Raw genomic sequence first — 57,671 nt, forward strand, 5'->3', positions numbered from 1 at the left:
AGACGACGAGGTTGATAGGCCTGAGGTGGAAGTGCAGCAATGCATGGAGCTGACAGGTACTAATCGGTCGAGGGCTTATCCAAAAACAACTAAAACAGCAAATGCGTTTCGTATCCAGTTTTCAGGCGATCAAACGCTTGAACCGTTTGGTGGCGATGGCGGAGGGGTTCCACGCGTACCCATCCCGAACACGACCGTTAAGCCCTCCAGCGCCGATGGTACTTGGACCGAAGGGTCCTGGGAGAGTAGGACGCCGCCAAGCAAAGAAGGAAGAGCACTGCCGTTCATCCGGCGGTGCTTTTTTGTGTTCGGTGAGACCTGTATTTTTGCAGGAATTTATCTTAATCGGAGGAACAAAGGGGAAAATAACTGAATTTATTATTCCGGTTGTTTCGCAAAAACGGTTCGCAAGGGCAAGAGCAACGAGAAGGGGATCTCATTGGGATAGAACCTACTGAAGAGAGCCGCCTATGACCGTTGGCCCTCTTCAGGGATAAACTAGGTTAAGGTGCTAACTTTGGCGCTCGGCGGTGATGCGTGCCTTGCTCGTAGCTATAGGTGAGTTTAAGCAAAGTTCTTTCGTCAAAGGCACGGCCCAGAAACTCGATGCCCACCGGGAGACCATCCGTCGTAAATCCGGCCGGAACCGTGATGGCCGGGAAACCGGAGAACGGGCTCAGACGATTGTTGCTGCCGGACGACTGACTTTCGCCGATCAACGCAGCCGGCTGAGTGCTTGTTGGATAGACGATGGCATCCAGGTTGTTATCTGCCATGACTTTCAGGATGGCTTCCCGGGTTAGGCTGGTGCGCTTTAGCACAATATCCTTGTATTCCTCCGTTTCCAACGTTTCGCGGGCCTCGCGGGATTTCATCGATTGCTCCTGGGCTTTGTCATATTCTCCGGAGGCAATGATTTCGGCCAAGCTATGGTAGGGAGCGTCGTCACCAAGCTCTTTCAAATAATCGTTTAGTTGGAACTTGAACTCGTAGCCGCTCAAGCTTGGATATTTATTGATCTCGGCCAGATTCGGAATTTGGATCGGGATCGCCGTGGCGCCAAGCGCCTCGAGCTCATCTACGGCTTTGTAAACAACCTCGGAAACGGCCTTTTCTTTATCGTTGCCGTCCGGGAACAGTTCGGTTGCCACGCCGATCCGGGCTCCTTTTAGACCGTTCGCATCGAGGAAATCGGTATAGCTCCCCGGGATTCGGCCAACACTGTAAGCCGTAGCGACATCGTCCGGATCATACCCGGCGGTAGCGTCAAGCAGGATCGCGGCGTCCTCTACCGTGCGGGCGATCGGACCGCCGACGTCCTGGGTCAGCGCCAGCGGGATGATGCCGTCCCGGCTGGATAGGCCGATCGTCGGCCGGATGCCGACCAGGCTGTTGAAGCTGGACGGAATGCGGATTGATCCGCCGGTATCGGTACCGAGTCCGGCGACAGCGAAATTGGCGGCGATGGCCGCTCCGGTGCCGCCGCTGGAGCCTCCGGGATAATGATCCGGGGCGTACGGGTTTTTCGTTTGACCGCCCAGCGAACTGGAGGTCGTTATGCCGAAGGCGAACTCGTGCAGATTGGTTTTGCCTAATATGATTGCACCGGCTTCTTTTAACTTAGCGATTTGATCGGCGTCCTGATCGGGCACGGAATCCTTCAAGCATAGGCAACCGGCGGTCGTGGGCATGTCGGCGGTATCAAAATTATCTTTGACCAAAATCGGAATGCCGTGCAGCGGTCCGCGCGGCCCTTGAGTCGCCCGTTCCTCGTCCAGTGCTTCAGCAATGCTCAGCGCATCGGGATTAATCGTCAGGACGGCTTGAAGGGAGATGCCCTGATCGTCATATTTTGCGATGCGGTCCAGATACATTTGCACGAGCTGTTTGGAAGTCAGCTTCCCTTGTTCCATGGCCAGCTGAATATCGGAGATCGAGGCCTCCGTAAGCACGAACGGTTTGAGGTAGCTGACGACGCGCTTATGTAGCAGTTCAAGGTCGCTTTGCGTGAGCGATTCGCCAGGCATAAACCGGGTATTGGAGGTACCTTTCATTAGTCCGGCTTGAACGACGGCGCCTACGGCTTCTGCATAGGGGGCCTGATCCGCAATATCGGCGTAGGGCTCGGCAGCGCTCTCCAATCCAAGCCACTGTTGAAGTAAGACGGCAGCGCTGCTCCGAGGCACGCTGGTGCCTGAGACCTCCGGCATCGAAAAAGAGCCTCCCGCTTCGATCGCGGCTTGCTTCATCGATTGCCGGAATTGTTCCCCGGTGACCGGCGTTTGGTTGTTCTGCGGTAAGGAAGCACTTGATGCAGAGGATGATGATGCCGCCCGGGCTTCCGGCACGCCGATGCCCCATAATCCGGCGGACATGACGGAAACTAGCAGCAGAGAACAGACTTTTTGCCAACGACGATATGGTTTCATAAGCATTTCCCCTCTCCCGATATGAAAATCAATGAAGTCTTTGAGATATCATAGTTTCATGTCAGATATGATTACAAAGGGGGTATATGCTTAAAAAAACGCATACATCTCTAGTTTGCAAAGATTTTTTCGCTAGCACTCACGATTTCATTTATTGAACAAATTTAATGTTTAAAAACTTGTGTTAATTAACATAACGCCGGAATTACACCGTTTCTTGTTTTTTTCTGAAATTCAATGTATTATTTTCAGATTCTATCAAAAAGAATGTAACCTTTTTGTTACCGACGACCCTAAAACTCCCGGTATAATTAGTATGGTATGTTAGCATCTAGGGCATTTAGCCTATCCGGAATCTATATCGGTAACGACAACAAGGTATTTTTTCAGCATATAGTCAGGGTAAGGAGGAATGGATCATGCGGCGAAGAGGAGTAGGATATTCCTTATGCTTCATGTGGGGAGTCTTGATGATGATCTTCGTCATCGCAGGCTGTGCATCTTCCGAGCCTTCGTGGACGGATTATGTGGGAGCATCGGTAGAAAAAAGTTTTCCCGTCCCCAAAGAGGCTAGTCAAACAGAAACGGCCTTGAATAACTCCAAATTGGATTATGTGCATTATTCGCTTAATGGGCTCCAGGATGACGAAGACGTGCCTGAGGCCTATCAAAAAGTGATCGAGGAGTGGGGCTGGAAGGAGAAGAAAGAGGAAAGCACCGGCACCACCCGGGTGTATGAGAAGGGGAAGCTGATCGTTCAGCTGACGCTTCATGATGACTCTTTTACGGTATTGGTTCCGAAGAAAGAGGAGAAGACCGTTATCCAAGGATTGGAAAGCAGTCCGTAGGCCAAGGGACATAAGCTCAGGCTGCAACAAGGCGGAAGATCGTCGAAACAACGTGGACAAGAGCTGATGTTAGTCGGGCAAGAAAGAAACAAACCTGTTCCCTGCAGTTGCAGGAGACAGGTTTTTTGGTATGCGCCGGGTTATGTAAGAAGACGGCCCAAAGCGGCGGAGTGCCGTGCAGGCTCAATCATTGCATATAGTAGGAAATGTCGAGGCCGGTAATTTTGATCATTCCGTCTTGGCGCTGGCCTCGGAGGCTGCCCAATACGATAAACCGCGGGGCAATGAACCAGAGGTGCCAAAAAAATAAGGAAAGCACGAAGGATGCCGGAGACCAAGGTATGAGCACGGCTATCACACAGCAACCGATCCAGGCAGAATGCAGATGTACTCGCCGGTATATCGTATAAGCAACGTACTGATCCGGCATGTATCCGACCCATGGGAGCTGCCGGGTGAAACGCCAGCGTTTGCGGGAAGAGTGACTGACGATGATGAGCACCGACCGGGAAATGACGTATTGAATCCATAAGGCAACGGGCATGGCCAGCAGGAAGAAAAACACGCTGGTCCAAGATATGAAAATCATCTCGGCAACAAGCCAGATGAAGGGAAGTATCATTAAACTGCGTATCAGGGCTTTGGGCAAAACGACTCTTTTGAGCAGCTTGTAGTGATAAAAAGTCGCGTTGGCGTTGGCTTCGGTTTCGGCGGACTTCAACAAACAACCCTCCTTCATGAATAAATAACGGTCCGCATGAAACGGACATGCTCTTCTTACTATATCGGATAATTGAAAGAATAATTAAGATTCCGCGTACAAACACAGCCGGAAGACCTACGGCATAAGATAAAGTAGGTAGCGGACTATGAAAAGGTTTAAAATAATAGAATCTGTGTCATACTGATAGTACGAGTTCAAAAAGTCGGTTTTTCAGCATCGAGAAGGTTGGATGAAGCTAGGGACGGAGTAGCGGAGCGCAGATGGATCTACGCGAGCAAAAGATGACTTTTTGAACAACCTTTGATAGTAAACAGACAAGGTGGGATCGGGAATGGACGAATTGGCCGTAAGGAATTGCATTATCTGCGGGGAGCCGAAAACCGAGGGCATTCATATCGTATCGGAATTTATCTGCGATGCTTGCGAGGCCGAAATGGTGCACACGGACGTGCAGGAGGAGAAATACCATTTCTTTATTCATCAAATGAAGCAGATCTGGGTGCAGAAAAATGCATAAAGCCGCTTGTTGAAAGGACCTGTTCTTCTTGGGAGCGGGTCCTTTTCTGTTGCCCTTCCGGGCAGGAAAGCGGTAAAATGAAGCGATGGTTATAATATAGCGATACAGCTATAGTGAGTATAAGCCATCAAGTCAATACGACGAAGTTGGAAGGATTCAGATAGATATGTCAGAGGAATATACCAACGGGGCTCCGTTATACGAGGCGTTGCTGCGGTACCGGGAAAAAAGGAACGCCTCCTTCCATGTCCCGGGGCACAAAAACGGACAGGCCTTGCGCGGTGAGGTGCGGGTTGACGGCGTTTTGCCGCACGTGATGGAAATCGACGCCACGGAAATCACCGGGACGGATGATCTCCATCATCCGGAGGGCGTGATCCGCGAGGCGCAGCGATTAGCCGCCGCCCAGTTTGGGGCGGAGGAGACGTTTTTTCTGGTTGGCGGCAGCACGGCCGGCAACCTGGCGCTGATCCTGAGCGTGTGCACCGCTCCGGGGGACGTGTTGCTCGTGCAGCGGAACGTGCATAAATCCGTCATCCACGGATTGATGCTGGCAGGCGCGCACGCGGTGTTTTTGGCGCCGCAGCAGGATGCCAGCAGCGGGCTGGCGACCATCCCGAGCGAAGCCGCGGTGCGTGAAGCCCTGCGCCGGCATCCCGGCGCCAAGGGGCTGCTGCTCACGCACCCGAGCTACTACGGGATGGGCGCGCCGCTGCGGCCGCTGGCCGAGCTGTGCCATGTGCACGGCGTGCCGCTGCTCGTCGACGAGGCGCATGGCGCCCACTTCGGCCAGCACCCGGCGCTGCCGGAGAGCGCTCTGGCCGCGGGGGCCGACGGCGTCGTGCAGTCGACGCACAAGATGCTGACCGCGCTCACGATGGGCGCGATGCTGCATGTGCAGGGCGGGCTGCTCGACCTCGCGCTGCTGCGACAGCGGCTGGCGATGCTGCAGAGCTCCAGCCCGTCTTACCCCATCATGGCTTCGCTCGACGTGAGCCGAAGCCTGCTGGGCGCGCAGGGCCCCGCCTTCTTCGAGGGCGGGCTCTCCGCAGCCGCGTACCTCCGGCGCGGCCTGGCACAGCTCTCGCGCTTCGACGTCGTGGAACCGCCGGGCGCCAGCGGAGGGGCTGCTGCATATACTATACAAGATCCATTGAAACTTGTTATATTCGACGCGACCGCAGCCCTCACCGGGTATGAACTGCAGGAGCGGCTCGAGGCCGAGGGCTGCGTCCCGGAAATGAGCGATGACCGCTATGTCGTGCTCGCGCTTGGGCCAGGAACGACGCAGCGGGATGCCGAGCGGCTGCTGCAGGCGCTGCAGCGCATCTGCGGCGGATGCGCCGGGGAAGAAACGGTTATTGTGGACGCTGACGCCGACAAGGGCGTTAAGGCGGTCGCAGAGGCTTCCAATACGGCCGATGCCGTTGAAGACGCAGCGGATGCCAACAGCAGGCTAACATCGCCGTCCGGTCTTTCCACGTGGAACAATGCGGTCCACGGACATGAACCTGCGGCGGCCGGCATACCTCGCGAGGGGACGTCCGGAGGGGATGCGGGGACTCCCGTAGCTCCCGTCCCGCTTTCGCCTGGGGAACCTGATCTCCTGCTGGCGGTGTCCGAGCCCGTGCCGTTTCGTCTTGTTCCGCTGTCCCCGGCAGAGATCGAAACGGTCCCCATCGAGGATAGCGCCGGCAGGCAGGCCGCGGAAATGATCATCCCATACCCGCCGGGCATCCCGATCGTCTATCCCGGCGAGACGGTGACGGAGGCAGCAAAGCAGCGGTTGATGCTGCTACGGCTCTCGGGAGCGAAATGCCAGGGGGCGGCCGACCCTTCTTTGGCCGGCATCCAGGTGAAAAAACGGCTGACATAACATGATTCTCAATCGAAGAAAGCAGGGAACGAAGCAGATGAACGGTCAAGCAAAAGGTTTATTCATTACGCTGGAGGGTGGTGATGGCTCAGGCAAAACAACCGTCATGCAGGAATTGGAGCAGGCGCTTGAGAAGCACGGAGTTCCTTTCATCTCCACCCGCGAGCCGGGCGGCATCGAAATCGCCGAGAAGATTCGCGATATTATCCTCAATCCGCAGCATACCGCAATGGACGCCCGTACGGAGGCGCTGCTGTACGCCGCCTCAAGGCGGCAGCATCTGGCCGAGAAGGTGGAGCCGTCCCTGGAACGGGGCATCACCGTCCTTTGCGATCGGTTCCTCGACAGCAGCCTGGCCTATCAAGGGCATGCGCGCGGCCTTGGCATCGACGAAGTACTGAATATCAACCGCTTTGCAACCAAAGGCCGGTTTCCGGATCTGACCTTCTACCTCGATATCGAGCCGGAGGCCGGGCTAGCCCGAATCGCCGCCGGCGATGGGCGGGAAGTGAACCGATTGGATATGGAGAGCCTCCAATTCCATCGGAAGGTCCGGGAGGGCTATCTGATGATTGCGGAAATGTATCCACAGCGCATCCGAATTATCGACGCTTCCCGCAGCAAGGAAGAGGTCGCCGCGGAGATCCACAGTCAACTTTCCGCGACATTAAAGAACGAGTTCAAAAAGTCAGATATTTAGCACAGAGACGAATGCTTCCGACGTATATTTTTTCAAGACGCTTTAGGTCCGATGAAGCTAGGGACGTCAGTAGCTTAGTGGAACCTATGCTATGTGAGTCGCTGAAATGGTTTCAGGGGAAATAGGCTTGCCTCGTGATCAATAGATGACTTTTTGAACAACGTCTTTAAAGGAATTCATGGCCTAGCCGTCAAATAGGATAGTATGGTACATTTTTTATAAAACGAGGAGGGACTGCAAATGAAACTAATTGTTGCGATTATCCAAGATAAAGACAGCAACCGGTTATCCAGCGCATTGGTCAAGGAGAATTATCGGGCCACCAAGCTGGCAAGTACCGGAGGGTTTCTTCGGGCGGGGAACACGACGTTTATGATCGGTGTGGATGACCATCAGGTAGACACCGTGCTGAACGTGATCCGCAACAGCTGTAAAGTGCGGGAGCAATTGGTTACCCCGGTAACTCCGATGAGCGGGACGACCGATTCGTATTTGCCGCTGCCCGTGGAAGTACAGGTGGGCGGGGCGACTGTGTTCGTGCTCCCAGTAGACCGCTTCGAACATTTCTGATAGAGGAAATCAAAAAAGTCAGCTTTCCATCACGAAGTAAGTTTCATGAAGCTGTTTCGACATCGAATCTTGAACTCAACCGGGCCTTCCGCTGCTCACGTAGGTTAGCCTACGCTGCGCTGCTCAGTCCCTAGTTTCGTCCAACCTTCCCGGTGCTGAAAACCTAACTTTTTTGATCATCATTGGGATAGAGGAAATCAAAAAAGTCAGCTTTCCATCACGAAGTAAGTTTCATGAAGCTGTTTCGACATCGAATCTTGAACTCAACCGGGCCTTCCGCTACTCACGTAGGTTAGCCTACGCTGCGCTGCTCAGTCCCTAGTTTCGTCCAACCTTCTCGGTGCTGAAAACCTAACTTTTTTGATCATCATTGGGATAGAGGAAATCAAAAAAGTCAGCTTTCCATCACGAAGAATTTCATTGAGGGAGATTCGACATCGAATTTTGTATTCAGCATATCAACCTATAGGCGGTGACCGCTTTGAAAATCGATCCTGGATTCCGGCCGCTCAAAAGCGGTTTGGGAGTGAGTGACGCCCCTGCCAAACCGGTGCAATCCAAAAGCTTCTCCGACGTCATGCAGCAGCATGGCCAGCAAGCGACCCAAGAGGAACTGAACCGAAGATTCAGGGAAATTCAAATGCAAGGGGACCGGCTGGCCCGGTCCATGACCGTCCGGGAGTTAAAGGCTTACCGGTTGATGGTCAAACGATTTCTGGAGGATACAGTGCGGCGGGGTGTGACCATCAAGGAATCCAAAGGATGGGATCGCCGCGGCCGCGGAAAACGCTACAAGCTGCTTGACGAGGTGGATGCCGCGCTGTTGGCCATGGCGGACGAACTGCTGGAGACGGAGCAAGGCAAGATCGAGCTGCTGCAAAAAATCGGCGAGATCCGCGGCATGCTGATCAATCTGAGTTTCTAATAGGGCAACTTCTAGTATTGCGGTTTTTGAAGGGAAGAGACCGAAGCATGTCATTTCAAGAGATCATCGGGCAGGATACGGCTAAGCAACTGCTGCAGAGCGGGCTTAGACGCCAGGAAATATCCCATGCCTATATATTTAGCGGACCGCCTGGAAGCGGGCAAATGGAAATGGCCATGGCCTTCGTCCAGGCGTTGTTCTGCATGCGGGGCGGGGAAGATGCATGCGGGGAATGCCTGGAATGCCGCAAGGTGCTGCATGGCAACCACCCGGATCTGTTTATGATCAAGCCCGATGGGGCAACGATCAAAATCGAACAAATCCGCGAATTGCAGCGGATATTCTCTTATCGCTCGGAGAGCGGGAATCCGAAAGCCTATATCATCGACGAGGCGGAGAAAATGACGGTACAAGCGGCTAACAGTCTGTTGAAGTTTCTCGAAGAACCCCCGTCTCCGGCCGTGGCCATCCTGTTATCCGACAATGGACGGGCTTTGCTGCCGACGATTCAATCGCGGGCGCAGTGGGTGCCGTTCACCCCGCTGGATCCGGAACGCATGCTCCAAATTTTGGCGGATGAGGGATTTCCGGCAACTTTGGCTCGAAGTGCCGTTCATCTCGCGGCAGGACTGGGGCCGTGCCGCGATCTGATCCAGCAGAATTGGTTTGCGGAAATTAGAAACGTAGTGTTACAATTAGGGAAGGAAATCGCAGGCCGTGGCGGTTCTCCTTTAATTACCGCGCAGCAAAATTTGTTCAAATCCGGCTTGGCCGATCATTTGGACATGATGTTCAATCTTTTCCATTTGTGGTTTAAAGATATGATCCACGCGCTCTATCATAAACATGATCAAATCGTTTTCATAGATGAGCTCCAGTTTGTCGTTGGACACGCTGCCTCACGCAGCGCCGAGCAATGGATTGACGCCATGGCGCTGGCAGCGGAGAGCAAGAAGAAGCTGCGGCAACATATGAACGCCCAGCTTTGCGTCGAGCAATTCCTGATTGCCGTGGAAGGACAACGGTAGGTGTCAGGGGCTTAAGCTAGACAGAATTAAGAAACTTTCTCCCGTGAAAGAGCAGGGATTTATAAAGGAAAGCGGTTTACCAGTTAGAGCTATACGAGGGGGTTAGTTTTTGTACACTGTAGTGGGCGTCCGTTTTAAAAAAGCGGGCAAAATTTATTATTTCGATCCGCTGGAGCTTCCTGTCGAGAAGGACCAGAGCGTGATTGTTGAAACCGCGCGCGGGATCGAATATGGTAAAGTGGTGGTCGGCAAGAAGAAGGTTGGAGAATCCGATGTCGTCCTTCCGCTCAAGAAGGTCATACGGATTGCCGATGACGCCGACGCCTGTGTTGTGGATGAGAATAAGTTTGCGGCAAAAAATGCTTTTGCCACATGTTTAAATAAAATCAAGGATCATGATTTGAAAATGAAGCTGGTCGACGTGGAATTTACGTTCGACCGCAACAAAATCATTTTTTATTTCACGGCGGAAGGCCGCGTTGATTTCCGCGAATTGGTCAAGGATTTGGCCAGCATTTTCCGGACCCGGATCGAGCTGAGACAAATCGGCGTGCGGGACGAAGCCAAAATGCTGGGCGGTATCGGTCCTTGCGGGCGGGTGCTCTGCTGTTCGTCCTGGCTGGGGGATTTTGAGCCGGTTTCGATCAAAATGGCCAAAGATCAAAGCCTGTCGCTGAACCCGACGAAGATATCCGGTTTATGCGGACGGTTAATGTGCTGCTTGAAGTTTGAGCACGATAACTACGAAAGCATCAAAGAAGAGCTTCCATCCGTAGGCAAAGTGGTGGTCACTTCGCTCGGCGACGGCAAAGTTGTCGGGATCAACGCCGGATCGCGCACCGTACATGTACAGCTGTTCGAAATAGGGAAAGTGAAGGAGCTTCCGTTGGACGATGTCGTCCTGAAATAGGAACCGCTCTTTCAGATAAACTTTAGAGATGACTCTGGGGTGGGAACTTGGAGAACAAGGACATTTTCACGCATATGCAGGCGCTGGAAACGCAAATGGGAAAAGTACACGGCGATTTGGGCACCCTCAAGCTAGAGGTAAAGAAGCTGGTGGAAGAAAACCAGCGGCTTCTGCTCGAAAATGAACAGCTGCGCAAAATATTAAAGCGGGAAAGCATGGAAGGGCGATTGCCGCTTCCGACGGCGGAGAGAACCGCCGATCCGCTGCTGGCCGGCAAGGAAGCGATCGATGTCGTGGGCGAGGGCTACGATAATCTGGCGCGTCTTTATCACGAAGGCTTTCATATATGCAACGTATATTATGGGCATCTTCGCACGGAAGGCGACTGCCTCTTCTGCTTGTCATTTTTGAATAAATAATGAACCGTGGGGAACAACCCTACGGTTTTTTTTGAAGTTGGGGAAGGTTATGCATTTTGGACCTGTATACCGGGAGTTCGCAGGGGATACTTTGGAGTGGGACAAGGGGAGCGTTCCTGGCGTTTTTTTCCTTTTCGGAGATCCTTTGGTGTACTTTTTGCAACAATCGCTGCGGATTAGTCCCAACACGCCGAGATTGTTGTACAATGTGTAATATTTCCAAAACGAACAAGCTTATAAAGGAAGGAATCCGTTTTGAACAACGTACCGATTTATGACCAAGAACGGGTGGATGACCTGCTCACCCACGATTTGCACATTATTCAGAGCGACGAAGTATTCAGCTTTTCGATGGATGCCGTTTTGCTGGCGCGGTTTGCCCCGGTACCCAAATATGGAAAAATCCTCGATCTATGCACCGGAAACGGCGTCATTCCCCTGCTGCTGTCAACGCGTACGGAAGCGGCCATCGAAGGGATCGAAATTCAACCGCGCCTTGCGGACATGGCTCGCCGCAGCGTCGAGATGAACAAGCTGGCGGATCGCATCTGCATTCGCGAGGGGGATTTGCGTGAATTAGTGAAGGAGACCGGGCACGGCGTATACGATGCGATTACGGTCAATCCGCCGTATATGCCGCTGACGACGGGCGAGACGAAGCTGAATGAACACCAGGCCATCGCCCGCCATGAGATTCACTGCAGCCTGGAGGAGGTGGCCGCGTCCGCGATGCGGTTGGTCCGCCCCGGCGGCAAGGTGTCGATGGTGCACAAGCCCCAGCGCTTGGGCGAGATTATGACGATTCTTAGGCAGTTTCGATTGGAGCCGAAGGTCATCCGCTTCGTGCATCCCCGAGCGGGCGCCGAGGCCAACATGGTATTGATCGAAGCGCTGCGGGACGGCAAGCCGGACGTTCGGGTGCTTCCTCCGTTGATCGTATACGGTGAAAATGGGGAATACTGCGAGGAAATCATGAATATCTATTACGGGCCAAAAGAGGGTAGAGCATGAACGTAAACGTACAGAAAAGCTTTGAGACGACGTCCGACGATTTCTCCCGAACCGGCAGCGGCAAGCTGTTCCTGGTCGGCACGCCGATCGGCAATCTGGAGGACATGACCTTTCGGGCCGTCCGTACTTTGCAGGAGGCCGATATCATCGCTGCGGAGGACACGAGGCAGACGCGGAAGCTGTTAACGCATTTTGATATCTCGCCAGGCAAATTGCTCAGTTATCATGAGCATAATAAGGCCGCCAGCGGTCCTGAGTTGATACGCTTTATAATAGAAGGAAAAAATTTGGCGCTGGTCAGCGATGCCGGTTTGCCGGCGATTTCCGACCCTGGGAGCGACCTCGTCAAACTGGCGCTGGAAGCGGGTATTTCGGTCGTTCCGGTGCCGGGGGCGAACGCGGCCTTATCCGCGTTGATCGTCTCGGGTTTGCCGACGGAACGCTTTATGTTTCTGGGCTTTTTGCCTCGGGATCACAAAGAGCGGGAGACGAAGCTGAAATCGCTGGTGGACGAAGAAGGCACGCTGTTGATGTACGAGTCCCCGCATCGGCTCGTCAAAACGCTCGAATCCCTGTTCGAGGTTTGGGGGGACCGGCGGATCGTGCTGGCTCGGGAATTAACCAAACGTTACGAGGAGTTCGCTCGGGGCACGCTGCAGGATTGTTTGTCCTGGCTCCAGGAGCATCCGCCGTTGGGAGAATATTGTCTGGTTGTCGAAGGGGCGCATCCCGATCAGGTGAAGGAAAGACGCGATGCCTGGTGGCAAACGTTATCGGTGGAAGAGCATGTGCTGCATTACGAGAACGAAAGCGGAATGACGCGAAAGGAGGCGATGAAGAAAACGGCTGCCGATCGGGGCGTGTCCAAACGGGATATTTACAATCAGCTGTTATAGCTACAAAATTTATCCGGGCAAAAAAAAGGGGCCTTCGCTAGGCCGGGTTCAAGCCAAGGAAGGCACCAAGGAGATATGAAAAAGGTTAGAATTAACAGTTTCAGTAAATCTATTATATACTATAATTCCTAATTTGTCACAGGGGTAGGAAGCTCCGTAATACATTCATGGCAAACAATTTTGCCTTTGAAGTAAGTGACGTTCTCGGCGTTGCCGCAGAAAATGCAGGCAGGCTCATATTTCTTCAGCATAATGCGCTCGCCGTCCACATAAATCTCGAGTGCGTCTTTCTCGCCAATGCCCAGGGTACGGCGCAATTCGATAGGGATAACGACACGACCCAGTTCGTCGACCTTTCTTACAATACCTGTTGATTTCATCATAACTGATGATTGCCCCTCTCGCTATAGTTTTTTAAGTGTCATTATTCGACATTGTTCTATCTTTTATGATTTTTATAATACCAACCATTGCCAGAATAGTCAACCTATTTATGGCAGAGTTCATTATTATTTCTAAAATATTGCTGTACATAACTCCTGAAAGCACTTATATACCTAGAGAGTTCGCAATACACTATAATTCGACATTTTGGAAATCACTAATTTGACACTTTACAACATAATTCGACATTAACCGTCGGCGTCAGTCATAATCTCTCTTTATTTTTCAAAAACCGATTTTGACGAAAAAGGAGTGGGTTCACGATGTATCGGCAGCTTCGCGAAGAAAAAGTATTTAAAGATCCCGTACATAATTATATTCACGTACAGGACGAAGTGATCTGGTCTCTCATTAATACGCCGGAATTCCAGCGTCTACGCCGCATCCGTCAGCTCGGGACATCGTATTTGACGTTCCATGGGGCGGAGCACAGCCGGTTCTCCCATTCGCTGGGCGTCTATGAAATTACGCGGCGGATCATCTCCCAATTCGAGCGCAGCGGATACGCCGATTGGCCCAGCGGGGAGAAGATGGTTGCCCTTTGCGCTGCACTGCTGCACGATTTGGGACATGGGCCGTTTTCGCATTCCATTGAACAGGCGTTTCAAATGCATCACGAGGATTGGACCTGCAAAATCCTGCTGGGCGACACCGAGGCCGGTGCGGTGCTGCAAAGCATCTCGCCCGATTTCCCGGAGAAGGTGGCAGCGGTGATCCGCAAGGATTACGATAATCCGATCGTCGTTAATCTGGTGTCGAGCCCGCTGGACGCGGACCGGATGGATTATCTGCTGCGGGACGCTTATTTTACCGGCGTCAATTACGGCACCATCGACATGGATCGGATCCTGCGGATGCTGCGTCCCTTCCAAGGACGGGTCGTTGTTAAGGAATCGGGCATGCACGCGGTCGAAGACTATTTAATGTCACGTTACCAGATGTATTGGCAGGTCTATTTCCATCCGGTAACCCGGAGCTCCGAAATTATCCTGCGGCAGATTCTGCGACGGGCTAAGGAGCTGTACCGGAATGGGCATGCGTTTGCGTTTCTTCCCCACCCGCTCCCCGGGCTTTTCCAAGGCGATATCGGCGTTAGCGATTATTTGCAGCTCGACGAGGCGTTAATGCAGACCGCCTTTATGCAATGGAAGAACGAGCGCGATGCGCTGCTCAGCGACCTGTGCACCCGTTTCTTGGATCGCAAATTGTATAAATATGTAGAACTCGAGACGAAGGATTTGGAAATGCTCGGCGAGATCCGCCATGCGCTGGAGCGGGTCAACCTGAATCCAGATTACGACATGGAAATTGATTTTCCCACGGATCTGCCGTATGATGTGTTCCGTCCGGATGAGGGGGTTCGCGAGAAGCAAATCTTGCTGCTGGACCGGCAAGAACGCCTGCGGGAAATCTCCGAGGTGTCCGATATCGTGAGGTCGATCAGCGGACTGCAACGGGGGAAATACCATTTGTACTATCCGGATGATAAATTAAGCGCCGTCATGGGACGGCTGCCCCAGCCCGTAGCTCAAATTTTCGCGCAAAGAAGTTAGGAGGATACCCACAACATGTTATTCGATACGCATACGCATTTGGACGCTCCCCAATTCGACGAGGATCGCGAGGAAGTGATCGAACGCGCCGTGGCGCAAGGGGTAACGCGGATGATCAATATCGGTTTTAACCGCGAAACGATCCCGTCGACGATGAAGCTGGCGGAGTCGTACGATTTCATTTATGCCGCCGTCGGCTGGCATCCGCAGGACGCGGTTACGATGCAGGAAGGCGATTTGGACTGGATCGCCGAATTGTGCAAGCACGAGAAGGTAGTCGCGATCGGTGAAATCGGGCTCGATTATTATTGGGACACGTCGCCCAAAGAGGTTCAGCACGAGGTGTTCCGCAAACAAATCGGACTGGCCCGCAGCTTGGGGCTGCCCATTTCCATTCATAACCGCGATGCTCATGAAGACGTCGTGCGGATTCTCCGCGAGGAGAAAGCGCATGAGGTGGGCGGCGTGATGCATTCCTTCTCCGGCAGTTGGGAAATTGCCAAAATGTGTCTGGATTTGGGATTTCATTTGTCATTTGGCGGACCCATTACGTTTAAAAATGCAAAACAGCCGAAAGAAGTGCTGGCGAAGACGCCGATGGACCGGCTGCTGATCGAAACGGATTCCCCTTATTTAACGCCGCATCCATTTCGTGGAAAGCGAAACGAGTCGGCTCACGTTCGACTGGTTGCCGAGATGGCCGCTGAGTTAAAAGGGGTCACTTTGGAGGAAATCGCGGAAATTACGACCCGAAATGCTCTGGAACGATTTGGAATAAGGAGCATTTGAGAGAAAACATGATGAGAAAATGAGGATTTAGGAAAGATTGATGCGTTTTGATCAATAAAAACGAGTTTATTACATTTTTTTAACCATTTATTAAAAAAAACGTGGTTGATTCGACCTTTACAACATGCATCGAAACAGGATAGAATTTTTTCAGTAATCGATTTGGCTCATTTTGGACAGACGGATGAACCATTCGATGCTTGGTTCCATGAACCAGTCTCGCTGAATCTCCTTACGGAGAACGGGGGAACCGATGCAAGTATGGATTTGGCAGTAGCTGTTCGTGCTTGTATTTGATTTCTTCACAGGGTCTATGGGGTGAATTCGAGGTCATTGCGCCATGAGCGAATGAACCGAGAAAGGGCGACTCTCTTTCGTCCGAATCCGACAGCTAACCTCGTAAGCGTATCAAGAGAGGTAACTCGTGCAGCCTATTACACCAAGACAATCAGGAAGCCACGAAGGAGTTCCTCTAACTCTTTCTTTGGGCTTCTTTTGTTTTGAATAAAAGTAATAGGGTCGTCATACTGTTGATAAAACAGGAGGTGACATCTGCAGGGAAGACTGGTCAGGATGCGAAATGCGCGGCTTGGTTAAGCGCGTTTCGTAAATAAGAACTGTAGTCACGTCATTTGTTATCTTGCATCGACCTAGACGGCGGGACTATGAAGGAGGACGGAAGAAATGGGCATTTTCCGCAAAGAGGAGACCCATGAATCACGCTCATCCAGCATGTCTTACGCAATGCGATGGAAGCATGAGAATTTTCGTCAGATTACGCTCGTCGGCGTTCTGGCCATCGCGGGAATCATCATCATCCTAATCTGGCTCTTCGGTCAGGAAAATAAACAAGTGTCCCTGGTTGTCGACGGAAATGTCCAATCGGTGGAGACGCAAGAATCCAGCGTCGCGAATCTGCTGGATGCGCAGTCGATCGAGCTGCATCCGAAGGATTCCGTATCGAGTCCGCTGGACGGACAGCTCAAAGACGGAGACCGCATTGTCATTGTACGCGCGGTGCCGGTAAAGGTGAGCGTAGATGGGGTTGTCAAGACCCACTTCACGACGAAAGACAACGTCGAAGGCGCCATTTCCGAGCTTGGCGTCACGGTGGACCAGGACGACAAAGTCACGCCGGCGCTTAACAGCAAGGTGGCCTCGGGACTGGACATCAAGATCGTGCGGGTCAGCAAGCAAAAGGTGCAATCGCAGGAAGCCGTGCCTTTCACCGTCGTCAAGACCTCGGACGACAGTTTGCTGAAAGGCAAAACAAAGGTTGTTCAACAAGGCAGTGAAGGTTTGGTCACCCACAACATTGAGAAAACATACGAGGACGGAAAGTTCGTGGCGAAGCGGTGGCTTGGCAAGGAGGTCTCCAAGAAGGCCCAGCCGAAAGTCGTTGCCGTCGGCACGAAGCAGCCGACAGCCGTTCTGTCCGCCAGCATCAGCCGTAGCTCGAATACGGTCAACATCAGCGGGCTGACAACCAAAGGCGGCGTCTCTTTCAAATATAAAAAAGTACTTAAAGACGTCACATTAACCGCCTATTCTTCGGAAGAAGACGGCATCGGCACCCGTACGGCCTCCGGCACCCGAGTGACGGAGGGCAGAACGATCGCCGTCGACAAAGACGTCGTTCCGCTCGGCTGGTGGGTTTATATCGAGGGGATCGGCTTCCGCAAGGCGGAGGATACCGGCGGGGCGATCGAAGGAAACAAGATGGACGTGTATTACGATACCCTGAAGGCAGCCAAGAATTTTGGCCGCAAGAAAGGCCGTACCGTCTATGTCATCGGCCCGACGAAGCCGGAACTGAACTAGCTTTCCCTGTTTTACAATGCAGGGGGAATAAGATACTATTAGGATGATGTAAAGACAAGACTTGGATTAGAAGAGGATGATATCCTCTTCTTTTTGTTTTGAATCCAAGGCGAGAGCGGAAGGGAAGAACAGATCCATGATCAAAGAGGTCATTGTGGTGGAGGGCCGGGATGACACCGTCGCCATCAAACGGGCCGTCGAAGCGGATACGATCGAGACGGGCGGTTCGGCCATCAATGAGTCCACGCTGAAGAAGATCGCTTTGGCCCAGGAGCGCCGAGGCGTCATTATATTTACCGACCCCGACCATGCCGGGGAGCGGATTCGCAAAATCGTCGCGGCGCGGGTACCGGGCTGCAAGCACGCGTTCCTGCGCGAGGCCGACGCCACGAAACGGGGCGACATCGGCGTGGAGAACGCTTCTCCGGACGCGATTCGCGAAGCCCTGTCGCGCGTGCGCAGCGAAGTGCCGGGAGTAGAGGGGCAGATCGATTGGGAAGACTTGATCACAGCGGGGCTAATCGTGCACCCTGAAGCTGCCGCGCGCCGGAAAGCGTTAGGCGAACGGCTGGGGATCGGGTATTGCAACGGCAAGCAACTGTACAAGCGGTTGACGGTGTTCCGCATCAGCCGCGAGGAATTCGCCACCGCGCTTGCCGAGTTAGAGGACAAAGGAGTTAACGGGCCATGAGCATGAGGGAAGATATATCGACGCCGCGCCGGACGAAGGAGATCATCCAGCGGCACGGTTTTTCGTTTAAAAAAAGTTTGGGGCAGAATTTTCTGATCGACCAGAACATTCTCGGCAAGATCGTCGCGGCGGCCGGTTTGGACGAGACCAAAGGGGCGCTGGAGATCGGACCGGGCATCGGCGCGTTGACGGAGAAGCTCGCCAAGGAGGCGGGCAAAGTGGCCGCCGTTGAAATCGACCAACGCCTGCTGCCGATCCTGCAGGAGGTGCTGGAGCCTTACCCGCACGTTCACGTTGTTCACGGGGACGTGCTGAAGCTCGATCTGCAGGCGTTGTTTGCCGCCGAATTCAGCGGCGTCAGCGGCGTTAGCGTCGTCGCTAACCTGCCGTACTACGTGACGACGCCGATCTTGATGAAGCTGCTGGAGGAGAAGCTGCCGCTCGAGCATATCGTCGTCATGATTCAGAAGGAAGTCGCCGAGCGCATGGCCGCTTCGCCCGGCGGCAAAGAGTACGGCAGCCTCAGCATCGCCGTGCAGTATTACAGCGTGCCGGAGCTGATCTGTACGGTGCCGCATAGCGTCTTTATCCCCCAGCCTAACGTGGAATCGGCGGTGATCCGGCTGTCGGTGCGGGAGACGCCGGCGGTGGCCGTGGCGGACGAGGCGTTTTTCTTCGAGGTGGTACAGGCCTCTTTTGCCCAAAGACGGAAGACGATATCCAATAATCTCAAAAGCCGCTTCTTCCCGAAGGAAGGGCGCGAGCGCCTGGAACAGCTGCTGGAGCAGGCCGGTATTTTGCCGTCCAGGCGGGCCGAAACGTTGAGCCTTGAGGAGTTCGCCAAGCTTAGCGATACGCTGCTGGAGGCGGGGATGAAGGAGCCGCACCTGTAACCAATACCTCCCTTCGCCCATACGATGGGGTAGAGGTGATTGACTTGACGAATTTGGGAGACTTGGTCGTCCGCAAATCTTACGGTGGAGACGTCACGTTCCGGATCGAACGGATTGAGCGGAGCGAAGCTATCATCAAAGGAACGGAATACCGGCTGCTGGCGGATGCGCCCTTAACCGATCTGGTCAGGGTAGACCCGGCTTCCCCAGGGGAAAAAACGCAACGTGTCCGCATTAAAGCCACGGAATCGATAAAAAGGCTAACGCAGGACCGCAAAGAACTGGCGGAACGCAACCAGATGTCGATCGGCCGGGAACTGTACGTACAGGGGGAATCGGCCTATTTTGAAGTTCCGGGCAAGGTCCTGCATCTGGACGGCGACGAAAGATATTTGCAAAAAAGCTTAAGTTTATACGAGAAGCTGCGCGTCCCGGCCCAAGGCTATTTCGTGACGGAGGCGCAGATGGCCCGGGCGCTATATCGTTTGCTGCCGACGGTGAAGCCGGATATCGTGGTGCTGACCGGCCATGACGGAGTACTCAAGCAACGGCCCTCGGGAGACCTGTACAATTTGACCAGCTACAAGAATTCGAAGCACTTCGTCGAGGCTATTCAGACGGCCCGGCAATACGAAAGGAATTTCGATACGCTGACGATCGTGGCCGGCGCCTGCCAGTCTCATTTCGAGGCATTGCTGCAGGCGGGAGCCAATTTTGCCAGCTCCCCCGGACGAGTGCTGATCCACGCGCTGGATCCGGTTTACATCGCCGCCAAAGCGTCGTTAACCTCGATCCGCGAAACGATCCAGATCACGGATGTGCTTAATCATACAATTAGCGGCGCTCAGGGCGTCGGCGGGATTGAGACACGGGGCAGCTACCGGATCGGACTGCCGAAGCTCAGGGACTTGACGACGCTGAAGGTTGTCCCTTCGATGTAAACCAATATTGGATTTGTCCAACCCGGAAGGACGTGAGCCGACAGGCCCAGGACCTTCCGGGTGTTTGTTTTTTGGCGGATCTCAGGCCGCACAGGAAATTGTCGAAAAATAATCGTTGACATAGCTTTTTACCTGCTGATATAATTATTTGTTTTGATTTGACAAGCGTGTGACTTTCCTGTATAATGGACAAAGAAAGAAGGTGGTCACAGGCAATGGCTAAAAATGCGCTGTCGGAAATCAAGCATAGTCTCGACGCTCACGTTGGACAGAAAATTATGCTGCGGGCAAACGGAGGTCGCCGGAAGACCGTCGAACGCACCGGAGTATTGGAGGAGACCTATCCTTCTGTCTTCATTGTGAAGCTGGATCAAGAACAACAGACCTTTAAGCGTGTGTCTTACAGTTATGCCGATATACTAACCGAATCCGTTGAGGTCATGATTTGCGACGACAACGATGAGATGCGGATTTCGTATATTAAACCGTGAGCATCAAGTTAAAATTAGTAAACGGCTTTCGCTTAAGGGCGAAGCCGTTTTTTAATGCTGCCGGAGGCAACCGCTCGGCATTGCCGAATGCATGTGCGCAACGAGTGGACAGGTTTCCCAGTATGAACGGGGGGAACCGGCGTATACTATCCATGTTCCCTATATCCATGACCCCAAAGGAGGACTGGCCATGTCGCGCAGAAGACGTAGCGTTATGTCGGAGGACCTGAAGGTCGAGCTTGCGAAGGATCTGGGATTTTACGATACCGTCCAGCAAGAAGGCTGGGGAGGGATCAGGGCCAAAGATGCGGGGAATATGGTGAAGCGCGCCATCGAGCTCGCCGAGAAGGCCGCAGCCAAGCAGCAGTAAATACGAACAAGCGAAGCTTCCCTTTGGGGAGCTTCGTTTTTTTTGCCGGATGAAGTAAGATAGAGTGAGAAAAATTTGTCTTTCGTACATAGACGCGGGGCCAACTATTTTTTAAAATAAAGTAACGTGCAAGAAGACCGGATGAACGAGGATTCTCACGGAATTGCTAAGGGTGGGGGAGCGCCATGAAAATTTACGAAAAAGCACCGGCTAAAATCAACTTAATGCTCGATGTTCTGCATAAGCGTCCGGATGGATACCATGAAGTCGAGATGATCATGACGATGGTTGATCTCGCCGACCGGCTGGAAATGAGCGCCCTCCCGCGGGATACGATTATTATTTCGAGCCAGGCCGGATATATTCCGCTGGACGAGAAGAACCTGGCGTTTCAAGCGGCAAAGCTGATCAAGGAACGATATAACGTACGCAGCGGGGTGTACATTCACCTCGACAAGAAGATTCCGGTGGCGGCAGGGTTGGCCGGCGGCAGCAGCGACGCAGCAGCGACGCTGCGGGGGTTAAACCGGCTATGGGAGCTCGGCATCTCCGATAAGGAGCTGGGGGAGCTGGGCTCGGAGCTCGGCTCGGACGTTCCGTTCTGCGTCACGGGCGGTACGGCCCTGGCCACGGGCCGGGGCGAGGTGCTGACGCCGCTGCCGAATCCGCCGCAGTGCTGGGTCGTGCTGGCGAAGCTGCCGATCAACGTGTCGACCGCGGAGGTATACGGACGGCTGCGCAGCGAACAAATCACGGATCATCCTTCGGCGGAACGGATGCGTGCGGCGCTGGAGCACCGTTCTTTCCCGGAGGTGTGCCAGGAGCTGGGCAACGTGCTGGAGCGCGTAACGCTGCAAATCCACCCAGAGGTGGCGCATCTGAAAGAGACGATGCTGCGCCTCGGCGCCGATGGCGTGTTGATGTCCGGCAGCGGGCCGACCGTCTTTGGCCTCGTTTCCAAAGAATCGAAGGTTCCGCGGATCTACAACGGATTGCGGGGGTTTTGCAAAGAGGTTTATGCCGTGCGCTTGTTGACCTGAAGCTCGGAATCCAAAGCACGAAGTCCTGCCCCGGCGTGAATTCGCTTTTTTCCAAGGCTTGGACAAATCCGTACAAAAATGTTATAGTTTCATTAAAATATTCGGATTTAGCGAGGGGTACTTCGTGAAAAAATTAAAGAGAAGCGCGCGATTGGTGGAGATGACCCATTATCTGTTATCCCGTCCGCATCATTTGATTCCTTTGACCAACTTTGCACAGCGGTATGGAGCGGCGAAGTCCTCGATCAGCGAGGATCTCGGAATCATTAAAGAAGTGTTCGAAGATGAGGGTATGGGGGAATTGCTAACGCTGGCCGGGGCCGCCGGGGGCGTCAAATACATTCCGCGGGTCGGCCGGGAGCAGGCGCTGGCGTTCATCCGGCAACTGTGCGGCAAGCTGGCGCAGCCGGATCGCATATTGCCGGGCGGATATTTGTATATGTCGGACCTGCTCGGACAGCCGGCGCTGATGAACGAGGCCGGGAAGCTGTTCGCTACCGCCTTCGGCGATCTCGAGATCGATTGCATCATGACCGTGGAGACGAAGGGGATACCGTTGGCGTACGCGACCGGAGCCGAGCTGAACCTGCCGGTCGTCCTGGTGCGACGGGACCATCAGGTGACGGAGGGATCGGCCGTAAGCATCAATTACGTGTCCGGCTCCCACAAAAGCCTGCATACGATGACGTTGTCCCGGCGGGCGCTCAAAGATCACTCGCGCGTGCTGATCGTCGACGATTTCATGAAAGCCGGGGGCACGATTCAAGGCATGGTCGACCTGCTGGCCGAATTTAACGCGGAGGTCGCCGGAGTCGGGGTATTGGTCGAATCGGGCGAGATCGCTTCGGAACAACGGTTGCTGCATGATTACGTGTCGCTTGCGACGCTTCGGGCGGTTGACGCCAAAGGCAAAGAAATTTCCGTGGAGCCGGGGAACTATTTTTCAAAATTTGGACAATAAGAACCGTGTCGACGCTTTCCTCAGATTGTAAGGGTTTCCGACGAAACCTGTCGAAAAGCCCGCCATATCAAAAAAAATCGTGAATTTAGGCCATTTTATTGTTCCAAAAAAAAGGATTTCCGTTCGCTATGTGGAATATTACACCAAGTCTCTGATGGAAAAAGGTGGTGAACACATATGCAAATTACGGATGTAAGACTCCGCCGAGTCAGCTCTGAGGGCAGAATGAAGGCGATCGCATCCATTACCATCGATAACGAATTTGTTGTTCATGACATTCGCGTAATCGACGGCAACAATGGGATGTTTGTAGCTATGCCTAGCAAGCGCACACCGGACGGGGAGTTCCGGGATATCGCACATCCGATTTCCTCCGGCACCCGCGAGAAGATTCAAGCTGCGGTATTGGCTGAATACGAACGTGCCGCCGACCAAGAGGAAGCGATTGAAGAAGGGGCGTAAGTCGCATATTTAATTCTTGATCAATTGGGGTTTGAGGAAAAGGGAGTCATGCTGTGTGCATGGCTCCCTTTTCTTTTTGCCCTAAATGAGATATATTCAGTAATGAGTTTAAGACAGAGTATAAGATACCTCTTAGAGAAGGAGGCCGGGACCTTGAAAAGATTAGCGATTGTTCTTGCCGCAGGACAGGGGAAGCGCATGAAGTCCAAGCTTTATAAAGTGCTCCATCCCGTATGCGGCAAACCGATGGTCGGGCATGTCTTGAACGCAGTTCAAGATGCCGGTTGCGAGCGCAGCATCGTGGTCGTTGGCCACGGCGCCGAGGCCGTGAAATCCTATCTGGGTTCATCGGCGGAGTACGTACTGCAGGAACAGCAGCTGGGGACCGGGCATGCCGTAAAGCAAGCCGGGCCATTGCTCGCGGGAGAAGAAGGGACGACCGTGGTCATCTGCGGCGACACCCCTTTGGTAACTGCGGAAACGCTTGAAGCGCTGATCGATCTTCATTCCCGCAAGGGTGCGGCGGCAACCGTGCTTACCGCCAAGATGGACCAGCCGTTCGGATACGGCCGGGTAATCCGCGGAGAGAACGGTACGGTTCAGCGGATCGTCGAGCAGAAGGACTGTTCGCCGGAGGAAGCTACCGTGCCAGAAATTAATACAGGCACCTATTGCTTTGATAATGCAAAATTATTCGCCGCGTTGGAGAAGGTAACCAACCACAACGCTCAGCAGGAGTATTACTTGACCGATGTGATCGGCATTTTGGTGCAGGCGAACGAAATTGTCGAAGGCTACGCGGTACCCGACGTGAGGGAATCGATCGGCGTCAATGACCGCGTTGCGTTATCGGAAGCCGAAGCGACGATGCGAGAGCGAATCGTCCGCAGGCACATGCTGAACGGCGTCACGGTGATCGATCCAACGTCGACCTATATTGGGGCGGAGGTCACCATTGGTGCCGATACGGTGCTTCATCCGGGAACCGTTCTCTCCGGGAAGACAACGATCGGCGAAGATTGCGTGATCGGGCCGAATGCTCAAATCGAGGATAGCGTGATTTATGACGGCGCGAAGGTGAAGCAATCGGTTCTCAGCCAGGCGGAAGTCGGCCGGGAAACGACGGTGGGGCCTTTCGCTTATTTGCGTCCGGGGGCCAAACTCGGAGCCAACGTCAAAGTCGGCGATTTCGTCGAGATCAAAAACGCCACGCTGGATGACGGTGCCAAAGTATCGCATCTGAGTTACGTCGGCGATGCCAAAGTCGGCAAAAACGTCAATATCGGCTGCGGCGCGATTACGGTCAACTACGATGGTTATAATAAGTTTATTACGGAAATCGAGGACGATGCTTTCGTTGGCAGCAATGTCAATTTGATCGCACCGGTCAAGGTAGGCAAAGGCGCTTACGTGGTTGCCGGCTCGACCATCACGCATTCGGTTCCCGAGAATGACTTGGCCATTGCCAGAACCCGGCAGGAGAACAAATCCGGTTATGCCGAGAAAATCCGCGCCCGGGCAAAAGCCAAAAAGGAAAGACAGCAGAAATCTTAAACCAGTCCATCATAGGATGATAGTAACCATTGTCGGAATCAGGATGCAGTGACCATTTTGAATAGACGGGGTAGCTCGAAGGCGGGTTCTATGGACGATCCCTTTCGCTATCTACACAGCACGGAGGGTTTTAATTTTATGACTTATTGCGATTCTAAATTGAAGATATTCACCTGTAACTCCAATCCCAAGCTGGCTCATCAAATCGCCGATTATATCGGGATTCCGATGGGCGATTCGGAGACGACGAGCTTTAGCGACGGCGAAATTCAGGTCAAGCTGTCCGAGAGCGTTCGAGGCTGCCATGTGTACGTGGTTCAATCGACTTGCGCGCCCGTGAACGACAATCTGATGGAGCTCCTCGTGATGGTGGATGCTTTAAAAAGAGCTTCGGCCAAAAGCATCAATGTGGTTGTCCCGTACTACGGTTACGCCCGCCAAGACCGGAAGGCCCGTTCCCGCGATCCGATCACGGCCAAGTTGGTCGCCAATCTGATTGAGAAAGCCGGAGCCCACCGGGTCATTACGATGGACCTGCATGCGATGCAAATCCAGGGCTTTTTCGATATTCCCGTGGACCATATGCTCGGGGTGCCGATCCTGGCCCAGTATTTCCGGTCCAAGCATATCCAAAATCCGGTCGTGGTTTCGCCTGACCACGGCGGGGTGGTTCGCGCCCGCAAGCTGGCCGATTTCCTTAATGCGCCGCTGGCCATTATCGATAAGCGCCGTCCGGAGCCGAACGTTAGCGAGGTCATGAACATCATCGGGAATATCGAAGGCAAGACCGCAATTCTCGTGGATGACATCATCGATACCGCCGGTACGATTGTCCTGGGCGCCAACGCGTTGAAGGAGGGCGGGGTCGAGGAGGTTTACGCCTGCTGTACGCATCCCGTGCTGTCCGGTCCGGCCATGGAACGCCTGGAGAACTCTCCGCTCAAGGAAGTCATCGTGACCGACACGATTCCGATCCTGCACCCGAACCCGACGAGCAAGCTGAAGGTGCTGTCCGTGGCTCCGCTGATGGGCGAAGCGATCATTCGCGTCCATGAGGAACTGTCGATCAGCAAGCTGTTCGAGATCGAATAAAATGGTTACTGCCGCACAAGGGGTTGCATCCTCCCGATCGGGGATGTAACCCCTATCGGCGTATTTGCGACTCCGCTGAGTTATTGGTGAAAAATGGAGCTGCGCAAGCTTGTTTGATCTTACGGTCGCTGTTGTTCTCGGATTTCTGGATTAGGTAAATTCAAGAGTGGTAGAAATCCGATCACAAAGCGAACGCTCCGCTCCTTCAGATTCAAACAGCCCGCTCCGCAAAATTTTCACCTTATAGGGGGATCGCCATGCTCCGAAGGCGGGGGTCGCCACTCCCTTGGGGCGGCTGCACCCCTATGTGGCAGTAGGGGGAGGGCAGGAAGGGACGATGGGATCGTGGAATCCACTCTCGATTCGTCCCCAATGAGCTGCATTAGCTGGACTTTTTCCACTTAGTTGCTGAAGCGCTATAGTAACATTATTTTGGAGGTACATGACCGATGAAGTGGATCGTAGGACTCGGGAATCCGGGGTCCCAATATGAGAAGACACGGCATAATATCGGCTTTATGGCCGTGGATGAGCTGGCGCGCCGGCATGGCATCGAGGTCAAGCAGAGCAAATGCAAGGCGTTGATCGGCGAAGGCATGCTGCCGGGCGGCAAAGTCGTACTGATCAAGCCGATGACTTACATGAACCTGTCCGGCGAAGCGGTACGCGCCTACATGGATTATTACAAGGCGTCGCTCGACGACATGATCGTGGTGTACGACGACCTCGACACGGAGCTCGGACGCAATCGGTTGCGCTATCAGGGCAGCGCCGGCGGCCACAACGGGATCAAGTCGATCATCCAGCATACCGGCACGCAGACGTTTAACCGAATCCGTATGGGCATCTCGCGCCCAGAGCCGGGGTATGCGGTAGTCGATTACGTGCTGTCGGGTTTTGCCAAAAAAGACAAGCCGCTGCTGGACCAGTCGATCGAAGCGGCCTGCGACGCGTTGGAATTCAGCCTTGACCATACGTTCGAACAGACGATGGCCAAGTATAACGGGTGACCTCGCGGAACTTATCGTGAAGGCGCACCATCTTTCCGTTCCGGCATAGAATGCCGTTGACAGGAAGTTTCTATGAGAAGGCGCTGGGCTAAAAGCCGTCGGTACGGGGCATACTGAAGACATAATGAATCTTCAGGAGGCATATAGATGGCTATAAACTACGTCTGCCGGCACTGCCGGACGGTGATTGGTAGAATAGAAGCGCCTCAGGTGACGGAAACGCAACTGGGCTTCCATTCCTTGACCCCCGATGAGCGGAGAGATATAATAGCGTATGATTCGCATGGCGAAATGACGGTCCGGGTGACCTGCGATTACTGCAGGGAGGCGCTTGACCATAACCCGGAGCTGATGTTGCTTGCCAATCCTCTGCAATGAGCGATTGCAGCCGAACTACGATGGACAAATTCACCGGTTTACGGGTAATAGAGCCTTGGCACGTATGCTGAGGCTCCTTTTTGGTTCGGGTAAGGAGGACTTACCCTTTTCGTTTAAATAGGGATTCAATAAGCAGTAAGAGAGGTGCCTCATTTGCTACAAGCACTTATTCAAGCTTTTTCAAGGGATACCGACTTTGCTTCCTTGGTCGCCGGCGTAGGCTCAGGCATGAAGGAGCAGTTGATCTCGGGCTTATCGGGATCCTCGAGACAAGTGATGCTGGCCGCGCTCAGGCAGGAGACGGACCGGCCGCTTCTCGTCGTAACCCATAACATGTTTGCCGCCCAGAAAATATACGAAGATTTGCAGGAAGCGCTAACACCGGATAACGTATTGTTGTATCCGGCCAATGAGCTGGTCGCCGCCGAATCGGCCGTGTCCAGTCCGGAGACGCTGGCGCAGCGGATCGAGGTATTGCTGAAATGCTCCCGGGGATTCCGGGGCATCGTGGTGGTGCCTTATTCCGGTATCCGCCGCTATATTCCGACGCCGGAGGCAATGGCCGGCGCCGGATTGACGATTACCTTGGGAGGAACGCTGCAACTGGACGACTTCCTGACCCAAATGGTCGAGCTTGGCTACGAACGGGTCGAACGGGTCGAATCCCGCGGGGAAATGAGCCTGCGCGGCGGGATCATCGATTTCTATCCGTTGACCTCGTCCATGGCTTACCGCGTGGAATTGTTCGACGACGAAGTCGACTCGATTCGGACCTTTGACCCGGCCGACCAGCGTTCGGTGGATCAGATCAAAGACGTGTTCATTCCGCCTTGCAAAGAATTGATCGCCACGGCAGGACGGCTCGAGCAGGCGGCGCAGGCCGTTTCCGAACGGCTGGAGATCCAACTGGACAAAATGACCGACCGCCAGGCCAAGAACAGGCTGCGCGAAGAGCTGTTCAAGGAAATGGAGCTGCTCCGCGAACATGTCTATTTTCCGGAAATCTATAAATATGTTTCTTTGATCTATCCTGAGAGAAAAACGCTATACGACTATATGCCGAAGGATACGCTGCTCATTCTGGACGAACCGGCGCGACTCCTGGAAACGGCCAAGCAGCTGGAGCGGGACGAGGCGGAATGGAACCTGCATTTGTTCCAGAACGGCAAAAGCTTGCCTGAGCTGCCGCTGGCGGTCGACGTGGACCATGTGCTGTACCACCGGCCGTTCCAGACCTTGTTCATGTCGTTGTTCCTGCGCCAGGTGCCGCATTCCCAACCGCAAAACATCGTCAATTTCGTCAGCCGGGCCATGCAGGATTTCCATGGTCAAATGAATGTGCTGAAGGCGGAAATGGAACGCTGGAAAAAGAGCGGCGCCCATGTCATGATGCTGGCCAGCGGCGACGAGCGGATGGAGCGGATGCGGCGCGTGCTGCAGGATTACGGCATCGACGAGCCGATACTGTTGAAAGGCAACCTGCAGTCCGGCTTCGAGCTGCCCTCCGTTCATCTCGTGGTCATCACCGAAGGGGAGATGTTCTCCCAGAAGCAGCGCAAGGCGCGTCGCGTCGCCAAAAGCATGGACAATGCCGAACGGATCAAGAGCTATACCGAACTGAAGGTCGGCGATTACGTCGTTCACCAAAATCACGGCATCGGCAAATATTTGGGCATCGGCACGCTGGAAGTCGGCGGGATCCACAAAGATTACATGCATATCCTTTACGCCGGCGGCGACAAGCTGTCGGTGCCGATCGAACAGATCGACATGATCCAGAAATACGTCGGTTCCGAGGATAAAGAGCCGAAGATTTATAAGCTGGGCGGCAACGAGTGGACGCGGGTGAAGAACAAGGTCCGTTCTTCCGTCCAGGACATCGCCGACGATTTGATCAAGCTGTATGCCGAACGGCAGGCGGCGCCGGGCTTTGGGTTCGAGAAAGACTCCCCGGAGCAGCAGGAATTCGAAGCGATGTTCCCCTACGACGAGACGCCGGATCAGCTGCGGGCAATCGAAGAGATCAAGAAGGATATGGAAAAAAGCCGCCCGATGGACCGCCTGCTGTGCGGCGACGTCGGATACGGCAAAACCGAGGTGGCGATTCGGGCCGCGTTCAAAGCGGCGATCGAAGGCAAACAGGTCGCGGTGCTGGTGCCGACCACGATTTTGGCGCAGCAGCATTACGAGACGTTCCGCGAGCGCTTCGCCGGCTATCCGATCAACATCCAGACGCTTAGCCGCTTCCGCAGCCGCAAGGAGCAAAACGAAACCATCAAGGGGGTACGCCAGGGAACGGTCGACATCGTCATCGGGACTCATCGGATCCTGTCCCAGGACTTGGTGTTCAAGGATTTGGGCCTCCTGATCGTCGACGAAGAACAGCGGTTCGGCGTCACGCATAAGGAGAAGCTGAAGAAGCTGAAAACGAACGTGGACGTGCTGACGTTGACGGCGACCCCGATCCCGAGAACGCTGCACATGTCGATGCTGGGCGTGCGGGATTTGTCGGTCATCGAGACGCCGCCGGAGAACCGTTTTCCGGTGCAGACCTATGTCGTCGAGCATAGCCAGGCGCTGGTGCGGGAAGCGATCGAACGCGAAATGGCGCGCGGCGGACAAATTTATTATCTGTACAACCGCGTGCAGGGCATTCAGGAGATGGCGGCGCAAATCTCGATGCTCGTGCCCGACGCCCGGGTCGGGATCGGGCACGGCCAAATGTCGGAGCAAGAGCTGGAGAAGACGATTCTCGACTTCCTCGACGGGGAATACGACGTGCTGGTCAGCACCAGCATCATCGAAACCGGCGTCGACATTCCGAACGTCAACACGCTGATCGTGCACGATGCCGACAAGATGGGCCTGTCCCAGCTGTATCAGCTGCGGGGCCGCGTCGGCCGCTCCAACCGGATCGCCTATGCTTACTTCACCTATCAGCGCGACAAATCGCTGACCGAAGTGGCCGAGAAGCGGCTGCAGTCGATCAAGGAATTTACCGAGCTCGGCTCGGGTTTCAAAATCGCCATGCGCGACTTATCCATCCGCGGGGCAGGGAATTTGCTCGGCGCGGAGCAGCACGGTTTCATCGCTTCCGTCGGCTTCGATCTGTATTCGCAAATGCTGGCCGAGGAGATCCAGAAGCGCAAGGTGTCCATGCTCGGGGAGCCCGATCCCGTGGAAGCCAGCTGGAGCACGTCCATCGATCTCGGCATCGATGCGTATTTACCGTCGGATTATATTTATGATAGTATTCAGAAGATCGAGATTTACAAAAAGACGGCTTCCGCAACCTCGTTCGAGGATGTGGCCGAGCTTGAGGACGAGCTGCTGGACCGGTTCGGCGAGCTGCCGGAAGCGGTGCAGAACTTGCTCTCCGTAGCCCGGGTCAAGCTGTACGGCAGACAGTACGGCATCGAGTCGATCTCGTTGCGGGGCGAAGAAGTCACCATCAAGTTCTACGAAGGCCGGGAAAAGGTCGTCGTGCCAAGCAAACTTGCCGATGTTGGAAATCTGTTCGGAAGACGTGTACAATTTACTCAAGGATCCGTGATGCTCATCCGGATAAAAACCAAGGGAATGGACGACAAAGAGTTGATGGGCTTGTTGGAACAATTTCTGAATGCCCTGAAGGATGCGTTCAAAGCGAAAGGGGAACTACAAAATGTTTCAAAGTAAAAGGCGCACTTGGAGAACGCTGCTGATTGCCCTCGTGGCAGTACTGGCTTTCTCCGTGATGGCGGGATGCGGGAAAAAGGAAGCGGGCTCCGGAGGCAACGATACCAGTAAGGTCATCGCCACCTACGAGGGCGGCGAAATTACGGAGAACGAATTCGACCGCGAGCAGCGCATCGTCTTGGCGCTTCAGCCGCAAATGGAACAGTTTATGCAAATGGACGATTTTCGCGATTATTTGATCAAGCAAGAAATCGCTTACGAATACCTGGAGACCAAGGCTGACGACAAAACGAAGGAAGCCGGCAAGAAAAAGGCGGACGAGCAGTTTGAAGCGATGAAGACATCGTACGGCGAAGATAGCTTCAAACAAATGCTCGATGCGCAAAAAATCACGGAGGCCGATTTCAAGGCTTATATGGTGCGGATCTACACCGTCATGGAAGGGCAACTCCAACTGATCAACGAAGATGAAGTGAAGAAGGAATTCGAAGCGACGAAACAGGAATACACGACGGCTTCGGTTCGTCATATCCTGATCGGACTGACGGATAAAGAGGGCAAAGAGCGGACCAAGGATGCTGCGCTCAAATTAGCCAAAGAGGTTAAGGCGAAATTGGACAAGGGCGAAGATTTCGCTACGCTCGTCAAACAATACTCCAATGACGGACAACAGAATATTGACAACGGCGGCCTGTACGAGAATGCCGAAGTTAGCCAGTGGGTGGAAGCATTCAAACAGGCTGCCTTGACTCAGCCGCTGAACAAGATCGGCGAACCGGTCGAAACGGAATACGGGTACCACATCATTCGCGTGGAAGCCCGTACCGAGAAGAAGTATGAGGATTTGACGCAGGAACAGAAAGACATGATCAAAACGACGCTGGCCTCCGGCAAATTGGACGAGTTCATGGCCGGAGACCTGGAGAAAAACATTATCAAGAAGATCGAACTGCCTAAGGTGGAAACCCCAGCCGCAGAAAACGGGGCGAATACCGGCAACGGAGCCGGCACGGATGCAGGGACCAATGCCGGTACAGATGCAGGCGCGAATGCCGGTACCGAAGGCTCCGGCAATGCCGGAAACGCCGGCAAATAAGATCGGGAACTGCCCTGAAAGGGCTGGGATGAAGGCAACGCGGAGGATTATCCGCGTTGCTTTCTTTTTTTATATACGCGGCCGGCGATTTAAAATCATGGTTCATTATGATGAATAAGGTGTTCGTCAGGGATGAATACTATGGTCAGAATCACAGAACAAGCCATCCCTATCCATACCCATTTCCGGTCCGCTGTATTTGGCGAAGCTTATGACGCATACGTCTGCGTGCAGCAGATTTTGTATAAAGGTCGTTCATAAAGCCGTCTGCAGGTCAGTCAGCAACGCAAGTAGGCATTGTTCCGGTTGAAGCCGTTAGGTGAAACCGCAAGGGAAATCCAAGCCGTAGTTCAAAACTTCTAGGAAAGCGGGGCAACAAGTGAAATGAAAGCTACTGGTATTGTACGCCGTATCGATGATCTGGGCCGTGTCGTTATCCCTAAGGAAATCCGCCGGACTTTGCGGATTCGCGAAGGAGATCCGCTCGAAATTTTCGTGGATCGGGATGGAGAAGTGATCTTAAAGAAATATTCGCCGATCGGAGAGCTGGGCGATTTCGCCAAGGAATACGCAGAATCATTGTATGAGAGCACCGGGCACATTACGTTGATCTCCGACCGGGATACATTGATCGCCGTGGCGGGGGCCTCCAAGAAGGAGTATCTGGAGAAGCAAATCGGCACGCTGCTGGAGAGCAGCATGGATGGACGCAAAATCATGATGGAAACGGAGTCGGGCTCCTACGAAATCACGAAGGACCATCCGGAGAATATTTCCTCGTTCGTCATCGCACCGATCATTGCCGGTGGAGATCCGATCGGAACGGTTGTGTTGATCAACAAGGACGATGCCGTCAAAATGTCCGATCTTGAATCGAAAATGGCGGAAACCGCGGCCGGCTTTCTGGCCAAACAGATGGAGCAATAGCCGTAGAGCAGCCGATACTAAGCATAGCTTACCGATTAACTTACACACACCCCCTGCAGCGGGCGGCGGAGCCCGTCCAAAGCTGAAGAGGGATGTGTAAGTTTTTTGTGTTATCCCGGGGAAAAATGGCGGCATACCCTTGATTCGTCATATAATGGAACCTGCAAGCCAAGTAAAGCCATTATGATAAGGCAAAGTAGGTAAACCATGAAGGAATCGAAAGAAAGTCTGTCTTCCAAGCTATTGAAGGGAGCGGCCGTGTTGAGCGCGGCGGCCCTGATCACCAAGCTGCTCGGGATGTTGCAGAAAATCCCGCTGCAAAACATCGGGGGAGACGGCGTTTTTGGCATTTATAATACGGTATATCCTTTTTACGCGTTGTTGATTACGCTCACGACCTCCGGCTTCCAGGCGGCGGTCGCCAAATTTGTGGCTGAGCGGCATGCAGCCGGACGGGAGCGGGAGCAGCGCGAGGTGCTGCGCACGGCTGCGGTGCTGATGGCGGTGTTGGGGATGGCCGCCGCAGGGATCCTTTATTTTGGCGCGCCGCTATTGTCGCGGTTGATGGGGAGCAGCCTGTTGGCGCCGGCGCTCCAAGGAGCGGCTCCGGCCCTGCTGTTCGTACCCATCGGCGCGGCGCTGCGCGGTTATTTCCAGGGGCTGCAGAACATGCTGCCGACGGCGATATCCCAGGTCACCGAGCAGGCCGCCCGGGTGACGGTGATGATCGTCCTGCTGCTGTATTTAAGCCGGCTGCAAGCGCCGGAGCATGTCATTGCCGGCGGGGCGTTGGCCGGATCGGTCGCCGGAGCCGCCGCCGGACTGGCGGTTATGCTGCTCTATTGGCGGGCTTACCTCAAGCGCCTTCGGCAGCGCGGGAGTTTCGAACCGCCTGAGAGTGCGGTGCGGAGGCGGTCGCTGCTTCCCGCCATATTGAAATACGCCATTCCGATCTGCCTTGCGTCGTTAGCCGTGCCGCTGATCAGCCTGGTCGACACGTTCACCCTGCCGCGGCTGTTCTCCGAACACGGGGAGGAGCTGCGCATCATGGCCCAGGTGGGCATCTATAACCGGGGCATCCCGCTCGTGCAGCTCGTGACGATGCTGGCCGCCTCGCTGTCGGTGTTGTTTATACCGGCGATGGCCGAACTGCAAATGAAGGGGGACGCGGACACGATCCGGAGGCAATCGCAGGTGGCGCTGCGCTGGTTCTGGCTGATCGGCCTGGCGGCTTCGCTGGGGCTTGCGCTGCTGGCGGAGCCGATCAACGTGATGCTTTACGAGGATGCGGCGGGCACTGCCACGTTCGCCTGGGTGGCGTGGACGGCCGCGCCCGGCGCGCTGGTCGCGGTCACGAGCGCCCTGTTGCAGGGGCTCGGCCACGTGCGCGCTCCGGCGCTGCACCTGCTCGCTGCGGCGCTGCTCAAGACCGCGCTGAACGCGCTGCTCGTGCCGCAGCTCGGCATCACCGGCGCGGCGATCGCCGGCATCGCCGCGTACACCGCAGCAGCCGCGCTGAACCTCGCGCTGCTGCTGCGCCGCACCGGGCTGCGCCCGCGCCTGCGGGACGCGGTGCTGCGCCCGCTAGCGGCGGCCCTGGCGATGGCCGCCGCCGTCCTCGCGCTGCGCCTCGCCGCCGCCGAGCTGCCCGAGGGCCGCGGCATGGCCGCGGCCGAGAGCCTGCTCGGCGTGCTGCTGGGCGCAGCCGTGTTCGCCGCAGCCGTGCTGCGCACGCGGCTGCTCAGCGCGGCAGAGCTGAGCGCCCTGCCGCGGGTCGGCCCGAAGCTGCTGGCGCTGCTTCGGAAGCTGCGGCTGCTGCCGTAGCGCAGCAGCGCCGCCGCTGCGGTACCGAGCCTCTCGAAGACCTCGGCCTCCCGCACTGCGCCCGCCCCGATTTTATAATCGGCTGACGCAGTGGTATAGTAGAAGGTAGTTCAAAAAACATCTTTTGATCATGAAGTAGTTTCACGGAGTTGCAGATAGCCTCCAGCAAGCAAACGGACACCAGAAACGCTATTGGCCCGCCTTAGGGCAGTTTCCGATTCTAACGGACCAAGAAGACCTTATTTCGGTCAAAAGCGGCGAAATTGCCGCCCTGAGAACCCAATAAGGTCTCTGGAGTCCGTTACAGCGGGAAATAGCTGGGAAATGGGCAAATAAGGTCATTACGGTCCGTTACGCAGCCACGCTACAGGGAGTTCCTGGCTTCATCCGACCTCAAGCGTTTTGAAACAACGCGCTTCGAAAGCATAGGCTTAGCGTTTTGAAAAAACGCACATCGGAATCCTAAGCATCGGTGCTGAAAAGCCGATTTTTTGAACACTCATTAGTGAATTACATGCCGAAACAGACAGGGAGTGAGATCAGTACCATGAGCGCATCCATTACGGTCGTCGGCCTGGGTTCGGGAGATCCCGACCGGCTGACGCTAGGAAGCATGAAACGGCTGCAAGGCGCGAAGGAACGCTACGTACGGACCAAAGATCATCCGGTCGTCGCTTGGCTGGAGGAAACGGGCGTCGGATTCGCCTCGTTCGACGAGGTGTACGAAGCCAAGGATGACTTTCCGGCCGTTTATGAGGAAATCGCCGCCCGGCTGCTGGTGCGGGCCAGGGCAGGCCTGGAAGGACAGACCATCGTTTACGCGGTGCCCGGCCATCCCATGGTGGCCGAAGCGTCGGTGAAGCTGCTGCGGGAGCGCTGCCCGGAGCAAGGCATCGCCCTCGACATCGTCGGCGGGGAGAGCTTCCTCGACGAAGCGTTCGTCCGGCTGGGCTTCGACCCGATCGAAGGCTTTGCGCTACTCGATGCAACGGCGCTGAGCGGAGGTGCGATCGACCCTCGCCGGCATACGCTCATCGGACAAGTATACGATCAACTTACGGCGTCTGAGGTGAAGCTGGGGCTGATGGAGATATTCCCCGACGACTATCCGGTCGTAGTGGGACATGCGCTTGGCGTCGCGGGCCAAGAGCGGATTCAGCGGATTCCGTTGTTCGAGCTGGACCGCATCCAGGGATACGGCAATCTTTCGCTCGTCTATGTGCCGGCCAGCGAGGACGAAGCCCTGCGCATCCGCAGCTTTCAGCGGCTCCATGAGATCGTGTCGATCCTGCGAAGTCCGGGAGGGTGCCCGTGGGACCGCGAGCAAACGCATGAATCGATCCGCAAGAACCTCATCGAGGAAACCTATGAGGTGCTGGAGACGATCGACGACGACGATCCCGACCATATGCGCGAGGAACTGGGCGACCTGATGCTGCAAATCATGCTGCATTCCCAGATGGAGGAAGAGCTTGGTGCCTTTTCGGTCTACGACGTGATTCAGGAGCTGAACGAGAAGTTGATCTACCGTCATCCGCACGTGTTCGGCAACCTGAGCGCCGAGGATGCGGAAGCCGCGCTAAACAACTGGGAAGCGATGAAAGCCGAAGAGAAGAAGCGCAAAGGCATCCAGCCGGAGCGGCAATCGGTGATCAGCGGGGTACCGCGGGATCTGCCGGCTTTAATGAAGGCCTACAAGCTGCAGAAAAAAGCGGCGAAAGCCGGCTTCGACTGGGAGTCGATCGACGGGGTTTGGTCCAAGCTGGAGGAGGAGATCGCCGAACTGAAGGAAGCCGTGGCGCAAAAGCACGAACCCGAAGCGCAGGAGTTGGAGCTGGGCGACGTGTTGTTTTCGGTGGTGAATGCCGCCCGTTACATCGGGGCCGATCCGGAGGAGGCGTTGTCGCGGACGATCCGCAAGTTCACGCAGCGGTTCCAATATGTCGAAGAACGCCTGCGCGAGCAGGGGAAAGCCCCGGGCGACAGCACGCTCGCCGAGATGGATGCTTTCTGGGACGAGGCTAAGTCGAAAGAACGGGAATGATGGGAGAAAAGGCCTAAATATCGGTTTTTTTGCGAAAAAATCAAAAAAAAGTTCCCGGCGGTGCAGGATTTTTCATCTCAAGCAAGAATACTCATACAAAGATAACCATGGGCTTATATCAGGCTTTACGCCTGTAGTGCCAAGGTATCACCTATTTCTTTTATTATTGGGAGGCATTATTAATGAACAAAACAGATCTGATCAACAACATTTCCAGCAAAAGCGGTTTGACGAAAAAAGACGTTGAATCCGTATTGAACGGTTTCCTTGGCGAAATCACCGACGCTCTTGCTGGCGGAGACAAAGTACAATTGATCGGCTTCGGTACGTTCGAAACCCGCAAACGCTCCGGTCGTACGGGCCGCAACCCGCAAACCGGCAAAACGATCGAAATCCCAGCATCCAATGTTCCGGCATTCAAAGCGGGCAACAAACTTAAAGAAGCTGTAAAATAATGCGTCTTGATAAATTCCTGAAGGTGTCACGGTTAATCAAGCGGCGCACGGTGGCCAAGGACGTCTCCGAACAAGGCAGAGTCCTGATCAACGGGCGCGAGTCCAAACCGAGCAGCACCGTCAAGGTGGGCGACGAAGTCACGGTTCAATTCGGCCAAAAGCTGGTGACCGTCCGCGTCGAACGCCTGGTCGAGACGACTCGCAAGGATGAAGCTGCCACCATGTATACCTTGGTCAAGGAAGAGCCGATCGCGAAGGATTCCGGCCTGGACTGGAATTAGAAGCGAAGAGCTTAAAGCGTGCCCCGCTCGATCGGGGCATGCTTATTTTTTGTCCATCAAGGTACCGGGGTTCTGCTCCTGAAGTCCTTCTCCCCCATCCGGATTTCAGCGGTAGGCTTTCATGGCAATAAGAAAAGTTAAGAACTGTCAAAAATATCTCTACCAAAATCACCGAATCGTGGTAATATAATAAATACACATTTCATCTTTTTTTGCTGACATCTCTTGTAGAGTTTTGTCTGACAGCTTGATGTCACATCCACTTCTTGTTTTCGAAATAAGCATGACGGCTTCTTAGAAAACACCTCGGATTCAGCTCCATGTCGAAACAACCAACGAACGATGGACGCTACTACACGTTACAGCTACTATCCGGCACGACTATTCCACCCATGATTTTACGCATCTGCCGCCTGTTTTATGGAACGATCGCTAGACGGTTCATGCTCGGACGAGTTCTTATCCGTTATGAATACAAAACGTTCATGTCTGCTTTTCGGAAGGGTGTAATTTAAAACGCTTACAAAGTGAAAATATTCACAATTGTTTCATTCATCTTTTGCCATACCGACCATAGGGTATACAAGGGTAGATATTCCAGTCTAGCCAAAGGAAGAATGCCGATGAAACAGTTCGTTCACAAGCTTTATTCCCGGGGAGAATTGGCGAGGGATGAGCTTGTCTATTTGCTGGAGCACATGGATGCCGAAACGCGTGCGGAGCTATTCCGGTTTACCCATCGCAGAAGGATGGAGAAATACGGGGACAAGGTGTACATGCGCGGCTTGATCGAGTTTTCCAGCTTTTGCCGGCGGGACTGCCTGTATTGCGGGTTGCGCGCCGGAAACCGGAACGCCGAACGCTATCGGCTGAAGCCGGAGCAAATTCTGGATTGCTGCCGGGAAGGGTATGATCTGGGCTTCCGCACCTTCGTGCTCCAGAGCGGCGAGGACGCTTGGTACACGGCCGATATCTTGACTGAACTGGTCCTGAATATCAAGTCGAATTTTCCGGATACGGCCCTGACGCTGTCTATCGGCGAACGGGATGAAATAACCTACAGCAAGTTGTACAAGGCGGGGGCGAACCGGTTTTTGCTGCGCCATGAAACCGCTTCCCGCAGGCTCTATCAATCGCTGCATCCAAATATGTCCTTCGATAATCGCAGGAACTGCCTGAAGACGCTGCAGGCGATCGGTTATCAGGTGGGCGCGGGATTCATGGTCGGGCTGCCCGGCCAGACCGCAGAGGATTTGGCGGATGATTTTATATATCTCAAAACGTTGAACCCGGACATGATCGGCATCGGCCCGTTTATTCCGCATGACCAGACTCCGCTCGCAGGCGCTCGTGCCGGTTCGCTGGAGGATACGCTGGTCATGGTGGCGTTGGCCCGGCTACTCGTCCCGGATGCGCTCATTCCCGCGACGACGGCCCTTGGCACGCTAAACTCCGAAGGCCGGGAAATGGCGCTGAAGGTTGGAGCCAACGTGGTCATGCCGAACTTGTCGCCTGTTAGCGTCCGCAACAAATACGCCCTGTACAACGGCAAAATTTGTACGGGAGACGAATCTGCACAGTGCAGGCACTGCCTGGAGCTCCGCATCGGAGTTGCGGGCTTTTCCGTGGATATGGGAAGGGGGGATAGCATCAAAGCCATCATGGCTAACCGCTGAAATTAGTCTGGAGTGAGCTGGAGTCACCATAGATGCCGCATCCTTAGACGTGTTTTCTTTTCGCTATTATTCGTGAAATAATTCACAACTAAATCGTAGAGGAGAAATGGCGAATGAGCATATTGACCAAAACGAACGAGCTCGGCTTTTTCGAAATCCGTCTGGAATCCATCGGCGGGCTGGGCGCGAATCTGGCCGGGAAGATGCTGGCGGAGTCCGGCGTGCTGGGGCTCGGCTTAAACGGCGCGAACTTTTCGTCCTACGGCTCGGAGAAGAAGGGATCGCCCGTCAAGAGCTTTGTCCGCTTTTGCGAGCCGGACGTAGAGATTCGCGATCACAGCCCGATCGAGGAGCCGAATGTCATCGGGCTTTTCCATGAGGCGCTGCACAAAACGGTCAACGTATTGAGCGGGTTGAAACCGGACGGGATCGTGCTGGTGAATTCGACCCGCGAATTCGACGAGATCCGGCGCGACCTGAAATTCCCTTACGGGACGCTGGCCGTCGTCGATGCGATGGGGATCGCGATCGATGAACATACGAAGGTGAATACCTCGATGCTGGGCGCGATGTTCCGCATTTGCGATTTCCTGGACCGGGATTCGATGCGCGAGGTGATAAAGCATACCTTCCAGAAGAAATATCCGCATTTGGTGGAGCCGAATCTGCGCACGTTCGACCGGGGATACGAGGAGGTCCGCTTCGAGACCATCGAGCCGCCGGAAGGGGCAAAAGGGATGCGCTTCGAACGGGCGCAGCCGATGCTTGGTTACGAAACGCAGGTTCCCGGCGGCGTGATCCGCACGCAGGGCAACAGCCTACTGAAGGACTTGAGCGGATCGCGGCAGGGCTTTGTGCCCGAACTCGACATGGAAAGCTGCATTCATTGCGCCAACTGCGACACGGTTTGTCCGGATTTGTGCTTCGTATGGGAGTCCGGGGAGGACAAGAAAGGCCGGCCGCAAATGTTCTTGCGCGGGATCGACTACCAGTACTGCAAAGGCTGTTTGAAATGCGTGGAAATTTGCCCTACGGGCTCGCTCAGCGTGCGCCGGGAAGAACCCGGATATGCCGACAGCCACCGCGTTGCCCACGTCTTTCAATAGAGGTAGTTCAAAAAGTCATCTTTTGATCACGAGGTAGATCAAGAAGCGGATTCGACATCGAATCTTGAATTCAGCCGGGCCTTCCGTTGCTCACGTAGCCTCCAGCTACGCTGTGCTACTCAGGCCCTAGCTTCATCCAACCTTCTCGGTGCTGAAAATCTGACTTTTTGAACAAGAATCATATCGTACTTTTTTGAACAAGGATTATACCGCGTAGAGGAGGACTTAATCGATGTCTATTACCGAAGAAAAAATAACGAGTTTGACGCAGGCGGAGCAAACGACGGCCTTCGAATCGGGGAATGAAGCGGCGGCTATGGCGGCGGCGCAGATCAACTACCATGTGATGGGGTATTTTCCGATTACTCCGTCGACCGAGATCGCGCAAATCCTTGACCAGAAGAAAGCCCAGGGACTCCACGACATTCAGCTGATCGCGGCCGACGGGGAGCATGGCTCGGCGGGGATTTGCTACGGGGCGGCGTTAAGCGGCGCCCGGGTCATCAACGCCACGAGCGCCAACGGTTTCATGTATATGATCGAGCAGCTGCCGGTGCAATCGGGCACGCGGTTCCCGATGGTCCTGAATTTGGTGACGCGGGCCATCAGCGGTCCGCTGGATATCCGCGGCGACCACTCCGATTTGTATTACGCCTTGAACACCGGCTGGCTGATCCTCACGGCGAGCACGCCGCAGGCGGCCTATGACATGAATATTATGGCGCTGAAGCTGTCCGAACACGCGGAGGTGCGGCTGCCGGTGATCGTGGCTTACGACGGTTTTTTTACCTCGCACCAGAAGCGGAAGCTCAGCTATTTCAAGGACGCCAAGACGGTCCGGGCTTTCGTGGGCGAAGCACCGCCAGCCGGGTTCGACAACGTAGCCGATCCGTCGCAGCCGATCACGGTCGGCGCGCACATGAACGGCGATGACCTGTTGAATAACCACTACCAGCTGCATCTGGCGCAGGAGCGGGCCGCCGATGTGTATAAGCAGATCGCCGCCGAATACAAGGCGTTGTCGGGACGCGATTATCCGACGCTTGACCTCTATCGGATGGAGGATGCGGAGGTCGCTTTGTTCCTGCTCAATTCCGCGGCGGAAACGGCCAAGGACATCGTCGACAAGCTGCGGGCGCAAGGCGTCAAGGCGGGCATCGTCCGGCCGAACATCATTCGGCCTTTTCCGGCGGAAGAGATTCGCAGCGCGCTGCGCGGGGTCAAGGCGCTGCTGGTCGGCGAGCGGGCCGATTCCTACGGCGGGCAAGGCGGCAATATGACGCATGAAATCCGCTCGGCGCTGAAGCTCGACCCGGCGAACCAAACGGTCGTCCTCTCCCGCGTGTATGGGCTTGGCGGCAAGGACTTCTATCCGGACGAAGCGGAGGCCTTCTTCGAACTGGCGATCGAGGCGATGAAGCAGGGCAAAGCCGCGGTGCCGTTCGATTACTTCGGGCACGTGCCGGGCGATCCGGTACACGAGCTCAGACCGATCTTGACTCCGCAGCACGGAGATGCCTTTAACAGCGGGCTGATTCAAGTCACCCCCGACGAGGCGACCGGCAAGCTTAAGGTGAAGCTGCCGCCGCTGCGCAGCTTGACGGCGAAGCCTAAGCGGCTTGCGCCGGGGCACGGGGCATGTCCGGGCTGCAGCGCGATCTCTTCGCTGGAGTTGTTTTATAAAGGCATCGAAGGAGACGTCGTGACGTTGTTCCAAACCGGCTGCTCGTACGTCGTCACCGCGGGTTATCCTTACACTTCGCACAAGCAGACCTTTATCCATAACCTGTTCCAAAACGGGGCCGCCACCGTCTCCGGGGTGGTCGAGGCGTTCTGGGAACGGAAGCGCCGGGGCGAAATCGACGTATCCGATAACGTGACCTTCATCATGGTGACGGGCGACGGCGGGATGGACATCGGGATGGGGCCGGCGATCGGTTCGGCGCTGCGCAACCACCGGATGATCATTTTGGAATACGACAACGAAGGGTACATGAATACCGGCTCCCAGCTGTCCTATTCCACGCCGCTGGGCCATATGACCAGCACGTCGGGCGTAGGCAAGAAACAAAAGGGCAAGGCGTTCCACCACAAGGATACGCCGCAGATCATGGCGGCGACGAACATCCCGTACGTGTTTACCGGCGCCGAAGCTTTCCCGCAGGATCTGATCATGAAGGCGGCCAAAGCGCAGTGGTATGCCCAGCATGAAGGATTGGTGTACGGGAAAGTGCTCAGCACTTGTCCGTTGAACTGGCGGTCCGAAGACCAACTCGGCACGAAGATTCTCAAAACCGCGGTGGAATCCTGTTTCTTCCCGCTGTACGAAATCGAGCATGGCGTCACGAACATCACCTATAATCCGGAAGCGAAAAACAACCGGATTTCGCCGCAGGAATGGCTGAAGCTGATGGGCAAGACGAAGCACATGCTGGCGGACTCCGAACTGCTGGAGGCCTTCGAGGAAGAGGTTAACCGGCGGTGGGAACGCCTGAAGCTGAAGCACGAAAGTCCGCTGCTTTAAGAGGTTGTTCAAAAAGTCATCTTTTGATCACGAGGCGGGTCAGGAAGTGGATTCGACGTCGAATCTTGAATTCAGCCGGGCCTTCCGGTGCTCACGTACCCAAAACGTACGCTCCGCTCCTCAGTCCCTAGCTTCCTCCAATCTTCTCGGTGCTGAAAACCTGACTTTTTGAACACGTACTTTAACAGCGGCTGCCGGATGCTGCGCTCACGGACCCTTAAGCGGGGGCGCGGCGCCCGGCGGGATTCCGATCCATGAAAGGACGATGAAGGGAGAGAATCACCATGGGAGACACATGCCAGTGTCAAGGAGAACAGCAGCAGGAACGGCTTCGCCGGGTCGGCGAAATCATCGATCAGTTTCGGCTGCTGCCCGGAGCATTGATTCCGGTGCTGCATGAGATTCAGGATATCTACGGCTATTTGCCGGAGGAAGCGCTGCAGATCGTGTCCAGGGAGCTGGAAATGCCGATGGCGGAGATTTACGGCGTGGCGACGTTCTACTCGTTTTTCTCGCTAGAACCGAAAGGCGAGCATGTCATCCGCGTTTGTATGGGTACCGCCTGCTATATCAAGGGGGCGCAGGCCGTGCTCGACCGGCTGAGTTCGGAGCTGAACGTGCCGGTGCAGGGGACGACGGCGGACGGGAAATTTACGCTGGACGCGACCCGCTGCCTCGGGGCCTGCGGGCTGGCACCGGTTATGACCATCGGGGAAAAAGTGTACGGGCGGCTGACGCCCAATGAAATCCCCAAAATTCTGAAGCAGCTGCGCACGCCTGCGGAGACGCACTAGGAGGGAGATACGATGAAAACGTTGTTGGATCTCGAAAGCATCCGAACGGCCCATTTGGGCCGGCTGGTCAAACGGAAACTGGGCAAGGCCGGAAACGATGAAGGCGGCGTGGCCCAGCGGTCCGTCATGATCTGCGGCGGTACGGGCTGTACCTCCTCGGACTCGATGCTCATTGCGGAGGCGTTCGAGAAGGAGGTACGCAGCCAGGGCATCCAGGACAAGATCGATATCGTACGTACCGGTTGCTTTGGGCTATGCGAGTTGGGGCCGGTCGTGATCATCTACCCGGAAGAGGTGTTTTACAGCCGGGTGAAGGTCAAGGACGTCGCGGACATCGTCGATGAGCATCTGCTTAAGGGAAATATCGTGGAGCGGCTGGTGTATCAGCAATCGCTGGAGGACGGGCGGATCAAACCGCTGCACGAGGTCGACTTTTTCCGCAAGCAGCATCGGATCGCCTTGCGCAACTGCGGCACGATCGATCCGGAGGATATCGACGAATATATCGCGATGAACGGATATAAGGCGCTGCACAACGTCCTGACGACGATGCAGCCTGCGGAAGTCATTTCAGAAGTGAAGGAAGCGGGCTTGCGCGGACGCGGCGGCGGCGGTTTCCCGACGGGGATGAAGTGGGAGACGGCCGCGAGGCAGCAGACGGCGCAAAAATACATGATTTGCAACGCCGACGAGGGCGATCCCGGGGCGTTCATGGACCGCTCGATCCTGGAGGGCGACCCGCATTCGGTGCTCGAAGGGATGGCGATCGCCGGATACGCGATCGGGGCCAATCACGGTTTTATTTACGTGCGGGCGGAATATCCGATCGCCGTGAGACGGGTGCAGGCGGCCATCAAGCAGGCCCGCGATTACGGCCTGCTTGGGGAGGATCTGTTTGGCAGCGGTTTCTCTTTTGATATCAGCGTCCGTTTGGGCGCGGGGGCTTTTGTCTGCGGCGAGGAAACGGCGCTGATGAACTCCGTCGAAGGCAAGCGCGGGATGCCGAACCCGAAACCGCCGTTCCCGGCGGTCAGCGGCTTATGGGGCAAGCCGACCGTGATCAACAACGTGGAGACGCTGGCGAACATTCCGATCATCCTGCTGAAGGGCGCCTCGTGGTATGCCGGCATCGGGACGGAAAAAAGCAAAGGCACCAAAGTCTTCGCGTTAGGCGGCAAGGTGGTCAACACCGGGCTGGTGGAGGTGCCGATGGGCATTACGCTGCGCGAAGTCATTTACGAAATCGGCGGCGGGATCCCCGGCGGCAAGGCGTTTAAGGCCGTCCAAACCGGCGGGCCTTCCGGCGGCTGCTTGACGAGCGAGCATCTCGACCGTCCGATCGACTACGATACGCTGCTGAGTTTGGGTTCGATGATGGGCTCGGGCGGCATGCTGGTCATGGATGAAGAGACGTGCATGGTGGACGTGGCGCGGTATTATCTCGATTTCACGCGGGACGAATCCTGCGGCAAGTGCGCTCCGTGCCGGATCGGCACCAAGCGGTTGCTGGAGATCCTGGAGAAAATCACGGACGGTAAAGGCACGATGGAGGATCTGGAGGTCCTCGAGGAGCTGTCCGAACAGATCAAGGCGGCTTCCCTGTGCGGTCTTGGCCAAACGGCGCCGAATCCGGTGCTGTCCACGCTGAAATATTTTCGCGACGAGTATATCGCCCATGTCATCGATAAGAAATGCCCGTCCGGGGTTTGCCGCTCGTTGCTCACGTATACGATCGACGCGGAGAAATGCAAAGGCTGCAGCCTTTGCGCACGGAAATGTCCGGTGGGGGCGATCACCGGCAAGGTGAAAGAGGCGCATACCATCGATCCGCTCGTTTGCATCAAATGCGGGCTTTGCTTCGACAGCTGCAAATTCGCCGCAATCTATAAAAGCTAAAGGTGTGAGGAGACTATGATGGATACCGTTAAACTATGGATTGACGATATGGAAACGGAAGTACCGAAGGGAACGACGGTTCTCCAAGCGGCCCGCGGACTTGGCATTCACATCCCCACCCTTTGCCACCTGCAGGGTACGAACCATCCGTCCAGCTGCCGCGTTTGCCTGGTGGAATCGGGCCCCCGCCTGATCGCCTCCTGCACGCTGGCGGCCGAGGACGGCATGCGGATTAGAACGAATACGCAGCGGGTGCGGAAGGCCCGCAAGACGACGGTCGAATTGATCCTGTCCGACCATGACCGGGAATGCACCTCCTGCCTGCGCAGCGGAACCTGCGAACTGCAGGAGGTCGCAAATCAGATCGGCGTACGCGACGTGCGGTATGCCGGCGGAAAGGCGCGGTCAACGGTCGATGCTTCGTCCCCGTCGATCGTGCGCGACACTTCGAAATGCCTGCTTTGCGGCCGCTGCGTCGCCGTGTGCAGCGAGGTGCAGACGGTAGGAGCGATCGGGTTCATGAACCGCGGCTTCGACACGGTGGTCGGTCCGGCGCTGGGTCGCCCGATCGGCGAATCGGTCTGCGTGAATTGCGGCCAGTGCATCATGGCTTGCCCGGTGGGTGCGCTGCAGGAACGGGAGAACGTGAGCGACGTGTGGCAGGCCATCGCCGATCCGCATAAATTCGTCGTGGTGCAAACCGCGCCGGCGGTCCGCGTCGCCTTGGGCGAGGAGTTCGGCATGCCGATCGGCACGCGCGTCACGGGCAAAATGGTGGCCGCTCTGCGGCGGCTGGGCTTCAACAAGGTGTTCGACACCGACTTTGCCGCCGATTTGACGATCATGGAGGAAGGCACCGAGCTGCTCCATCGTCTGGGAACCGGCCAGGGCTTGCCGCTGATGACCTCCTGCTGTCCGGGCTGGGTGAAATTCGTCGAGCATTTCTTCCCCGACATGATCGACAATCTCTCGACCTGCAAATCGCCGCATGAGATGGAAGGGGCAATGATCAAGAGCTATTTTGCCAAAACGATGGGGATCGATCCGCATAATATCGTGGTTGTATCAATCATGCCTTGCACGGCGAAAAAGTTCGAGGGCCAGCGTGACGAATTGGCCAGCGATTCCCTGCAGGACGTCGATTATGTCCTGACGACGCGGGAGCTCGCCCGGATGATCAAGGAGGCGGGCATCGATTTCGCGGGACTGCGCGGCGAGACGTTCGACAACCCGTTTGGAGAAGCGTCCGGCGCTGGGGTAATCTTCGGCGCAACCGGCGGGGTGGCCGAGGCAGCGCTGCGGACGGTGTTCGAGCTCGTGGCCGGAGAGGAGCTGGAGACGGTGGAGTATACCGCCGTACGCGGCATGGAAGGGATCAAGGAGACGGCGATCGAGCTGCCGAACGGCCGGATCGTCCGCACCGCGGTCGTCCATGGCCTCGGCAATGCGCGGAGGCTGATGTCGATGATTCAATCGGGCCAACGCCAATACGAATTTATCGAGGTCATGGCTTGCCCGGGCGGATGCATCTGCGGCGGCGGGCAACCGTTCGTCGAGCCCGGCCTGCGGGATAAGATCAACGTGAAGGCGGAGCGGGCCAAAGCGATCTATGACGAGGACGAAGCGGCTACCGTTCGGAAGTCGCATAAGAATCCTTATATCCAGCAGATTTATCAGGAGTTTCTGGATCAGCCGAACAGCCACAAGAGCCATCAGTATTTGCATACTCATTATTTGGTGCGCTCCCGGTATTAAAGCACATCGGAAGCATAGGCTTCGGTGCTGAAAACCTGACTTTTTGGACTCGTACTATTAGAGTAAGGCCTTTCCGCTTGTTGCAGGGATCCAATTATAACCTTACAGGGAGGGATAAGTATGAGCAGGTCTGAACAATGGGAGGCCGCGGATTTCATCCGTGACGAGATCATCGTGTCGGCGCTTGCGTACGGGGCGCAGGTGGCGCGCGACCGCAAGAAGGTGCTGGCCATACTGGAACGCGCTCGTACCGCCAAGGGCATCACCGCCGCGGATGCCGCCGTGCTGCTGCATGTCGAGGACGACGTGCTGCTGGAAGAGATCTACCATGCGGCGCGCGAGGTGAAGGAACGGATCTACGGCAACCGGATCGTATTATTCGCGCCGTTGTACGTCAGCAATTATTGCGTGAATCATTGCGAATATTGCGGCTATAAGCAGTCGAACGACGGTATGGTCCGGCGCCGCCTGAACCTTGAGGAACTGATCAAAGAGGTGGAAGTGCTGCAAAGCATGGGCCACAAGCGGTTGGCGCTGGAGGCCGGGGAAGATCCGGAGCATTGCCCGATCGACTATATCATCGAAAGCATCGAAACGATTTATTCGGTGAAGGTGGATAACGGCAGCATCCGCCGGATTAACGTCAACATTGCTGCGACGACGGTGGAGGATTACCGCAAGCTCGCGAATGTCGGGATCGGCACGTATATTTTGTTCCAGGAGACGTACCACCGGCCGACCTATAGTCGGATGCACACGAAAGGCCCGAAACGCGATTACGACTGGCACACGACGGCGATGGACCGGGCGATGCGCGCCGGCATCGACGATGTCGGCGTTGGCGTACTGTACGGGCTCTACGATCACAAGTACGAGACCATTGCCATGCTCATGCATGCCGAGCATCTGGAAGCGGCGTTCGGCTGCGGGCCGCATACCGTTTCTGTCCCGCGCCTGCGGGCGGCCGAAGGGGTCGACCTGAAGAGCTTCCCGTATCTCGTGAGCGATCACGATTTCAAGAAGATCGTGGCCGTGCTTCGCCTGGCGGTGCCCTATGCCGGCATGATCCTGTCCACCCGCGAGGACTCGGAGTTCCGCGACGAGGTGATCCGGCTCGGCATCTCCCAGATCAGCGCAGGCTCTTGCACGGGCGTCGGCGGGTATGTCGATACGCTGGAAGGCGGCCGAAGCAGCGGAGATACCTCGCAGTTTGAAGTAGGGGATCACCGTTCCCCGCTGGAGATGATCAAATCGCTGTGCCAGGATGGATATATTCCGAGCTACTGCACGGCCTGCTACCGGGAGGGCCGCACGGGCGACCGCTTCATGCGCCTCGCCAAGTCGGGACAGATCCACAACGTCTGCCATCCGAACGCGCTCCTTACCCTGCAGGAATATCTGTTGGACTACGGGGATGAGGAAGCCCAGAAGATGGGTGCCGCGTTGATCAAAAACAACCTCCGCCGCATCCCCAAATCGTCCGCGCGCGATGCGACGATCAGCCGCCTGCAGCGTCTCCAGGAAGGCGAGCGGGATTTGTATTTCTAGTCCGGGCCCTGCCGGCCGAAATGAAAATAGACCTTCAACGCTACCTTGACGGGGCGTTGAAGGTTTTTTGGCGTTGCGGCAATTGCTTGAATGAGCCGGCAACCGGTTTTGGCGTAAGATCTACACTCGGGTCAATCACTCGCTGTCCGGACGCTTTGCACGATTATCCCGTTTGATCAGACCAGGGAGTAAAGAAACGGACAAACTTGGAGAAGAAAATATTTGCGATAGATCTTATTATTTTATCCCCTACTCTTTGCTCCCTTAACAAAGGGGATAATTGTGCAAAGGAGCATGCAGAGATAACAAGACAGGAGATTTTGGTCTTGACTCGTTATATGCACAAAAAGTATCCTGTCAGGTTTAATGCAACGCTCATGCATTTAATGCCTCTATTTCGACAAAATGATGCCCGCCGGCAAAAATAAGGGCCCAACCGTCTACTCTTGGTTTGATGTTCACTTAGCTTCGTTATCCGACTCTTCCCATGCCAACATGGCGGAGGGAAACAGCTCGATGGCGCGGGGGAACACGCCGTGGATGTAGGCGATCAGGACGCCGTAATTGACGATCGGCACGCCGGCGGCCAAGGCCTCGGAGAGGCGGTGCAGCATGGCGCGGCGACCCAGCATGCAGGCGCCGCAATGCACGATCAGCGCGTAACGGGACAGGTCCGGCGGGTAGCTGGAGCCGGAGACATGCTCGATGTGCAGCTGTTTGCCCGTGACCTGACGCAGCCAACGCGGGATTTTGACGGTGCCGATGTCGTCGGATTGTTGATGGTGCGTGCAGGCTTCCGCGATCAGGACATGATCGCCGTCCCGCAGATTCTCCACGGCCCGCGCGCCCCGGACAAGCTCGTTCAAATCGCCCTTATGGCGGGCGAACAGAATGGAGAACGAGGTGAGCGGCACGTCTTTGGGCGTATCGGCGGCCACCTTGAGGAACGCCTGCGAATCCGTGATGACGAGCCTCGGCTTCGCACCGAGCCGTTCCAGCGTCGCCTTGAGCTCGTGCTCCTTGGTTACGACGGCGACGGCATCGCTCTCCAGCAGGTCGCGGATCGTCTGTTGCTGCGGCAGGATCAGCCGGCCTTTGGGCGCGGCCTTGTCGATCGGCACGACCAGCACGACGACATCGCCCGGCGAGACCAGATCGCCGACGATCCGAAACCGGTCCTCCTCGGCGGGACACGCGGCTACGATCGCCTTCTTCAGCGCGGCTACGCCCGTCGCAGCCGCGGCGCTAAATGCCACGCATTCCAGCCCGAGCTGCGCGTTGACATCGGCCCGTACCGCGTCCGCATCCGCGATCGCATCGATTTTGTTCAGTACCCCGATGACGGGGATGTTTTGGTGCCTTAAATCCGCCAACAGCTCCCGGTAAAATTCATCGGCCCCCTCCGTCGCGTCGATCACCAGCAAAGCGAGGTCGGCCCGGTGGATCAATTCCCGCGTTTTTTGCTTGCGCAGCTCGCCCAGCGTCCCTTCGTCGTCCAGGCCGGCGGTATCGATCAACACGACCGGACCGAGCGGCAGCAGCTCCATCGCTTTATACACCGGATCGGTGGTCGTCCCCCGGACCGGGGACACCACGGCGGTCTCCTGCCCGGTCATGGCGTTAACTACGCTCGACTTCCCGACGTTCGTCCGGCCAAACACGGCAATATGCGTCCGCTCTCCGCGCGGCGTCGCGTTTAGGCTCATGTTCCGTTCCTCCCTTATTGGCCGGGGATGCCCGGCTTCGTCACTTGCAGCGGGTTCAGGATCGTTGCGGCTTGTTCGGCCGTAAGCAAGCCGTGCTCAAGCGCCACCTGCTCCACGGCTTTGCCTTCGCGCCGGGCGGCCTCCGCGATCTCGGCCGCGATCTCGTAGCCGAGATGGGGCACCAGCGCGGTCGCCAGCACGGCGGAGCGCCGCAGGTGCTCGCGGCACGCCGCCTCGTCCACGGCGATGCCGTGGACGCACCGTTGCTCGAACAGTTGCACGGCCCGCCCCAGGATCTCCAGCGATTCCAGCAGGGAATCGGCGATCAGCGGGCCGAACGCGTTCAGTTCGAGCTGGCCGCCTGCGGCGGCCCAGGTGATCGCGGCGTCGTTCGCGATCACCCGCATGGCCGTCTGGCCGGCCATTTCGGCCATGACCGGGTTGACCTTGCCCGGCATGATCGAGGAACCGGCCTGAACGGCGGGCAGCGCGTATTCGCCGATGCCCCCGGCCGGGCCGGACGCCAGCAGCCGCAGATCGCCGGCGATTTTGAACAGCGTCACGGCCGCCGCCTTCAGCAGGCCGGACACCTCGACGAAGACGTCCATGTTTTGCGTCCCGTCCATGGGATATTCGCTGCGCGCGAGGCCGAGCCCCGTCAAATCCTGCAGGACGTCCGTCACCTGATAGATGTAGGCCCTGGGTGCGCCGAGCCCCGTGCCGATAGCAGTGCCCCCGAGATGGATTTCGCGCAGCCGTTCCTCGGCCTTGTATAGCCGCCACCGGTCGCGGGCGACCGCCTTGGCGTAGGCGCCGAACCCTTGGCCGGCCATCATCGGCAGGGCATCCATCAGCTGCGTGCGGCCCAGCTTCAGCGTGTCGGCGAACTCCCGCTCCTTCTCCTGCAGCGCCTCCTGCAGGGAGGCGTACGCCTCGCTGAGCGGACGCAGCAGCCGAATCGCGGCGATCCGCAGCGCGGTCGGGTACACGTCGTTCGTGGATTGGCAGCGGTTGACATGGTCGAGGGGATGGACGAGCCGATAGTCGCCTTTTTGCCCGCCCAGCCGCTCGATGGCCAAATTAGCCGCCACTTCATTTACGTTCATATTCGTAGATGTGCCGGCCCCGCCTTGCAGAGCATCCACGACGAATTCGCCGGCCAAAGCGCCACCGGCAATCTCGCCGCAAGCCCACGCGATCGCATCCGCCACCTCCGCCGGGATCAGGCCGAGCTTGCCGTTCACGATTGCCGCCGCTTTCTTCACCACGGCGATCGCCTCGATCAGCCGGGGGTTCGCCGGACGCCCGCTGACCGGAAAATTGTCCATCGCCCGTGCCGTATGAATGCCGTAATACGCCTCCGCAGGAATGTCCTTGTGGCCAAGGGCATCGGTTTCCCGGCGGTATTTTTCCGTAGATTCAAGCTCTTCCGCAGGATCTTGCCGCATCACGGACTCGCCTCCCAATACGGATGCCAACCTGTTCCTTTCATCATAAGAAAAACATCCATCGACGTACCTTTCAAAGAAGACAGACCGCATGCAGCGGTGGTTTTTCTTGCGATGACAGGCAGCCTATGCTCCGAAGTTTATACTACTGCTATCTTAATGAAAGCGATTTCCAAATTCAGTAAAGAAGATCACGTTATCCGCAATCGTAGGCGGGGTCATAGGCTGGGTTAAGGGGATTGCCGGTGGTAAGGCGCGTTGGAGAAAGGCGATACGTCGAGTGTTCAAGCCGAGGCAGGCGGAGGTGCACCGAAGAATCGCGCGGCCCGGGAAAGGGGGACGAAACTGGCGGACCTATGGTCGAAGCGGCCTCCGGTTTTCCCTGGCAATCCGGTTCTAAAGCCGAATTTTCGTCCATAAGCTAGTGATAAGAAGGAGGGGTACATGCCATGGTCGAACCCAATAAAAGCAAACACCAGGAACTTCGCCTGATGAACCGCAAGCTGCTGGATATTTCGGGAGTCCTCAACGTGGAGAGCTTTGACAGCGAGGAGTTCCTGCTGCAGACCGAATTAGGACATTTGACGATACGAGGGCAGAATTTACATATCAAAAACCTGAACCTGGAGCAAGGTCTGGTCAGCATCGAAGGTCTGGTGAATTCCCTGTCGTATTTGGATCCGGGTTCCTCATCGTCCGGCAAAGGCCTGCTCGGCAAGCTGTTCCGATGAATTTGGAGACGCAATGGGTGACCCTGCTTTGGATGCTTGCATCCGGAGGAATCATGGGGATCGCCTTTGACAGCTATCGCGTCGTATCGGGACAACTCCGGTTTCCCCGCTGGAGCATCCATGCCCTCGACCTGCTCTATTGGGCGGCAGCCGCCTTGTTCGTATTTCGGGCCTTATACCATAGTAATCAAGGAGAACTAAGGTTCTATGTCTTTCTGGGACTGTTCCTAGGCATTTGGATTTATTTTTTGTTCCTCAGTGTAATAACGGAACGTTTTGTGTTAATGTTAATGAGGATAGTTAACAAAATTTTTCGTTTTATCGTACGAACGATAGAGATTATGATCATCGCTCCGCTGAAATGGCTGATCAAAATGGTCCGGCTTCTGCTCGGATTCGTTTGGATCGTGTTGTTGTTCCTTGGCCGAGTGACTTTGCTGCCGGTTTGGAAACTGCTGGTATGGGTATTTAGACCTATATGGAGAAAACTGCGGATTCCGGAAGGATGGGACAAGGTCCAGCATTGGGGAGCCATGTGGCGGGAACGGGTGATGCGCTGGTTACGCTGGTTCAACAAAGAATGAGAGCTTGGAGGTGCCCTGATGCGCGCAGTGTCGACGAATCCGAATACGAACGATAAAGATCAGTCTTCCGGCGGCGGAGCGGCATTTGCCAAGCGTCGGCTGCGACTGTGGATGGGATTGATGATTCTGTTCCTCGGCTGGGCCGGATATACGTTCATCTCCCAATCCGGGGAGATCGGCGCCAAATCGGAGCAACTGGCGGAGCGCCAGGCCTCCAAGGCGGCAAGCGAGCAAAGCTTGAACCAATTGAAATATGAAATCAACCGATTGAACGACCCAGAGTACATCGGACAAATTGCCATGAAAAAATACGGTCTGTACAAACCGGGGGAAATTCCGGTCCGGGTATCGGAATCCGAAGCCGGAAATGACTGACCCCATGCGGGATATACGTCTGTTGACCTTGTTTCAGTCATTCGGTATAATCAAATCACCGCAGTCATGATTTCGAGGCCTGGCTGTATATTTTTAAGGGAGGATCATTTTATTTTATGGCAATTGAAGTGGGCACCAAGTTAGAAGGCAAAGTGACAGGCATCACGCATTTCGGAGCATTTGTGGATCTGTCAGGAGGTGTCACGGGTCTCGTTCACATCTCGGAGATCGCCGACAATTACGTCAAGGACGTCAACGATCATCTGAAGATCGGCGATATGGTTACCGTTAAGGTAATCAATGTCGACAAGGACGGCAAGATCGGACTTTCCATCAAGCAGGCTGTTGACAAACCGGTGGAGGCCAGACCGCCTCGCGCACCGAGACCGGACCGGCCAAGCGGAAGAGACGGAGACCGTCCGGGCGGCGGATTCAACCGGGACCGGGGAGGCCGCTCTTTTAAGCCCCCAGCCAACAAAGCTACGTTTGAGGATAAGGTATCGCGCTTCCTCAAGGATAGCGAAGAACGTATCTCTTCCCTCAAGAAGAATACGGAAGGCAAACGCGGAGGACGCGGAGCCAAACGAATGTAAATCCCTAAAATCCATAATTAAACCCACCGTAGGCGATTCGTCGCCTGCGGTTTTTTGTGTTGTTTCGCCAGGGGCGTCTTCAAAAGACGACTTGTTGAACCACCTCTTAAATATGTGTTCAAAAAGTTGGCTTTTCAGCACCGAGAAGGTTGGATGAAGCTAGGGACTGAGTAGCGGAGCGTAGGCAGACCTACGTGAGCAACGGAAGGCCCGACTGAATTCAAGATTCGATGTCGAATTTACTTCATGATCCGCTTCGTGATAAGAAAAACGTCTATCGACGAAGGTTCTAAGAAGACAAACCGCGTTTGGCGGTAGTTTTTCTTGCGATATAAGGAAGTTTGAACTTCCGCTATAAAGCGTCTTTTGTCGCCTGTCCTCTTTTGCCGACAGGTTCTTACGGTTTTTTACGAGGTGTGCGCCCGGGCTGCTGCGGTCTCCTTACAAACCCCGTGACTTCCAATGCGAACATAGGGACGCCTCAGGCTGTCCATCGCTATGGGGGGCCTGTATTCGCGCCATTTCGGTAAGCCCTCTCAATTTGTCGGAAATTTCTTTGGGGCGGCCTCCGGTATATGACAAACTTTCCGCTTCTAGCCTCCTATAATGGGACATACCTTACTAATTTGGAAAAGGCGGTGCCAGGATGTTGAACAAGTGGAATGTCACCCTGTTTCCAGGGATGAAGAAGGCGAAGGTATGGGATAAGGGGGCATGGTGGAACGCATTCGCGGATCTGCCGGCTGTCCGGCGGGCCGGGCGGCTGTTTGCGGTCAACAAATGGAACGGGCTGCTGATCGTCATGAGCTTCCTGCTCGGCAAGGCGACGATCTTGGACGAGCTGGCTCCGTTTGCCGTGGCTTTTTTTGCGGTGATGGTGTTTATGCGGCGGGATATCGCTATCATGGCGGGGGCGGCGATGGTAGCCGGCGCTTGGTTTACGCCCGGTACGCAATCCCATGCCGCGCAGATCGCCGTGGAGCTGCTGATATTTTACTTGCTGCAAAAAGGATTGGAGTCGTTCGAGCGGGCGGATATCTCCTACGCTCCGATCATGGTGTTTACGAGTACGTTTTTCGTCGGCCTGTTCAGCGCGGTGATCGGGCCCTCGTTAACCTGGTACGCCTTGGCCATGACCGTCATGGATGCGCTGCTCAGCTTTGTGCTGACGCTGGTATTCATCCAGGCCGTTCCCGTGTTTACGTATCGAAAGAAGCACTACCATTTGCGCGGAGAAGAAATATTGTGCCTCGTGATTCTGCTGGCATCGGTCATGACCGGAACGGTCGGATGGGAAATTTCCGGGTTATCGGCCGAGCACGTGCTTTCGAGATATTTGATCCTGCTGTTTGCCTTTGTGGGCGGAGCGCCTCTCGGCGCTTCGGTCGGCGTCATTACCGGGCTTATTTTAAGCCTGGCGGATACGTCGGCGCTGTACCAAATGAGCTTGTTGGCGTTCTCCGGCATGCTCGCCGGCATGCTGCGGGAGGGCCGCAAGTGGGCCGTCGGATTCGGGATGCTGCTCGGGTCTTCGATTTTATCGATATACATTGCCGGTCCGGCGGACGTGATGTCCTCCACTTGGGAGAGCTGCGCGGCCGTGCTGCTATTCCTTCTGACGCCTAAGCAAACGGTGAATATCATTGCTAAATATGTACCCGGTACGCAGGAACATACGAACACCCAACACGAATACGCCAAACGGGTGCGCGACATTACGGCCGATCGGGTGGCGCAGTTCTCCCAAGTCTTCAAGCAACTGGCCCGCAGCTTCGGACAGGTGTCCAGCTCCGGCGAAATCGCCAAGCGAGGCGAGGAGATCGACCATTTCATGAACGCGGTGACGGAGGGGGCTTGCGCGACTTGCTTCCGCCGGGATACTTGCTGGGACGGACGATTCTACCAAACTTACAAATTGATGACCGAGATGATGACCGCGATCGAGGAGAAGCCGGAAATCTCCGTCGCCGAGCTGCCGCCGAGGTGGGGGAAGCTGTGCTCGAAAACTGATCAGGTGCTGGACATTATGAAACATGAATATGATCTCTATCAGCATGATATGCATTGGAAACGGCAAATTTACGATAGCCGCCAGCTTGTCGCCGAGCAGCTCTCCGGCGTGTCACAGGTCATGGAGGATCTGGCCCGGGAAATCCAGCGCGAGGGACAAGCCATGTACCGGCAGGAGGAGCAAATTCGCGAGGCTTTGGAGAAAATGGGCCTATCCATCCACAGCATCGACATCGTGAATCTGGACCACGGCAACGTGGAGATCGAAATCGTGCATGCCTATACCCGGGGATTCGACGAATGCCGGAAAATCATCGCGCCGCTCTTATCGGATATTCTGGGTGAGCATATTGCGGTGATGAACGAGACGCAGCACGGAGGAAAAGAGGGGCTCGCGACCGTCACGTTCGGCTCCGCCAAAGCGTTCGAAATCTTGACCGGGGTGGCCGGAACCGCCAAAGGCGGCGACATGCTGTCCGGTGACAGTTTCAGCGCCAAGGAGCTCGGCAACGGCACCTATGCGGTGGCGATCAGCGACGGCATGGGCAACGGGGAGCGGGCGCGCCTGGAGAGCAGCACGGCGTTGAACATTCTCGAGCAGTTGCTGCAATCCGGCATGGAGGAGACGCTGGCGATCAAATCGGTGAACTCGATCCTGATGCTGCGCTCGCCGGACGAAGTGTACGCCACGGTCGACATGGCACTAATCGATGAGTATACGGCGCGGACGACGTTCATGAAGATCGGCTCGTCGCCAAGCTTCATCAAACGCGGCCAGGAGGTAATTCCGGTCTCGGCGAGCAATTTGCCGATCGGCATCATTCAGGATATCGAAGTCGATTTGGTCACGGTGCAGCTGTACCCGGGGGATACGCTGATCATGATGACGGACGGCATCTACGATGCGCCGGGGCCGGCGGTGAACAAGGAGTTGTGGATCAAGCGGCTGATCCAGGAGATTCAGGCGGAGGATCCGCAGGAAATCGCCGACTGTCTGCTGGAATCGGTCATCCGCTACCAGAAGAACGTTATCCACGATGATATGACCGTGGTCGTAGCGACCGTCGATCATCTGCGGCCGCAGTGGTCCACGCTGCACATCCCCGGCATCAGCCGGCTGGAGCGGCCGCGCACGGTCAGTTAGAGCGGGAACTTGAGGTGAGGAGCCTCAGGTTCTTTTTTTTTGCGCGAATTCTTGTTTTGCGTGAACCGTGGGGAAGCACGTTATATAGAGAAGTGGCAATCCTGCCGGTTTCCCCGCCAAGCCAGTTTGAATT

At 55.6% G+C, this 57,671-nt stretch carries 50 protein-coding genes, 2 rRNA genes and 1 riboswitch; of the genes, 47 read left to right on the top strand and 5 right to left on the bottom strand.

Going from position 1 to position 57,671, the window contains the following annotated elements; genetic code table 11:
* Both ACQ4N8_RS14545 and rrf read left to right on the top strand, forming a co-directional pair.
* Positions 1–83, top strand: a 23S ribosomal RNA gene (locus ACQ4N8_RS14545); the annotation flags it as partial.
* A 62-nt stretch (positions 84–145) separates the two neighbouring features.
* Positions 146–262, top strand: a 5S ribosomal RNA gene (gene rrf / locus ACQ4N8_RS14550).
* 241 nt (positions 263–503) lie between these two features.
* Here the strand turns inward: rrf and ACQ4N8_RS14555 are convergent.
* On the bottom strand, positions 504–2,429 hold the full coding sequence (locus ACQ4N8_RS14555; protein WP_430705100.1) for an amidase family protein: 1,926 nt from the start codon (positions 2,427–2,429) through the stop codon (positions 504–506).
* Between the two features lie 419 nt (positions 2,430–2,848).
* Between ACQ4N8_RS14555 and ACQ4N8_RS14560 the strand changes: the two genes are divergently transcribed.
* Positions 2,849–3,277, top strand: coding sequence for a hypothetical protein (locus tag ACQ4N8_RS14560; RefSeq protein ID WP_430705101.1), 429 nt, complete (start codon positions 2,849–2,851; stop codon positions 3,275–3,277).
* 187 nt (positions 3,278–3,464) lie between these two features.
* Here ACQ4N8_RS14560 and ACQ4N8_RS14565 read toward each other — a convergent pair whose 3' ends face one another.
* A complete protein-coding gene (locus ACQ4N8_RS14565) occupies positions 3,465–3,998 on the bottom strand; it encodes a hypothetical protein (protein WP_430705102.1) in 534 nt (177 codons plus the stop codon).
* A gap of 334 nt (positions 3,999–4,332) precedes the next feature.
* Between ACQ4N8_RS14565 and ACQ4N8_RS14570 the strand changes: the two genes are divergently transcribed.
* The 10 genes from ACQ4N8_RS14570 (at position 4,333) to rsmI (ending at position 12,853) form a co-directional block, all read left to right on the top strand.
* The gene (locus tag ACQ4N8_RS14570; RefSeq protein ID WP_430705103.1) at positions 4,333–4,518 is read left to right on the top strand and encodes a sigma factor G inhibitor Gin; all 186 of its coding nucleotides are present in this window, start codon (positions 4,333–4,335) and stop codon (positions 4,516–4,518) included.
* A 166-nt stretch (positions 4,519–4,684) separates the two neighbouring features.
* Entirely contained in the window at positions 4,685–6,394 is a 1,710-nt protein-coding gene (locus ACQ4N8_RS14575; protein ID WP_430705104.1) for an aminotransferase class I/II-fold pyridoxal phosphate-dependent enzyme, read from the top strand.
* 37 nt (positions 6,395–6,431) lie between these two features.
* Positions 6,432–7,094: a dTMP kinase gene (gene tmk, locus ACQ4N8_RS14580; RefSeq protein WP_430705105.1), complete on the top strand. Its 663-nt coding sequence runs from the start codon at positions 6,432–6,434 to the stop codon at positions 7,092–7,094.
* A 240-nt stretch (positions 7,095–7,334) separates the two neighbouring features.
* Positions 7,335–7,664 (top strand): cyclic-di-AMP receptor, encoded by a 330-nt coding sequence (locus tag ACQ4N8_RS14585; protein ID WP_430705106.1) that lies wholly within the window; start codon positions 7,335–7,337, stop codon positions 7,662–7,664.
* Positions 7,665–8,145: 481 nt separating this feature from the next.
* Positions 8,146–8,589 (top strand): YaaR family protein, encoded by a 444-nt coding sequence (locus ACQ4N8_RS14590; RefSeq protein WP_430705107.1) that lies wholly within the window; start codon positions 8,146–8,148, stop codon positions 8,587–8,589.
* 47 nt (positions 8,590–8,636) lie between these two features.
* The gene (gene holB / locus ACQ4N8_RS14595; protein WP_430705108.1) at positions 8,637–9,617 is read left to right on the top strand and encodes a DNA polymerase III subunit delta'; all 981 of its coding nucleotides are present in this window, start codon (positions 8,637–8,639) and stop codon (positions 9,615–9,617) included.
* Between the two features lie 109 nt (positions 9,618–9,726).
* Positions 9,727–10,527 carry a PSP1 domain-containing protein gene (locus ACQ4N8_RS14600; RefSeq protein WP_430705109.1) on the top strand — a complete coding sequence of 267 codons (801 nt, stop codon included), beginning with the start codon at positions 9,727–9,729 and terminating at the stop codon, positions 10,525–10,527.
* Between the two features lie 47 nt (positions 10,528–10,574).
* A complete protein-coding gene (yabA, locus tag ACQ4N8_RS14605; RefSeq protein ID WP_430705110.1) occupies positions 10,575–10,946 on the top strand; it encodes a DNA replication initiation control protein YabA in 372 nt (123 codons plus the stop codon).
* A 255-nt stretch (positions 10,947–11,201) separates the two neighbouring features.
* Positions 11,202–11,957, top strand: a complete 756-nt coding sequence (locus ACQ4N8_RS14610) for a tRNA1(Val) (adenine(37)-N6)-methyltransferase (protein WP_430705111.1) — start codon at positions 11,202–11,204, stop codon at positions 11,955–11,957.
* Positions 11,954–12,853, top strand: coding sequence for a 16S rRNA (cytidine(1402)-2'-O)-methyltransferase (gene rsmI / locus ACQ4N8_RS14615; RefSeq protein ID WP_430705112.1), 900 nt, complete (start codon positions 11,954–11,956; stop codon positions 12,851–12,853). The genes ACQ4N8_RS14610 and rsmI overlap by 4 nt, the downstream gene beginning before the upstream one ends.
* Positions 12,854–12,981: 128 nt before the next feature.
* On the opposite strand, the gene ACQ4N8_RS14620 is transcribed toward rsmI, so the two are convergent.
* Complete coding sequence (locus tag ACQ4N8_RS14620) at positions 12,982–13,236, bottom strand: AbrB/MazE/SpoVT family DNA-binding domain-containing protein (RefSeq protein WP_009226360.1); 255 nt, start codon at positions 13,234–13,236, stop codon at positions 12,982–12,984.
* 324 nt (positions 13,237–13,560) lie between these two features.
* On the opposite strand from ACQ4N8_RS14620, the gene ACQ4N8_RS14625 reads away from it, so the two are divergent.
* The 29 genes from ACQ4N8_RS14625 (at position 13,561) to hydG (ending at position 48,947) form a co-directional block, all read left to right on the top strand.
* Positions 13,561–14,850, top strand: coding sequence for an HD domain-containing protein (locus ACQ4N8_RS14625; protein ID WP_430705113.1), 1,290 nt, complete (start codon positions 13,561–13,563; stop codon positions 14,848–14,850).
* A 15-nt stretch (positions 14,851–14,865) separates the two neighbouring features.
* Positions 14,866–15,639, top strand: a complete 774-nt coding sequence (locus ACQ4N8_RS14630; RefSeq protein WP_430705114.1) for a TatD family hydrolase — start codon at positions 14,866–14,868, stop codon at positions 15,637–15,639.
* Between the two features lie 210 nt (positions 15,640–15,849).
* Positions 15,850–16,061: riboswitch (cyclic di-AMP (ydaO/yuaA leader) on the top strand.
* Positions 16,062–16,323: 262 nt separating this feature from the next.
* Positions 16,324–17,460 (top strand): ubiquitin-like domain-containing protein, encoded by a 1,137-nt coding sequence (locus tag ACQ4N8_RS14635; protein ID WP_430705115.1) that lies wholly within the window; start codon positions 16,324–16,326, stop codon positions 17,458–17,460.
* A 136-nt stretch (positions 17,461–17,596) separates the two neighbouring features.
* Positions 17,597–18,151, top strand: coding sequence for a ribonuclease M5 (gene rnmV, locus ACQ4N8_RS14640; protein WP_430705116.1), 555 nt, complete (start codon positions 17,597–17,599; stop codon positions 18,149–18,151).
* Complete coding sequence (gene rsmA / locus ACQ4N8_RS14645) at positions 18,148–19,044, top strand: 16S rRNA (adenine(1518)-N(6)/adenine(1519)-N(6))-dimethyltransferase RsmA (protein WP_430705117.1); 897 nt, start codon at positions 18,148–18,150, stop codon at positions 19,042–19,044. The genes rnmV and rsmA overlap by 4 nt, the downstream gene beginning before the upstream one ends.
* Positions 19,045–19,088: 44 nt before the next feature.
* Positions 19,089–19,985, top strand: coding sequence for a sporulation peptidase YabG (gene yabG, locus ACQ4N8_RS14650; protein WP_430705118.1), 897 nt, complete (start codon positions 19,089–19,091; stop codon positions 19,983–19,985).
* Positions 19,986–20,200: 215 nt separating this feature from the next.
* Positions 20,201–20,476: a biofilm formation stimulator Veg gene (gene veg / locus ACQ4N8_RS14655; protein ID WP_155608065.1), complete on the top strand. Its 276-nt coding sequence runs from the start codon at positions 20,201–20,203 to the stop codon at positions 20,474–20,476.
* 190 nt (positions 20,477–20,666) lie between these two features.
* The gene (locus ACQ4N8_RS14660) at positions 20,667–20,846 is read left to right on the top strand and encodes a small, acid-soluble spore protein, alpha/beta type (RefSeq protein ID WP_430705119.1); all 180 of its coding nucleotides are present in this window, start codon (positions 20,667–20,669) and stop codon (positions 20,844–20,846) included.
* Positions 20,847–21,031: 185 nt separating this feature from the next.
* The gene (gene ispE / locus ACQ4N8_RS14665; RefSeq protein WP_430705120.1) at positions 21,032–21,886 is read left to right on the top strand and encodes a 4-(cytidine 5'-diphospho)-2-C-methyl-D-erythritol kinase; all 855 of its coding nucleotides are present in this window, start codon (positions 21,032–21,034) and stop codon (positions 21,884–21,886) included.
* Between the two features lie 124 nt (positions 21,887–22,010).
* The gene (gene purR, locus ACQ4N8_RS14670; protein WP_430705121.1) at positions 22,011–22,847 is read left to right on the top strand and encodes a pur operon repressor; all 837 of its coding nucleotides are present in this window, start codon (positions 22,011–22,013) and stop codon (positions 22,845–22,847) included.
* Positions 22,848–23,024: 177 nt separating this feature from the next.
* Positions 23,025–23,309 (top strand): septation regulator SpoVG, encoded by a 285-nt coding sequence (spoVG, locus tag ACQ4N8_RS14675; protein ID WP_036618134.1) that lies wholly within the window; start codon positions 23,025–23,027, stop codon positions 23,307–23,309.
* Positions 23,310–23,462: 153 nt separating this feature from the next.
* Positions 23,463–24,863, top strand: coding sequence for a bifunctional UDP-N-acetylglucosamine diphosphorylase/glucosamine-1-phosphate N-acetyltransferase GlmU (gene glmU, locus ACQ4N8_RS14680; protein ID WP_430705122.1), 1,401 nt, complete (start codon positions 23,463–23,465; stop codon positions 24,861–24,863).
* A gap of 138 nt (positions 24,864–25,001) precedes the next feature.
* Entirely contained in the window at positions 25,002–25,955 is a 954-nt protein-coding gene (locus ACQ4N8_RS14685; protein ID WP_430705123.1) for a ribose-phosphate diphosphokinase, read from the top strand.
* 449 nt (positions 25,956–26,404) lie between these two features.
* On the top strand, positions 26,405–26,965 hold the full coding sequence (gene pth / locus ACQ4N8_RS14690; RefSeq protein ID WP_430705124.1) for an aminoacyl-tRNA hydrolase: 561 nt from the start codon (positions 26,405–26,407) through the stop codon (positions 26,963–26,965).
* 147 nt (positions 26,966–27,112) lie between these two features.
* Positions 27,113–27,343 (top strand): anti-sigma-F factor Fin, encoded by a 231-nt coding sequence (locus ACQ4N8_RS14695; RefSeq protein WP_430705125.1) that lies wholly within the window; start codon positions 27,113–27,115, stop codon positions 27,341–27,343.
* Between the two features lie 153 nt (positions 27,344–27,496).
* Positions 27,497–31,021 (top strand): transcription-repair coupling factor, encoded by a 3,525-nt coding sequence (gene mfd / locus ACQ4N8_RS14700; RefSeq protein WP_430705126.1) that lies wholly within the window; start codon positions 27,497–27,499, stop codon positions 31,019–31,021.
* Positions 31,008–32,117: a peptidylprolyl isomerase gene (locus ACQ4N8_RS14705; protein WP_430705127.1), complete on the top strand. Its 1,110-nt coding sequence runs from the start codon at positions 31,008–31,010 to the stop codon at positions 32,115–32,117. The genes mfd and ACQ4N8_RS14705 overlap by 14 nt, the downstream gene beginning before the upstream one ends.
* 384 nt (positions 32,118–32,501) lie before the next feature.
* Entirely contained in the window at positions 32,502–33,044 is a 543-nt protein-coding gene (gene spoVT, locus ACQ4N8_RS14710; RefSeq protein ID WP_430705128.1) for a stage V sporulation protein T, read from the top strand.
* A 207-nt stretch (positions 33,045–33,251) separates the two neighbouring features.
* Positions 33,252–34,868, top strand: a complete 1,617-nt coding sequence (locus ACQ4N8_RS14715; RefSeq protein WP_430705129.1) for a putative polysaccharide biosynthesis protein — start codon at positions 33,252–33,254, stop codon at positions 34,866–34,868.
* 547 nt (positions 34,869–35,415) lie between these two features.
* Complete coding sequence (mazG, locus tag ACQ4N8_RS14720) at positions 35,416–36,912, top strand: nucleoside triphosphate pyrophosphohydrolase (RefSeq protein ID WP_430705130.1); 1,497 nt, start codon at positions 35,416–35,418, stop codon at positions 36,910–36,912.
* A gap of 182 nt (positions 36,913–37,094) precedes the next feature.
* Positions 37,095–37,367 carry an HU family DNA-binding protein gene (locus ACQ4N8_RS14725; RefSeq protein ID WP_068784357.1) on the top strand — a complete coding sequence of 91 codons (273 nt, stop codon included), beginning with the start codon at positions 37,095–37,097 and terminating at the stop codon, positions 37,365–37,367.
* Positions 37,367–37,648: an RNA-binding S4 domain-containing protein gene (locus ACQ4N8_RS14730; RefSeq protein ID WP_430705131.1), complete on the top strand. Its 282-nt coding sequence runs from the start codon at positions 37,367–37,369 to the stop codon at positions 37,646–37,648. Before ACQ4N8_RS14725 ends, ACQ4N8_RS14730 begins: the two co-directional genes overlap by 1 nt.
* Before the next feature lie 623 nt (positions 37,649–38,271).
* Positions 38,272–39,324 (top strand): [FeFe] hydrogenase H-cluster radical SAM maturase HydE, encoded by a 1,053-nt coding sequence (gene hydE, locus ACQ4N8_RS14735; protein WP_430705132.1) that lies wholly within the window; start codon positions 38,272–38,274, stop codon positions 39,322–39,324.
* Between the two features lie 113 nt (positions 39,325–39,437).
* Positions 39,438–40,430, top strand: coding sequence for a 2-oxoacid:acceptor oxidoreductase family protein (locus ACQ4N8_RS14740; protein ID WP_430705134.1), 993 nt, complete (start codon positions 39,438–39,440; stop codon positions 40,428–40,430).
* A gap of 232 nt (positions 40,431–40,662) precedes the next feature.
* Positions 40,663–42,954, top strand: a complete 2,292-nt coding sequence (locus ACQ4N8_RS14745; protein WP_430705135.1) for a thiamine pyrophosphate-dependent enzyme — start codon at positions 40,663–40,665, stop codon at positions 42,952–42,954.
* 284 nt (positions 42,955–43,238) lie between these two features.
* Positions 43,239–43,748 (top strand): NADH-quinone oxidoreductase subunit NuoE, encoded by a 510-nt coding sequence (nuoE, locus tag ACQ4N8_RS14750; protein ID WP_430705136.1) that lies wholly within the window; start codon positions 43,239–43,241, stop codon positions 43,746–43,748.
* A gap of 12 nt (positions 43,749–43,760) precedes the next feature.
* On the top strand, positions 43,761–45,644 hold the full coding sequence (gene nuoF / locus ACQ4N8_RS14755; RefSeq protein ID WP_430705137.1) for an NADH-quinone oxidoreductase subunit NuoF: 1,884 nt from the start codon (positions 43,761–43,763) through the stop codon (positions 45,642–45,644).
* Between the two features lie 18 nt (positions 45,645–45,662).
* The gene (locus tag ACQ4N8_RS14760) at positions 45,663–47,399 is read left to right on the top strand and encodes an NADH-dependent [FeFe] hydrogenase, group A6 (protein WP_430705138.1); all 1,737 of its coding nucleotides are present in this window, start codon (positions 45,663–45,665) and stop codon (positions 47,397–47,399) included.
* Between the two features lie 120 nt (positions 47,400–47,519).
* Positions 47,520–48,947 (top strand): [FeFe] hydrogenase H-cluster radical SAM maturase HydG, encoded by a 1,428-nt coding sequence (hydG, locus tag ACQ4N8_RS14765; protein WP_430705139.1) that lies wholly within the window; start codon positions 47,520–47,522, stop codon positions 48,945–48,947.
* A 458-nt stretch (positions 48,948–49,405) separates the two neighbouring features.
* Here hydG and hydF read toward each other — a convergent pair whose 3' ends face one another.
* Entirely contained in the window at positions 49,406–50,653 is a 1,248-nt protein-coding gene (hydF, locus tag ACQ4N8_RS14770; RefSeq protein WP_430705140.1) for a [FeFe] hydrogenase H-cluster maturation GTPase HydF, read from the bottom strand.
* 14 nt (positions 50,654–50,667) lie between these two features.
* On the bottom strand, positions 50,668–52,101 hold the full coding sequence (locus tag ACQ4N8_RS14775) for an aspartate ammonia-lyase (RefSeq protein ID WP_430705141.1): 1,434 nt from the start codon (positions 52,099–52,101) through the stop codon (positions 50,668–50,670).
* A 449-nt stretch (positions 52,102–52,550) separates the two neighbouring features.
* On the opposite strand from ACQ4N8_RS14775, the gene yabP reads away from it, so the two are divergent.
* The 5 genes from yabP (at position 52,551) to spoIIE (ending at position 57,538) form a co-directional block, all read left to right on the top strand.
* Positions 52,551–52,832 carry a sporulation protein YabP gene (gene yabP / locus ACQ4N8_RS14780; RefSeq protein ID WP_430705142.1) on the top strand — a complete coding sequence of 94 codons (282 nt, stop codon included), beginning with the start codon at positions 52,551–52,553 and terminating at the stop codon, positions 52,830–52,832.
* A complete protein-coding gene (gene yabQ / locus ACQ4N8_RS14785; protein WP_430705143.1) occupies positions 52,829–53,416 on the top strand; it encodes a spore cortex biosynthesis protein YabQ in 588 nt (195 codons plus the stop codon). The genes yabP and yabQ overlap by 4 nt, the downstream gene beginning before the upstream one ends.
* A gap of 18 nt (positions 53,417–53,434) precedes the next feature.
* Entirely contained in the window at positions 53,435–53,791 is a 357-nt protein-coding gene (locus ACQ4N8_RS14790) for an FtsB family cell division protein (protein WP_430705144.1), read from the top strand.
* 116 nt (positions 53,792–53,907) lie between these two features.
* The gene (locus tag ACQ4N8_RS14795) at positions 53,908–54,384 is read left to right on the top strand and encodes a S1 domain-containing RNA-binding protein (protein WP_430705145.1); all 477 of its coding nucleotides are present in this window, start codon (positions 53,908–53,910) and stop codon (positions 54,382–54,384) included.
* Positions 54,385–55,030: 646 nt separating this feature from the next.
* Entirely contained in the window at positions 55,031–57,538 is a 2,508-nt protein-coding gene (gene spoIIE / locus ACQ4N8_RS14800; protein ID WP_430705146.1) for a stage II sporulation protein E, read from the top strand.
* The last annotated feature ends 133 nt before the right edge of the window (positions 57,539–57,671 follow it).

Origin of the sequence: Paenibacillus macerans, from assembly GCF_050565405.1 — a bacterium.
Taxonomy (GTDB): Bacteria; Bacillota; Bacilli; order Paenibacillales; family Paenibacillaceae; genus Fontibacillus; species Fontibacillus macerans_B.

Coding starts and splice junctions, on each gene's coding strand:
- ACQ4N8_RS14555 (WP_430705100.1), bottom strand. CDS start 2,429: ATGAAACCATATCGTCGTTGGCAAAAAGTCTGTTCTCTGCTGCTAGTT.
- ACQ4N8_RS14560 (WP_430705101.1), top strand. CDS start 2,849: ATGCGGCGAAGAGGAGTAGGATATTCCTTATGCTTCATGTGGGGAGTC.
- ACQ4N8_RS14570 (WP_430705103.1), top strand. CDS start 4,333: ATGGACGAATTGGCCGTAAGGAATTGCATTATCTGCGGGGAGCCGAAA.
- ACQ4N8_RS14575 (WP_430705104.1), top strand. CDS start 4,685: ATGTCAGAGGAATATACCAACGGGGCTCCGTTATACGAGGCGTTGCTG.
- tmk (WP_430705105.1), top strand. CDS start 6,432: ATGAACGGTCAAGCAAAAGGTTTATTCATTACGCTGGAGGGTGGTGAT.
- ACQ4N8_RS14585 (WP_430705106.1), top strand. CDS start 7,335: ATGAAACTAATTGTTGCGATTATCCAAGATAAAGACAGCAACCGGTTA.
- holB (WP_430705108.1), top strand. CDS start 8,637: ATGTCATTTCAAGAGATCATCGGGCAGGATACGGCTAAGCAACTGCTG.
- rsmI (WP_430705112.1), top strand. CDS start 11,954: ATGAACGTAAACGTACAGAAAAGCTTTGAGACGACGTCCGACGATTTC.
- ACQ4N8_RS14620 (WP_009226360.1), bottom strand. CDS start 13,236: ATGATGAAATCAACAGGTATTGTAAGAAAGGTCGACGAACTGGGTCGT.
- ACQ4N8_RS14625 (WP_430705113.1), top strand. CDS start 13,561: ATGTATCGGCAGCTTCGCGAAGAAAAAGTATTTAAAGATCCCGTACAT.
- ACQ4N8_RS14630 (WP_430705114.1), top strand. CDS start 14,866: ATGTTATTCGATACGCATACGCATTTGGACGCTCCCCAATTCGACGAG.
- ACQ4N8_RS14635 (WP_430705115.1), top strand. CDS start 16,324: ATGGGCATTTTCCGCAAAGAGGAGACCCATGAATCACGCTCATCCAGC.
- rnmV (WP_430705116.1), top strand. CDS start 17,597: ATGATCAAAGAGGTCATTGTGGTGGAGGGCCGGGATGACACCGTCGCC.
- rsmA (WP_430705117.1), top strand. CDS start 18,148: ATGAGCATGAGGGAAGATATATCGACGCCGCGCCGGACGAAGGAGATC.
- veg (WP_155608065.1), top strand. CDS start 20,201: ATGGCTAAAAATGCGCTGTCGGAAATCAAGCATAGTCTCGACGCTCAC.
- ACQ4N8_RS14660 (WP_430705119.1), top strand. CDS start 20,667: ATGTCGCGCAGAAGACGTAGCGTTATGTCGGAGGACCTGAAGGTCGAG.
- ispE (WP_430705120.1), top strand. CDS start 21,032: ATGAAAATTTACGAAAAAGCACCGGCTAAAATCAACTTAATGCTCGAT.
- spoVG (WP_036618134.1), top strand. CDS start 23,025: ATGCAAATTACGGATGTAAGACTCCGCCGAGTCAGCTCTGAGGGCAGA.
- ACQ4N8_RS14685 (WP_430705123.1), top strand. CDS start 25,002: ATGACTTATTGCGATTCTAAATTGAAGATATTCACCTGTAACTCCAAT.
- pth (WP_430705124.1), top strand. CDS start 26,405: ATGAAGTGGATCGTAGGACTCGGGAATCCGGGGTCCCAATATGAGAAG.
- ACQ4N8_RS14695 (WP_430705125.1), top strand. CDS start 27,113: ATGGCTATAAACTACGTCTGCCGGCACTGCCGGACGGTGATTGGTAGA.
- ACQ4N8_RS14705 (WP_430705127.1), top strand. CDS start 31,008: ATGTTTCAAAGTAAAAGGCGCACTTGGAGAACGCTGCTGATTGCCCTC.
- spoVT (WP_430705128.1), top strand. CDS start 32,502: ATGAAAGCTACTGGTATTGTACGCCGTATCGATGATCTGGGCCGTGTC.
- ACQ4N8_RS14715 (WP_430705129.1), top strand. CDS start 33,252: ATGAAGGAATCGAAAGAAAGTCTGTCTTCCAAGCTATTGAAGGGAGCG.
- mazG (WP_430705130.1), top strand. CDS start 35,416: ATGAGCGCATCCATTACGGTCGTCGGCCTGGGTTCGGGAGATCCCGAC.
- ACQ4N8_RS14725 (WP_068784357.1), top strand. CDS start 37,095: ATGAACAAAACAGATCTGATCAACAACATTTCCAGCAAAAGCGGTTTG.
- ACQ4N8_RS14730 (WP_430705131.1), top strand. CDS start 37,367: ATGCGTCTTGATAAATTCCTGAAGGTGTCACGGTTAATCAAGCGGCGC.
- hydE (WP_430705132.1), top strand. CDS start 38,272: ATGAAACAGTTCGTTCACAAGCTTTATTCCCGGGGAGAATTGGCGAGG.
- ACQ4N8_RS14740 (WP_430705134.1), top strand. CDS start 39,438: ATGAGCATATTGACCAAAACGAACGAGCTCGGCTTTTTCGAAATCCGT.
- ACQ4N8_RS14745 (WP_430705135.1), top strand. CDS start 40,663: ATGTCTATTACCGAAGAAAAAATAACGAGTTTGACGCAGGCGGAGCAA.
- nuoE (WP_430705136.1), top strand. CDS start 43,239: ATGGGAGACACATGCCAGTGTCAAGGAGAACAGCAGCAGGAACGGCTT.
- nuoF (WP_430705137.1), top strand. CDS start 43,761: ATGAAAACGTTGTTGGATCTCGAAAGCATCCGAACGGCCCATTTGGGC.
- ACQ4N8_RS14760 (WP_430705138.1), top strand. CDS start 45,663: ATGGATACCGTTAAACTATGGATTGACGATATGGAAACGGAAGTACCG.
- hydG (WP_430705139.1), top strand. CDS start 47,520: ATGAGCAGGTCTGAACAATGGGAGGCCGCGGATTTCATCCGTGACGAG.
- hydF (WP_430705140.1), bottom strand. CDS start 50,653: ATGAGCCTAAACGCGACGCCGCGCGGAGAGCGGACGCATATTGCCGTG.
- ACQ4N8_RS14775 (WP_430705141.1), bottom strand. CDS start 52,101: ATGCGGCAAGATCCTGCGGAAGAGCTTGAATCTACGGAAAAATACCGC.
- yabP (WP_430705142.1), top strand. CDS start 52,551: ATGGTCGAACCCAATAAAAGCAAACACCAGGAACTTCGCCTGATGAAC.
- yabQ (WP_430705143.1), top strand. CDS start 52,829: ATGAATTTGGAGACGCAATGGGTGACCCTGCTTTGGATGCTTGCATCC.
- ACQ4N8_RS14790 (WP_430705144.1), top strand. CDS start 53,435: ATGCGCGCAGTGTCGACGAATCCGAATACGAACGATAAAGATCAGTCT.
- ACQ4N8_RS14795 (WP_430705145.1), top strand. CDS start 53,908: ATGGCAATTGAAGTGGGCACCAAGTTAGAAGGCAAAGTGACAGGCATC.
- spoIIE (WP_430705146.1), top strand. CDS start 55,031: ATGTTGAACAAGTGGAATGTCACCCTGTTTCCAGGGATGAAGAAGGCG.